General features: G+C 51.0%; 52 protein-coding genes (1 of these 52 running past the window's edge). 21 read left to right on the forward strand and 31 right to left on the reverse strand.

What is annotated here, in order from left to right; translation table 11 throughout:
• From TY09_RS04180 to TY09_RS04215, 8 genes are all read right to left on the reverse strand, one after another.
• Nucleotides 1-779 (reverse strand): transketolase family protein (locus tag TY09_RS04180; protein ID WP_042431469.1); only part of this gene is annotated, 779 nt, incomplete at its 3' end.
• The gene (locus tag TY09_RS04185) at nt 772-1,590 is read right to left on the reverse strand and encodes a transketolase (protein ID WP_042431471.1); all 819 of its coding nucleotides are present in this window, start codon (nt 1,588-1,590) and stop codon (nt 772-774) included. The genes TY09_RS04180 and TY09_RS04185, both read right to left, overlap by 8 nt.
• 17 nt (nt 1,591-1,607) lie before the next feature.
• Nucleotides 1,608-2,444 (reverse strand): carbohydrate ABC transporter permease, encoded by an 837-nt coding sequence (locus TY09_RS04190; protein ID WP_042431473.1) that lies wholly within the window; start codon nt 2,442-2,444, stop codon nt 1,608-1,610.
• A gap of 2 nt (nt 2,445-2,446) precedes the next feature.
• Entirely contained in the window at nt 2,447-3,325 is an 879-nt protein-coding gene (locus TY09_RS04195; RefSeq protein ID WP_009063099.1) for a carbohydrate ABC transporter permease, read from the reverse strand.
• 106 nt (nt 3,326-3,431) lie between these two features.
• Nucleotides 3,432-4,736 carry an ABC transporter substrate-binding protein gene (locus TY09_RS04200; RefSeq protein ID WP_242841431.1) on the reverse strand — a complete coding sequence of 435 codons (1,305 nt, stop codon included), beginning with the start codon at nt 4,734-4,736 and terminating at the stop codon, nt 3,432-3,434.
• Between the two features lie 21 nt (nt 4,737-4,757).
• A complete protein-coding gene (locus TY09_RS04205; RefSeq protein WP_042431478.1) occupies nt 4,758-6,275 on the reverse strand; it encodes a CoA-acylating methylmalonate-semialdehyde dehydrogenase in 1,518 nt (505 codons plus the stop codon).
• A 25-nt stretch (nt 6,276-6,300) separates the two neighbouring features.
• The gene (locus tag TY09_RS04210; RefSeq protein WP_042431479.1) at nt 6,301-7,125 is read right to left on the reverse strand and encodes a class II fructose-bisphosphate aldolase; all 825 of its coding nucleotides are present in this window, start codon (nt 7,123-7,125) and stop codon (nt 6,301-6,303) included.
• Nucleotides 7,126-7,381: 256 nt separating this feature from the next.
• A complete protein-coding gene (locus tag TY09_RS04215) occupies nt 7,382-8,140 on the reverse strand; it encodes a DeoR/GlpR family DNA-binding transcription regulator (protein ID WP_009063161.1) in 759 nt (252 codons plus the stop codon).
• A gap of 209 nt (nt 8,141-8,349) precedes the next feature.
• Between TY09_RS04215 and iolC the strand changes: the two genes are divergently transcribed.
• Nucleotides 8,350-9,369 carry a 5-dehydro-2-deoxygluconokinase gene (gene iolC, locus TY09_RS04220; RefSeq protein WP_042431482.1) on the forward strand — a complete coding sequence of 340 codons (1,020 nt, stop codon included), beginning with the start codon at nt 8,350-8,352 and terminating at the stop codon, nt 9,367-9,369.
• 317 nt (nt 9,370-9,686) lie between these two features.
• Here the strand turns inward: iolC and TY09_RS04225 are convergent, their stop codons facing one another.
• The 12 genes from TY09_RS04225 to TY09_RS04275 all read right to left on the reverse strand — a co-directional run bounded on the left by TY09_RS04225 (nt 9,687) and on the right by TY09_RS04275 (nt 24,087).
• Nucleotides 9,687-12,074 (reverse strand): glycogen/starch/alpha-glucan phosphorylase, encoded by a 2,388-nt coding sequence (locus tag TY09_RS04225; protein WP_081759595.1) that lies wholly within the window; start codon nt 12,072-12,074, stop codon nt 9,687-9,689.
• Nucleotides 12,075-12,142: 68 nt separating this feature from the next.
• Nucleotides 12,143-13,648, reverse strand: coding sequence for a 4-alpha-glucanotransferase (malQ, locus tag TY09_RS04230; protein ID WP_042431483.1), 1,506 nt, complete (start codon nt 13,646-13,648; stop codon nt 12,143-12,145).
• A gap of 1 nt (nt 13,649) precedes the next feature.
• The gene (locus tag TY09_RS04235) at nt 13,650-14,696 is read right to left on the reverse strand and encodes a LacI family DNA-binding transcriptional regulator (RefSeq protein WP_020071834.1); all 1,047 of its coding nucleotides are present in this window, start codon (nt 14,694-14,696) and stop codon (nt 13,650-13,652) included.
• Nucleotides 14,697-14,732: 36 nt separating this feature from the next.
• Nucleotides 14,733-15,569, reverse strand: coding sequence for a carbohydrate ABC transporter permease (locus TY09_RS04240; RefSeq protein WP_020071835.1), 837 nt, complete (start codon nt 15,567-15,569; stop codon nt 14,733-14,735).
• Nucleotides 15,569-16,411, reverse strand: a complete 843-nt coding sequence (locus tag TY09_RS04245) for a carbohydrate ABC transporter permease (protein WP_042431484.1) — start codon at nt 16,409-16,411, stop codon at nt 15,569-15,571. The genes TY09_RS04240 and TY09_RS04245 overlap by 1 nt, the downstream gene beginning before the upstream one ends.
• Before the next feature lie 133 nt (nt 16,412-16,544).
• The gene (locus TY09_RS04250) at nt 16,545-17,903 is read right to left on the reverse strand and encodes an ABC transporter substrate-binding protein (protein ID WP_081759596.1); all 1,359 of its coding nucleotides are present in this window, start codon (nt 17,901-17,903) and stop codon (nt 16,545-16,547) included.
• A 388-nt stretch (nt 17,904-18,291) separates the two neighbouring features.
• Nucleotides 18,292-19,326, reverse strand: a complete 1,035-nt coding sequence (locus tag TY09_RS04255) for a protein-glutamate methylesterase/protein-glutamine glutaminase (protein ID WP_042431486.1) — start codon at nt 19,324-19,326, stop codon at nt 18,292-18,294.
• Between the two features lie 4 nt (nt 19,327-19,330).
• Nucleotides 19,331-20,140, reverse strand: a complete 810-nt coding sequence (locus tag TY09_RS04260; protein ID WP_035316810.1) for a CheR family methyltransferase — start codon at nt 20,138-20,140, stop codon at nt 19,331-19,333.
• Between the two features lie 72 nt (nt 20,141-20,212).
• Nucleotides 20,213-21,277, reverse strand: a complete 1,065-nt coding sequence (locus TY09_RS04265) for a tartrate dehydrogenase (RefSeq protein WP_042431488.1) — start codon at nt 21,275-21,277, stop codon at nt 20,213-20,215.
• 95 nt (nt 21,278-21,372) lie between these two features.
• A complete protein-coding gene (locus TY09_RS18780; protein ID WP_242841432.1) occupies nt 21,373-21,540 on the reverse strand; it encodes a hypothetical protein in 168 nt (55 codons plus the stop codon).
• 36 nt (nt 21,541-21,576) lie between these two features.
• A complete protein-coding gene (locus TY09_RS18785) occupies nt 21,577-21,921 on the reverse strand; it encodes a flavin reductase family protein (protein ID WP_242841433.1) in 345 nt (114 codons plus the stop codon).
• Nucleotides 21,922-21,981: 60 nt separating this feature from the next.
• Complete coding sequence (locus TY09_RS04275; RefSeq protein ID WP_052335552.1) at nt 21,982-24,087, reverse strand: chemotaxis protein CheA; 2,106 nt, start codon at nt 24,085-24,087, stop codon at nt 21,982-21,984.
• 157 nt (nt 24,088-24,244) lie between these two features.
• Between TY09_RS04275 and TY09_RS04280 the strand changes: the two genes are divergently transcribed.
• From TY09_RS04280 to TY09_RS04300, 5 genes are all read left to right on the forward strand, one after another.
• Complete coding sequence (locus TY09_RS04280) at nt 24,245-25,663, forward strand: BAR domain-containing protein (protein WP_042431490.1); 1,419 nt, start codon at nt 24,245-24,247, stop codon at nt 25,661-25,663.
• Entirely contained in the window at nt 25,650-25,991 is a 342-nt protein-coding gene (locus tag TY09_RS04285) for an EscU/YscU/HrcU family type III secretion system export apparatus switch protein (RefSeq protein WP_009063061.1), read from the forward strand. The genes TY09_RS04280 and TY09_RS04285 overlap by 14 nt, the downstream gene beginning before the upstream one ends.
• Nucleotides 25,992-26,135: 144 nt before the next feature.
• Nucleotides 26,136-26,678, forward strand: a complete 543-nt coding sequence (locus tag TY09_RS04290) for a chemotaxis protein CheW (RefSeq protein ID WP_042431492.1) — start codon at nt 26,136-26,138, stop codon at nt 26,676-26,678.
• Between the two features lie 78 nt (nt 26,679-26,756).
• The gene (locus TY09_RS04295) at nt 26,757-27,269 is read left to right on the forward strand and encodes a chemotaxis protein CheW (protein ID WP_009063149.1); all 513 of its coding nucleotides are present in this window, start codon (nt 26,757-26,759) and stop codon (nt 27,267-27,269) included.
• Nucleotides 27,270-27,313: 44 nt separating this feature from the next.
• Nucleotides 27,314-28,564 (forward strand): methyl-accepting chemotaxis protein, encoded by a 1,251-nt coding sequence (locus tag TY09_RS04300; protein WP_009062984.1) that lies wholly within the window; start codon nt 27,314-27,316, stop codon nt 28,562-28,564.
• Nucleotides 28,565-28,717: 153 nt separating this feature from the next.
• Here TY09_RS04300 and TY09_RS04305 read toward each other — a convergent pair whose 3' ends face one another.
• A complete protein-coding gene (locus TY09_RS04305; protein WP_009062972.1) occupies nt 28,718-29,878 on the reverse strand; it encodes an HD-GYP domain-containing protein in 1,161 nt (386 codons plus the stop codon).
• Between the two features lie 201 nt (nt 29,879-30,079).
• On the opposite strand from TY09_RS04305, the gene fliD reads away from it, so the two are divergent.
• From fliD to TY09_RS04335, 6 genes are all read left to right on the forward strand, one after another.
• Complete coding sequence (fliD, locus tag TY09_RS04310; protein ID WP_042431497.1) at nt 30,080-32,731, forward strand: flagellar filament capping protein FliD; 2,652 nt, start codon at nt 30,080-30,082, stop codon at nt 32,729-32,731.
• A 21-nt stretch (nt 32,732-32,752) separates the two neighbouring features.
• On the forward strand, nt 32,753-33,130 hold the full coding sequence (gene fliS, locus TY09_RS04315; RefSeq protein WP_009063137.1) for a flagellar export chaperone FliS: 378 nt from the start codon (nt 32,753-32,755) through the stop codon (nt 33,128-33,130).
• Nucleotides 33,131-33,160: 30 nt separating this feature from the next.
• The gene (locus TY09_RS04320; protein ID WP_009062978.1) at nt 33,161-33,601 is read left to right on the forward strand and encodes a hypothetical protein; all 441 of its coding nucleotides are present in this window, start codon (nt 33,161-33,163) and stop codon (nt 33,599-33,601) included.
• Nucleotides 33,602-33,837: 236 nt separating this feature from the next.
• Complete coding sequence (locus TY09_RS04325) at nt 33,838-34,650, forward strand: amidohydrolase family protein (RefSeq protein ID WP_042431580.1); 813 nt, start codon at nt 33,838-33,840, stop codon at nt 34,648-34,650.
• A 26-nt stretch (nt 34,651-34,676) separates the two neighbouring features.
• Complete coding sequence (gene galE, locus TY09_RS04330; protein ID WP_042431499.1) at nt 34,677-35,711, forward strand: UDP-glucose 4-epimerase GalE; 1,035 nt, start codon at nt 34,677-34,679, stop codon at nt 35,709-35,711.
• The gene (locus TY09_RS04335) at nt 35,708-36,130 is read left to right on the forward strand and encodes a GNAT family N-acetyltransferase (protein ID WP_042431501.1); all 423 of its coding nucleotides are present in this window, start codon (nt 35,708-35,710) and stop codon (nt 36,128-36,130) included. Before galE ends, TY09_RS04335 begins: the two co-directional genes overlap by 4 nt.
• A 31-nt stretch (nt 36,131-36,161) precedes the next feature.
• On the opposite strand, the gene TY09_RS04340 is transcribed toward TY09_RS04335, so the two are convergent.
• From TY09_RS04340 to TY09_RS04350, 3 genes are all read right to left on the reverse strand, one after another.
• On the reverse strand, nt 36,162-38,498 hold the full coding sequence (locus tag TY09_RS04340; RefSeq protein ID WP_042431502.1) for a GGDEF domain-containing protein: 2,337 nt from the start codon (nt 38,496-38,498) through the stop codon (nt 36,162-36,164).
• A 183-nt stretch (nt 38,499-38,681) separates the two neighbouring features.
• Nucleotides 38,682-39,314 (reverse strand): DedA family protein, encoded by a 633-nt coding sequence (locus TY09_RS04345; RefSeq protein WP_009062934.1) that lies wholly within the window; start codon nt 39,312-39,314, stop codon nt 38,682-38,684.
• Between the two features lie 102 nt (nt 39,315-39,416).
• Nucleotides 39,417-40,703, reverse strand: coding sequence for an AI-2E family transporter (locus TY09_RS04350; protein ID WP_042431504.1), 1,287 nt, complete (start codon nt 40,701-40,703; stop codon nt 39,417-39,419).
• A 384-nt stretch (nt 40,704-41,087) separates the two neighbouring features.
• Here TY09_RS04350 and TY09_RS04355 point away from each other — a divergent pair, with 384 nt between their 5' ends.
• Nucleotides 41,088-41,564: a MarR family transcriptional regulator gene (locus TY09_RS04355; RefSeq protein ID WP_052335553.1), complete on the forward strand. Its 477-nt coding sequence runs from the start codon at nt 41,088-41,090 to the stop codon at nt 41,562-41,564.
• Nucleotides 41,545-42,450: a cation transporter gene (locus TY09_RS04360; protein ID WP_042431506.1), complete on the forward strand. Its 906-nt coding sequence runs from the start codon at nt 41,545-41,547 to the stop codon at nt 42,448-42,450. The genes TY09_RS04355 and TY09_RS04360 overlap by 20 nt, the downstream gene beginning before the upstream one ends.
• A gap of 53 nt (nt 42,451-42,503) precedes the next feature.
• On the opposite strand, the gene TY09_RS04365 is transcribed toward TY09_RS04360, so the two are convergent.
• The 3 genes from TY09_RS04365 to TY09_RS04375 are packed head-to-tail and all read right to left on the reverse strand — an operon-like array spanning nt 42,504 to nt 46,743.
• Entirely contained in the window at nt 42,504-43,832 is a 1,329-nt protein-coding gene (locus tag TY09_RS04365) for an ABC transporter permease (RefSeq protein ID WP_042431508.1), read from the reverse strand.
• Complete coding sequence (locus TY09_RS04370; RefSeq protein WP_042431510.1) at nt 43,829-45,964, reverse strand: COG1361 S-layer family protein; 2,136 nt, start codon at nt 45,962-45,964, stop codon at nt 43,829-43,831. The genes TY09_RS04365 and TY09_RS04370 overlap by 4 nt, the downstream gene beginning before the upstream one ends.
• Entirely contained in the window at nt 45,961-46,743 is a 783-nt protein-coding gene (locus TY09_RS04375) for an ABC transporter ATP-binding protein (protein ID WP_009063126.1), read from the reverse strand. The genes TY09_RS04370 and TY09_RS04375 overlap by 4 nt, the downstream gene beginning before the upstream one ends.
• Before the next feature lie 339 nt (nt 46,744-47,082).
• Between TY09_RS04375 and TY09_RS04380 the strand changes: the two genes are divergently transcribed.
• Nucleotides 47,083-47,676 (forward strand): GNAT family N-acetyltransferase, encoded by a 594-nt coding sequence (locus tag TY09_RS04380; protein ID WP_042431512.1) that lies wholly within the window; start codon nt 47,083-47,085, stop codon nt 47,674-47,676.
• On the opposite strand, the gene TY09_RS04385 is transcribed toward TY09_RS04380, so the two are convergent.
• A complete protein-coding gene (locus TY09_RS04385; protein WP_042431514.1) occupies nt 47,645-48,889 on the reverse strand; it encodes a transglutaminase domain-containing protein in 1,245 nt (414 codons plus the stop codon). The genes TY09_RS04380 and TY09_RS04385 overlap by 32 nt on opposite strands.
• Before the next feature lie 281 nt (nt 48,890-49,170).
• On the opposite strand from TY09_RS04385, the gene TY09_RS04390 reads away from it, so the two are divergent.
• The 3 genes from TY09_RS04390 (at nt 49,171) to TY09_RS04400 (ending at nt 52,244) form a co-directional block, all read left to right on the forward strand.
• Nucleotides 49,171-49,644, forward strand: coding sequence for a MarR family winged helix-turn-helix transcriptional regulator (locus tag TY09_RS04390; RefSeq protein WP_042431584.1), 474 nt, complete (start codon nt 49,171-49,173; stop codon nt 49,642-49,644).
• Between the two features lie 156 nt (nt 49,645-49,800).
• The gene (locus TY09_RS04395) at nt 49,801-51,045 is read left to right on the forward strand and encodes an MFS transporter (RefSeq protein ID WP_042431516.1); all 1,245 of its coding nucleotides are present in this window, start codon (nt 49,801-49,803) and stop codon (nt 51,043-51,045) included.
• 485 nt (nt 51,046-51,530) lie between these two features.
• Nucleotides 51,531-52,244 (forward strand): DUF554 domain-containing protein, encoded by a 714-nt coding sequence (locus TY09_RS04400; RefSeq protein ID WP_042431519.1) that lies wholly within the window; start codon nt 51,531-51,533, stop codon nt 52,242-52,244.
• Nucleotides 52,245-52,297: 53 nt separating this feature from the next.
• On the opposite strand, the gene TY09_RS04405 is transcribed toward TY09_RS04400, so the two are convergent.
• A complete protein-coding gene (locus TY09_RS04405; RefSeq protein ID WP_042431521.1) occupies nt 52,298-53,431 on the reverse strand; it encodes a GGDEF domain-containing protein in 1,134 nt (377 codons plus the stop codon).
• A gap of 449 nt (nt 53,432-53,880) precedes the next feature.
• Here TY09_RS04405 and TY09_RS04410 point away from each other — a divergent pair, with 449 nt between their 5' ends.
• The 3 genes from TY09_RS04410 (at nt 53,881) to TY09_RS04425 (ending at nt 56,385) form a co-directional block, all read left to right on the forward strand.
• Complete coding sequence (locus TY09_RS04410; protein ID WP_042431522.1) at nt 53,881-54,678, forward strand: type III pantothenate kinase; 798 nt, start codon at nt 53,881-53,883, stop codon at nt 54,676-54,678.
• Between the two features lie 69 nt (nt 54,679-54,747).
• Entirely contained in the window at nt 54,748-55,398 is a 651-nt protein-coding gene (locus tag TY09_RS04415; RefSeq protein WP_009063060.1) for an ECF transporter S component, read from the forward strand.
• 336 nt (nt 55,399-55,734) lie between these two features.
• Entirely contained in the window at nt 55,735-56,385 is a 651-nt protein-coding gene (locus TY09_RS04425) for an ECF transporter S component (RefSeq protein ID WP_042431525.1), read from the forward strand.
• A 97-nt stretch (nt 56,386-56,482) separates the two neighbouring features.
• Here TY09_RS04425 and TY09_RS04430 read toward each other — a convergent pair whose 3' ends face one another.
• Nucleotides 56,483-56,803 carry a DUF1540 domain-containing protein gene (locus tag TY09_RS04430; RefSeq protein ID WP_035316776.1) on the reverse strand — a complete coding sequence of 107 codons (321 nt, stop codon included), beginning with the start codon at nt 56,801-56,803 and terminating at the stop codon, nt 56,483-56,485.
• 84 nt (nt 56,804-56,887) lie between these two features.
• Nucleotides 56,888-57,671, reverse strand: the final stretch of a protein-coding gene (gene ade, locus TY09_RS04435; RefSeq protein ID WP_042431527.1) for an adenine deaminase. Its footprint extends 923 nt past the window's final position; 784 of the gene's 1,707 nt are visible here — the last part of the coding sequence; its start codon lies beyond the right edge, outside the window; its stop codon occupies nt 56,888-56,890.

The following is a 57,671-nucleotide window of genomic DNA, read 5'->3' on the forward strand; positions in this document are numbered from 1 at the left end:
ACAGCGGAGCCAAGACCGCCGATAATGGAATGTTCTTCCGCGGTAACGATCGCCCCGCATTTCCCGGCCATTGTTAAAATGATCTCGCTGTCGATGGGTTTAATGGTGTGCATGTTGACGACCGCGGCGCTCACACCGTCTTTTTCCAGCAGCTCGGCGGCTTTCAGGGCTTCCGGGATCATCAGGCCAGCTGCAATAACGCACACGTCGCCGCCATCCCTCAAAACATTTGCCTTGCCGGGGATAAACGGATCGGATTCTTTGGTGAGAATATCGCAGACCGGGCGCGCGACGCGAATATACACCGGCCCATCAATCCCGGCGGCCGCGAAGACGGCTTTTTTCATCTCAACTGCGTCGCAGGGAACAAAGATCGTCATGTCGGGCAGCACCCGCATCAGCGCGATATCTTCAATGGACTGGTGGCTGCCGCCGTCCTCGCCGACGCACAGGCCGGAGTGTGAAAGGCCAAATTTCACATTTGCATTGACATAGCTGACGGAATTGCGAATCTGCTCATAAGCGCGGCCCGCGCCGAACAGTGCGAACGTACTGACAAACGGCAGAAAGCCCGAGTGCGCAAAGCCCGCAGCTCCACACACCATGTTTGCCTCCGCGATGCCGAAGTTGAAGAAACGATCCGGATATTTTGCGGCGAAGGTACTTGTCATGGTCGCGTGCGCCAGATCGGCATCCATGACCACAACTTTATCGTTTTTTGCGCCGAGCTCTACCAGAGCTTCGCCGTACGCCACTCTTAAAGATTTGCTCTCAGCCATCGACTTCTACCCCCAGTTCCTTCATTGCGGCAATATACTGATCTTTGTTCGGCGCTTTGCCGTGCCACCCGAACTGATCCACCATAAAGGAAACGCCCTGCCCCTTATGGGTGTCGCAGCAGATGAACTTGGGTTTGCCGAAGACAGAAACCTTCAGCGCTTGCGTGATCGCGTCGACATCGTGGCCGTTCACCCGAAAGCATTCAAATCCAAACGATTCATACTTGGCCATCGGGCTGCCGACCCCCATAACCTCATCGTTGGAACCGTCGATCTGCAAGTGGTTGAAGTCGAGCAGGACGGTCAAATTGTCGAGCCGGTAGTGAGCCGCAGCCATCGCCGCCTCCCAGACAAGGCCCTCCTGCATCTCACCGTCGCCGATGAGCACGTACACCTTATAATCCGCCTTTGCATGCTTGGCCGCCATTGCCATGCCAGTCGCGATGGAAACGCCCTGGCCCAGAGATCCTGTGTTGCAGTCAACGCCCACGGTCTTTCTCATATCGGGATGCCCCTGCAGATGAGATCCGTATTGGCGAAGCGTCCAAAGATCCTCGCGCGGGAAAAAGCCCCGATCCGCCAAAACGGCATACAAAGCGGGACACGCGTGGCCCTTGCTCAGGACAAAACGGTCGCGGTCGGTCATCTGAGGGTTCTTCGGATCGATTTTCATACTGTTGTAGTAAAGAGCCAGAAGAATTTCGACGCAGGAAAGTGATCCGCCGGGGTGGCCCGACTGACAGAGATAAAGCATCTTTAGAATATCGGCCCTCAACTGTCTTGCCTTTTCTTGCTGAATTTCACGATTCATTGCTGTAACTCCTTTATTTATCCTTTTACCGCTCCGGCAGTAAGTCCCGCGACTAACCGCTTCTGTGCAAAAAAGAACATGATGCAGACAGGGATTATGGTGATTATGCCGCCCGCCGTCAGAAGATCCCACTGCACTCCCAACTGGCCGATTAAGTTTTTAAGCGCCACAGGGATCGTACGGCTGGTTTCATTGGTAAACAAGACGGCAAAGGTGTATTCATTCCAGGACGTCATAAAGATATAAGCGCCGGTGGCAACAAGACATGGGATTAATACGGGAAATATGATGCGCAGGAACGCCTGTGATCGGCTGGCTCCGTCTACCATGGCCGCTTCTTCAAGCGATTTGGGAAGATCGTTCAGATAACCATTCAGCAGCCACACGGAAAACGGAATGGTAAACGTAGTATAGGATAATATGAGAGCGATTGGAGTATAAAGGATTCCCATAGAGCGCATGATGGAATACAGAGGAATGAGCAGCAGCACCGTTGGGAACATATTGTTGGTCAAAAACATAATCATAAATATTTTTCTGCCGGGAAAGCGGAAACGCGAAAACGCGTATGCCGCCAGCATGGAAACCAGCAGGCTGACCAATGTGGTGACGCCCGCAACAAGCAGGCTGTTCCCCATAGGTTTGATAAAATTGAAATCCACAAAAAGCTTATGGTAAGAATCAAAAACCACGTTCTGCGGCCAATAGGTAACTACGCTGCCGTAAAGCTCTGATTTCGGTTTGATGGACGTCACGAATGTCCAGTAAAACGGGAAAAGCAAGAACAGCAGGATCACGCCCAGCGGGAGATAAAGGGCAAAAAAATCAATCAGACCACTGTGTCTTTTTTTCATTTTTAACCCTCCTGATTCCTGAACATACTTTTCAGATATGGAACCGCCACCACCAGCAAGAGCAGCGTCAGCAGCAGCGACATGGTGGAGGAATACCCCAGGTTGAGCGAGTTGGCCTTGTTAAAGATGTAAACGCTCAGGGTCTGGGAGGCATATGCCGGCCCGCCGCCTGTCATGCTGAAAATAACGTCCACCGAGTTCGCCACCCAGATGATACGCAGCAGCGTGGTGACGAAGATCGTGTTTTTAATGGAAGGGATCGTAATGCGAAACAGCTTTTGAGCGCCGTTCGCACCGTCGATGTCGGCAGCCTCGTACAACTCGGCGGGGACTCCCTGCAGGCCCGCAAGCAGCATCAGAGCGAAAAACGGGATGCCCTGCCAGATGATCGTCACGATCACCGATGGCATCACCGTGGATTCCTGCGCCAAGAAGGGGATCGGCATATCGATCAGGCCGACCTTCTTCAGCAGATCGTTCAGCACGCCATAGCTGCCGTCATAAATCCATCGCCACATCAGTCCGATCAGGACGCCGGGGGTAACCCAAGGGATCAGACTAACGGAACGAATGATGCCGCGCCCTTTAAAGCTCTTGTTGAGAAAATTCGCCAGGATAAAACCGAAAAGGAACTGGAATCCCACACCGAATATCACCCACAGGGCGGTTCTTAACAAAGATCCCCAAAAGATCGGATCATGAAATACCTCGATATAATTCGCAAGACCGATAAAAACAATTTCCCGGGGTCTTCTAAGATCATAGCTTTGGAAACTCATCAATATTGCATTGGCGACCGGAACAAAAACAACGGCCGCGACAATGAATAATGCGGGTGCAATTAACAAGTACGGCCATATGTACAATTTCTCTTTCTTCACACAATAGTCTCCTCTTTTCTGCTGATGATAAAATGGGCTGCTCTTTGAGCGTTGAGCAACCCATTCCGTCATTTCAATTCAGCTTATTATCTTACAGAAAACAGATTTATTTTGAGTAGAGCGCTTTGTCCAATTGTTCCATTGCCTCTTTCGCCGTTATCTTTCCTAACAGCGCCGCCTGAATCGTCGCAGGCCATGTATTGTTGATCCAGTCCGTAGTGGTATCGAGTACGGGGAGGATTCCCGCAAATGGGGCGCCCTCAATCGATATCTTCATAAAACGGTTATTCTGAATCTCTGGCATCTGCTGGACTGTTTTACTGACAGGCACGTTCCCGGTTTTCACACACCATGTTTTTTGACCAGCGCCGGTTGCCAGATAGGACATCCATTCAAAAGCAGCCTCTTTGTTTTTACTGCTTGAGAACATAACCGTTTCGGTATCCCCCATGGAGGTCCATCTGCCCTGAGGCGAATCCGGAAACGCAAAGGCGCCGACATCGTCCCCGAATTTTTCTACCATATTAACCGACGTGCCGATATGCTGTATGGTCATAGCGGTCAATCCCGACTGGAAATTCGCAATGATTTCATTGAATCCGTCATTGGGGGCCGAGGGCGGGGCGCATCCATCCTGAAACAGATCAATGAAATCCTGCATGCCTTGAATTGACGCGTCCGATGTCAGGTTATCGAAGCTTCCGCCGCGGGCATAGATAAAGCTTCCCCAAGGCTCCTGACCGCCTTTTGAACCGCGAATGCCATACCCGTAAACATCTGTTTTTCCATCCCCATTCGTATCGCGGGTCAGCTTACGACAGTCTTGCAGAAATTCCTCATAGGTCTTTGGAATATCGATACCTGCCGCCTGAAACATGGAAGGCCTGTAATAAACATAAAGGATCTGTGTGTTCCAGGGCATTAAATAAAGATTGTCGTCTTTCGTTACGCTGCGCAATGTTTTATACAGCGTATCCTGAATATCATCTTTATCCTCCCATGAATCAATGTAAGAATCCAACGGCTCTAATAAATGATTGGCTGTAAACAAGGGGGTGGATGTCAGCTTGAACCCGGCGGTATCCGGTGCGCCTCCGCCCATCGCGGCGGTAAACAAATCCTGGCTATACTGACCGCCATCCCACGGATGGATTTCAAGCTCGACCTTAATGTTTTTTCCGTTGGTCGCATTGAAATCATCCACCATGCTTTGCATAACCTGGGTATGCATGTCGCTGTCAGGCCAAAACCAGTGCTTAAGAACAATGGGCTGATTGGGACTTTCCGATTTTGCAGCAGAGGAAATGCTTTGGGATCCAGACTGGCAACCGGCCAGTGTAGTGATGGACAACGCGAATGCCAAGATCATAGTCAACGCTTTTTTACATCCAGACATTTTCTTTCCTCCCATTTCTAAATCACAATATTCCTGTTAAATGGTTCCATCCCATGTGGAGACTGTACTTTTCGCTTTTTCCTCCTCATCAAACCACCTTGTGGTTACCGATTTTGTCTCCGTATAGAAACGAATTCCATCTCTTCCCAAACAATGCAAATCGCCAAAGAAGGATCTTTTATGGCCTGAAAACGGGAATACGCCGACAGGAACCGGGATACCGACATTAACGCCTACCATACCGCCGTCCGTACGTTTTGCAAACTCACGCGCATAGTGCCCGCTCTGCGTGAAAATGACCGAACCGTTGGCAAACGGGTTGGCATTCATGACCGCAATCCCCTCTTCAAAGTCCTTTACTCGCTTAAAGCAAAGTACGGGCCCAAATATTTCTCTCTCGCCGATTGTCATACCGGGCTCGACATGATCAAAAATCGTCGGGCCCAAGTAAAACCCATTTTCATAGCCGGGAACGGAAGGGTTTCGTCCATCCAAAACAAGACGGGCGCCTTCCTTGATCCCCAGCTCGATCCAATCGAGGACCGACTTTTTATGATCCGCATTGATTACAGGGCCTAAATTTGTGCTTGGATCATACGCCGGGCCAATCTTTAAATTCCTGGCCATTTGTATGGTCGCTTCGATCAGCTCGTCCGCAATACTTTCCTGTACACAGACAACCGGCAGCGCCATACAGCGTTCTCCCGCGCATCCAAAAGAAGCGTTAATGATTCCCGCGGCCGTGCGCTGGATCGGAGAATCCTCCAGCACCAAAGCATGATTTTTCGCTTCACAAAGTGCCTGTACGCGCTTGCCCGCCTGCGCCGCCTTTGAATAGATCGACAGTCCCACTTGTGTGGAGCCCACAAAGGAAATCCCCACGACATCCGGATGTGTCAACAAGATTTCCGCTTCATGCCGTGAACAGGTGACAATATTAATGACACCATCCGGGAGTCCCGCCTTTTGATACAGCTCAGCAAACTTCATGACTGTCATCGGCGTGAAACTGGCCGCTTTTATCACAATCGTATTGCCGCAGGCGACGCATTGGGGAGTCATCCACCCCATCGGAATCATCGCGGGAAAATTGAAGGGAACAATGCCGGCGAACACACCCATCGGCTCCCGATACAGCACGGTATCGTATCCGGAAGAGGCATCCCGCAGAGTCTCCCCCATTCCCGAAAGCAAAGAAGGGATCGAGCAGGCAAGCTCTGTGCCTTCCTTCGCTTTTAAAATATCTCCCTGGGCTTCTTCCCACGCTTTTCCGTTTTCCCTTGCGACGCTGAGTGTCAGCTCATCCATGTTTTCTTCAATCAGCTGCCGGACCTTATGTAGAATCTGTGCCCGTTTGACGGGTGAGGTGTTTGACCACCCGGGGTATGCGGCTTTTGCCGCAGTGACTGCGCTTTCCACTTCTTCTTTTGTACAGCATGGAGCCTCCGCAATTATTTCCCCTGTGCTCGGATTATAAATCGGTAGGTACTTTTCTGTCTTTGATACCACCCATTGCCCGTTGATAAAAGGCTGTAACCGCTGTATCGTGCCCATTTTGATCCCCCATTTTCTTTCAGATTTAAGGTCTTATTGCCTGCATCTTCTGTTCTGCTGCTCTTTGTACCTCTTGCATCGGTAACTGAAAAAGCTTGATTCGGTCAAATTCATCCGGTTGGTCCTCCATAGCCTGCCTCAATGTTTTGCCAAAAGCCATGCGCAAAGAAGTGCCAATATTGATTTTACTGACGCCGGAAGCGGATAGCTTTTTCAAATCTTCATCCGGAACACCGGTAGAACCGTGAATCACCAGAGGGACCTTTACCATCTCATGAATCCGCTTCAGCCTGTCAAACTGAATATTCGCGGTTTGTGCGGTCATCCGATGCACTGTTCCCACTGCAACCGCGAGGCAGTCCACTCCGGTCGCCTGATAAAATTCCAGCGCCTCTTCCGGTTCCGTATAAATCCATTTCGCCTTGACCGCCGGATCCGAATAACCAACCGAGCCAATTTCGGCCTCTACCGAAACGTCGTGAGGGTGAGCAAGAGCGATTACTTTGCGTGTCAGGCCGATATTCTCTTCCTTGCTGAGCTGAGAACCATCAAACATAACGGAGCTGAATCCGACCTGTATCGCCAGCTCAATCGATTTCATGCAGATCGAATGGTCAAGATGAACGCTCACCGCGACGGATGCCTTTTTTGCCAGCGATATCAGCATCGGCCCGATGATATCTAACGGAATATGGTTTTCCGCGTCGCGATTTACCATCAGAATAACCGGTTCCTTTAAATTTTCGGCCGCTTTGATTACCGATACGGCGTCTTCATAGCCGTAAACATTAAAACCGGCAATTGCGTAATTGTTATGTTGTTTAAACAGATGGTTTAAGTTAACCAACACATTTCATACCTCCCAACAGATTGATATGGCAAATAATTGTTGTCTTTTGGTTATATAATGGTTAAATTCTGCGAACAATATAACATTATTATGGGCAATTGTCAAGATACCTTTTTATATTTTTTATAAACTTTGCGCATTTTCACCTGTTTCTAGATTATTTAAGCAAACAGAAAGCTGGTATCAGTTGGAATATTCCAACTGATACCAGCTTTCTGTTTGCTCTTTTAAATTTTCAGCTAATACTCCGTACCAGCTAATCCGCAATAATCAGTTCCACACCATGTTCTTTAAAGTACTCAACATAACGATTGGACGGCATTTTATCGGTAATAACCGCATTGAAATCAGGCAGCTTCGCATAGGTTAACAGAGAAAACTTATCGAATTTTGTGCTGTCTATTAATAAATAAGTGATTGTACTGCATTCCAGCGCCGCTTTTTTGACCTCGTATTCTCCCTCCGTGGAATTTGTCGCGCCATGCTCAATGGAAACGGCTGTAGCAGAGAGAAAAGCTTTGCCGATATTATAATTTTTAAAAATTCTTGCCGCGTCGGCCCCCACAGTGGAGTATGTTTCTTTTGCCAGCTGGCCTCCAGTAGCAAAAACACGATAATCATTTTCATAGATCGATCTGATCAGGATTTCCAAGTTATTGGTAAAAAGCGTTAAATTCAAATTTTTCGGCAATTGATCGAATAAACTTGTGGCGGTTGTTCCGGAATCAATGAAAATCGCATCTCCATCCTGAACAAATTCTGCCGCTTTTTTGGCAATCCTCTGCTTTAGATCAATATTGGTTGTATTTCGTTCTTCAAACGGCACTGTTTCTTTGACGTTATTTGCGATTACGCCTCCATAAATTTTGCTGATCGTGCCACGTTTGACCAAAGAATCCAAATCGCGGCGTATCGTATTCCGCGAAACTTGAAACACTTCACACAAAGTATCAATACTGACCGTTTTGTTTTCTAAAATATAATCATTGATTTGTTCAATTCGCTGTGTACGCAAATTTTTACAACCCCTTTAACCATTCACATAATATATATTTCTTATCGATTCTTATATATTATTTATATTATTATAGTCCACTTTTTCTTATAAATCAATATGATATTTTGTATATCGATTGACAATCGAATAAATTTGCGCTAATATGTTCAATACAGAACAATAATATAACCAAAATATAATCATTTTATAGAAAAGGAGAGTCGTATATGGAATACATTCACTTTGATCATAGCCGTGCCTATGACTTAGTTCCCCTTGGCAGAATCTGTATTGATTTTAGTCCTGTTGATATCAATCAGTCTTTGGTCTATAGTAATCATTTTAACAAATATGTCGGCGGTTCTCCCGCCAACATCGCTGTCGGCATGGCGCGTTTAGGGAAAAAGGTGGGTTTTATCGGCAAAATATCCGATGATCGGTTCGGTGAATATGTCGTCCAGTATTTTCGGGCGGAAAGAATTGATACCTCTCATATCACCCGCTGTAAAAACGGTGAAAAGCTTGGCCTGGCCTTTACGGAAATTCTCAGTCCCACGCAAAGCAGCCTACTGATGTACCGTGATGGAGTAGCAGATTTGCAGCTGGATCCCGAAGATATTGACGAGGAGTACATTAAAAATACGAAGATACTTTTAATTTCCGGTACGGCATTATGTAAAAGTCCAAGCCGTGAAGCTGCCCTGAAAGCAATACAGCTGGCTAAAAAATATCATACTGTGGTTGTTTTTGATATTGATTATCGAGCCTATTCCTGGAAATCGAAGGATGAAATTTCCATATATTATTCTTTGGTGGGAAAAGAGAGCGATATCATCATTGGCTCAAAAGAAGAATTTGATCTGATGGAACGCCTTATGATAAACGGGACAAGCTCAGATGCACAAACGGCCCGCAGATGGCATAGCTTCGGCTGTAAAATCGTCATCATCAAGCATGGGAAGGAAGGTTCTACCGCCTATACAAATGATGGCGAGAGCTATGTGATAAAGCCATTTTCCATTCAGTTGCTGAAATCGTTCGGCGGTGGAGACGGCTACGGTTCAGCATTTCTCTACGCGCTTTTGGAAGGATGGCCGATGATGGATGCATTGGAATTTGGCACGGCCTCCGCCGCAATGCTGGTCTCTGCCCCAAGCTGTTCGGCAGCTATGCCAACTGTCCAACAGATTCAGGAATTTATTGCTGAGAACAAGGCAAAAAACGGAGAAGTAGTGACAAAGGAATAGGGCACGACAGTTTGCTCAAATAGAGTTTAGTCTATTCACCGCACAATGCTGCCTTTATGCTTTAGGGTGGCTGGGCCAAAAGGCGCAAAACAAGGTCCGTCGTTAAAAAAAAGAAAATGGGAGAGCTCCTGACAAGATATTTCTCCCTTCACAACAAACCCAGATCAAAGGAAAAGACCAGCCTACAAGGCTGGTCTTTTCCTTTGATCTGGGGATAAAAACCGGGCAGCTAAGTTCGATCACCGTTTGCCTCGGGGAGGGGGGCCTTAAGGCGCCCCCTCCCCTTGATGAAAAGCCGTCAATTCAAAAGCTTACTTTTATTGGGAAACCGGAATGCCCCAAATCTCCCGCGCGTACTCGCGCACCGTGCGGTCGCTGGAAAACTGCCCGGCGTGCGCGGTATTCGTCAGGCATTTGCGCGAGAACTGCTCCGCATTGCGATAATCGCGGTTCGCGCGCAGCTTGGCGTCACAGTAGGATTCGAAATCGCGCAGCAGATAGTACTGGTCGGGGCGGTGCCACGACGCGCCTTTCAGCAGCGAATCGTACAGCTCGAGGAACAACCCGGTGTCGCCATCGTCGAGCGTGCCGTCGACCAGGGTATCTACCACGCGGCGAATACGTGGGTTCGATTCGTACAGCGCTTTGGGGTTATAGGTATCAGAAATATCAGCAATTTCTTCGACCGTCGCGCCGAAAATATAATTGTTCTCTGCCCCGGCCTGCTCGACGATTTCGATATTCGCGCCATCCAGCGTACCGAGCGTGACCGCGCCGTTCAGCATCAGCTTCATGTTGCCGGTGCCGCTGGCCTCGGTGCCCGCGGTGGAGATCTGCTCGGATACATCCGCCGCCGGAATCAGCTTTTCGGCATAGGACACATTATAGTTCTGCACAAACAGCACCTGAATTTTGCTGCGCACCCCGGGGTCTGCATCGACCATGCGGGCGATCTCGTTGATGAATTTGATAATCCCCTTGGCGCGGCGGTAACCGGGCGCGGCCTTGGCCCCGAACAAAAACGCGGTGGGTGTAAAATCGGTCAGCGTGCCGTCTTTGATGGCAAAATACAGGTCGAGAATCGAAAACGCATTCAAAAGCTGACGCTTGTATTCGTGCAGGCGCTTGATCTGCACATCGAATATAAAATCGGGGTTCAGCTCGTAGCCGTATTCATGGATGCGAACGTGATTGCACAGCTGAATTTTTTTCTGCCGCTTGATCGCGCGAAACTGTGCGAGAGATGCCAAGTCATTCAGGTAAGGCGCGAGGCGCTCGAGCTGATTTAAATCGGTAATCCAGCCGCTGCCGATGCGCTCGGTGATGAACGCGGTAAGCTCCTGATTGCACAAGGCCAGCCAGCGGCGCTGGGTGATGCCGTTCGTTTTATTCTGGAAGCGCTCGGGGTACATCCGGTACCACTCGGGCAGCACCGCGCTTTTCAGCAGCTCGCTGTGAATTTTCGCCACGCCGTTGGTCGCGTGGGAGGCATACACCGCAAGCCGCGCCATATGAAGCTGGCCGCCGCTGATGATCTGCAGGGCCGCTTTGTCCTGCTGCGGCACATTCCGCGCCTTGATTTCACGGCTCAAGCTGTTTTGCAGCATGACTACATAGGGGTACACCTGCGGCGCGACGGAAAGGAACAAGGAAACGTCCCATTTTTCCAGTGCTTCGGCCATGATGGTATGGTTCGTATACGCAAAGGTGTCGCGCACAATCGGGAACGCCTGCTCAAACGAAAGCTGATGCTCCTCCATCAAAAGGCGCAAAAGCTCCGGAATCGCGATAACCGGGTGGGTATCGTTGAGCTGAATCGCGTAGTCGCCGGCAAAACGGGAAAAATCCTCGCCATGGCGGCGGAGAAACTCTTTCATCAGGCTTTGCAAAGACGCGCTGCAGAAGAAATACTGCTGCTTGAGCCGCAGCCGCTTCCCGGCGGGGGTATCGTCGTTCGGGTAGAGCACCGCTGTGATTTCTTCAGCGCGCACCCGCTCCTCGACCGCTTCATCATATTTTTGCAGGTTGAACTGCTCAAAATCGAACGCGGAAAGCGGCTCTGCCTGCCACAGACGCAGCCGGTTGACGGTGTGCCCGCCCCAACCGATCACCGGCATATCGTAGGGCACGGCGCGCACGGTCTGGTCGGCAAACGAAACGATAACGGCTTCGTTTTCCCGCCGGATTCCCCAGGGGTCGCCGACCTTCTGCCAATCGTCGGCGATTTCTTTCTGAAATCCTTCCTCAAAATATTGATGGAACAGCCCGTATTTGTAGCGGATGCCAAACCCGTGCAGCGGAATCCCGTGCGTGGCTGCCGAATCCAGAAAACAAGCGGCAAGCCTGCCAAGCCCGCCGTTGCCAAGGGCATCGTCTTCAATGCTTTCAAACACGCCGGGGTCAAAGCCGTTGCGGCTCAGGTATGCGCGGCAGCGCTCCAGCAGCCCCAGGTTCAGCAGATTGCTGTAGATCAGCCGGCCGAGAAGAAATTCCGCCGAGAAATAGCAGGCCTGCTTCCCGGGATTCTCCGAAAAAGAAAGCGACTTCATCGCCGCTTTGGATACTGCGTTATACAGCTGCTCTACCGATGCTTCCCGTGCCGTTACACCGTAGTCGTATTCCAGGTATTGATCAATCTGCTGTTCAAACTGATTCATGCGCTTTTCCTCCTGCGTATCGCCAATCTGCTTTCTAGTAAATTCCATTGAAAACTGTCTCATACAAATACAATCGTTTCTTTTCCCCGCTTGCGGCGGAGAACGAAATCGGCAGTTTATTCAGTGCTGTGTCTTCCGTACAGCTTCATCATGCGGCGCAGGTTCTCCGCAAGCTCCGGTGGTACCTGGCCGGGCGCCAGCCGCCAGCGCCAATTCTGCCCCAATGTGGAGGGCGTGTTGATCCGGGCGGAATTATCCAGCCCCAGCAAATCCTGCATCTGAAAAATCACGGTATTCGCAACGCTGGCATACCCCGCACGGATGAGCGCCGCGGGAACCTCGCGGCTCGTTCTCACATTCAAATACTCTCTTGCAAAACGCATCCGCTTCCGCTTTTGGTGCGCAAAAAAGCCGACCAAAGTCTCGTTATCGTGTGTGCCGCCGTACACAACCATGTTGCGGTCAAAATGAAACGGCAGATTGGAATTGGTTTCGTCGCCGTCAAAGGCAAACTGCATCAGCTTCATGCCGGGGTATCCGCTGATTTTGAGCAGCCGGTCCACCTCCGGAATCACGACGCCGAGATTTTCTGCGATCACACGCTTGTCACCCATCACCTCGGCAATAGCTTCGATCAGCGGGCGGCCCGGGCCGGGGTTCCACCAGCCGCTTAGGGCGGTGGTCTCTTCTGCCGGGATGGAGTAGTAATGCGCGATGCCGACAAAATGATCGATGCGGATGACATCGTACAGACGCGCCGAAAAACGCATGCGCTGTTTCCACCAGGAAAATCCGTCGCGCTCCATAAACTCCCAGTCATACAGCGGGTTGCCCCACAGCTGGCCGGTTTCGGAAAACAAATCCGGCGGAACGCCCGCCACCAGCGTGGGTCTGCGCTGTTCGTCGAGCTGGAACTGCTCGCCCTGCGACCACACATCCGCACTGTCGAGCGCGACATAAATGGGGATGTCGCCGATGATCTCGATTCCCCTGTCGTTGGCATAGTCCTTCAGGCGGAACCACTGGCGAAAAAACTCAAACTGACAGAACTTCCAGAAATCCATTTCCTCCGTGCTGCGCTCGCGGCAGACCCGCAGTGCTTCCGGCTCGCGCAGGCGAAGCTCCTCCGGCCAGGCCAACCATTCCCTGCCGCCGAATTTGGTTTTCAGGGACATGTACAGCGCGTATTCCTCCAGCCATTCCGAATTTTCGCCGCAGAACAGCAAATAATCCACCGTTTTCCGGTGCCTGCTGCGCGCAAAGGCACGGCGCAGCACCGCAAATCGCTTTTCGTACAGCGCGGCGTAATCCACATCTGTGGGATTCTGCCCGCAGTCGGCCCGCTCCAGCTCTTCGGCGGTCAAAAGTCCCTGCTCCCGCAGAACATCGAGGTCGATCAGGTACGGATTCCCCGCGAACGCCGAAAAGCTCTGGTACGGGCTGTCGCCGTAGCTGGTCGGCCCCAGCGGCAGCACCTGCCACCAGCGCTGGCCGGCCTGAGCCAGAAAATCCACAAAATCATACGCCGCCTGCCCGAAGGTGCCGATCCCATAGGGGGACGGAAGGCTCGTGACCGGCAAAAGCACCCCGGCCCCGCGCTTCATTGGTTTTTGCTTTTTCATTTTATTCCCCCTCAGCCGTACCGCAGGCCGGGAAAGCTGCCCCCACGCGGCGGACGCTTTCCCCCTCCCTCAGGCAGAAATCCGCCAACTCATGAACTGCTTCCGACTGATTTTCAATGCAATCAATTAATATTTGAACTCCACGCTCCGCCATTTTCGATTTGGACTGCTCGATGGTGGCGAGCTTCGGGTTATAATACCGCGCAAGCTCGATTCCGTCGAAGCCCATCACGGAGATATCCTGCGGGATGCGGATGCCGCGGTCAAGCAGGTACCGGCACGCGCCGATCGCCATCACGTCGCTCATGGCGAATACCGCGGTGATCTCCGGGGAGCTTTGCAGCAGGCGTTCCATGGCGTGGTAGCCCTCCCCGTAAGAGAAGCGGGCTTTCTGGTACCGCCGCTCCTCCGGGAACAAAATGCCGTACCGCTCAAAGGTTTGCCGGCAGCCCAGATACCGCAGATAGCTGATGCTGTTGGTATCGAGCCGGTTGCCGCCGATCACACCGATGTTCCGGTGGCCCATCTGAATCAGGTATTCCACCGCGCGGGACGCAGCGGCCGTGTCGTCAGTGCTGACACTGGAAAGATATGAAAAGCCCAGACGATCCGCCGCGGTCGACACCAGCACGCTTGGCAGCGAAATCTGCCCGAAGCCCTCTACAAAATTCTGCAGGTTGCCGCCCAGGAACAGCAGGCCGAGCGGTTTGCTCTCGCGAATGAGCTGCTGCGCCTGAATGACCTCATCGTCCTCTTCATCCAGGTAGCACACCTGCGCGGTGTACCCGGCCTTTTCAATCAGCACCTGCATCTGCTCCAGAACCGGGGCGAACAGCATGTTTGAAATGCCCTTGACCAGAATCGCGATGCTGTTGGTCGCCGTTTGCTTAAGCTGGCGGGCGTTCTGATTGGGAACAAAGCGGTGCGCCTCAATGACCGCCTGAATCTTCCGCTTTGTTTCCTCACTGACGTCGGGATGATTATTGAGGGCTCGCGACACCGTGCTGACCGCAAACCCGGACTCCCGTGCAATATCTTTAATAGTCAATAAAAACGCCCCCAGGGTGAAAATTTGAATTCCGGGTTATCCCTTCACCGCGCCGGCCAGCACGCCTTTGATGATATACTTCTGGCAGGTTAAGTAGAAAACGATGATCGGAATGATCGAGAGCACCAGCATCGCCATCAGCGCGCCCATATCGCGTGAGCCGTACCCGCCCTGCAGGTACTGAATCGCAATCGGGATGGTGCGGAACTTGGTGCCGATGACGAGGTACGGCAGCAGAAAGTCGTTCCAGACCCACATCGCGTTCAGAATCGCCACCGTGATCGCCGTGGGGCGCAGAATGGGAAACACGATGAGAAAGAAGGTCTGAATCGGGCTACAGCCGTCAATGACAGAGGATTCCTCAATATCGACCGGCACGCTCTTGATAAAGCCGCTGAACATAAAAACCGACAGCCCGGCGCCAAAGCCCAGGTAGATCACGATGATGCCAAAGGGGTTATCAAGCCGCAGAACGTTGGCGACCTTGACCATGGTGTACATGACCATCTGGAACGGAACCACCATGCTGAACACAAACAGATAGTATAAGACGGAGGTCACCGGACTCTTTACCCGGGTAATATACCAGGCCGTCATGGACGTAAAGAGGATGATTGCCGCAACGGAAAAAACCGTAATAAATAAAGAATATCCAAACGCGCGGAAAAAATCAATCTTCTGCACGCCATTTACATAGTTATCGATGCCGGAAAAGGTGGTGGCATCCGGCAGTGCAAACGGGGCGTTGGAAATAAAGAGCTGCCCCTTGAAGGAATTTACCAGCACCAGAAGAATCGGGATCAAAAACAGAAAAAACAGAATCAACAGAAAAACAAACAGTATGGTATTGAATCGTTTCCCGCTATGCTCCATCAGTTTTCCACCTCCCTGCTGCGAGTCAGCATCAGCTGCACCAGAGCGATTCCCGCCACCAGCAGGAAGAACACGACCGCCTTGGCCTGACCGACGCCCTCATACCCCATGCGGCCATAGAAGGAATTGAAAATATCCAGAGCCAGCATGGCGCTCTGCCGCGCCGGCGCGCCGCCGGTGAGAGCAAAGTTCTGGTCGAACAGCTTAAACGAATTGGTCAGCGTTAAAAAAGTACAAATCGTGACGGACGGCATCACCAGAGGAATCGTCACATAGAGCAGCGTCTGGCGGGGAGTGGCCCCGTCGATCTGCGCCGCCTCAATCACGTCGCCGGGAATGTTCTGGATTCCCGCAATATAAATAATCATCATATAGCCGATCATCTGCCAGTTCATCAGGACAACCAGTCCCCAAAAACCATAGCTTGCATCGAACGTAATGTCAACCCCGAAATTCAGCAGCACGCCGTTGATCAGCAGCTGCCAGATATAACCGAGCACAATGCCGCCGATGAGGTTCGGCATAAAAAACGCGGTTCGGAACAAATTGGTGCCGCGGATGCCGCGTGTGAGCAGCAGCGCCAGCAAAAAGGCCAGCACGTTGATGGCGATGACAGATACAACGGTGAATTTCGCTGTAAAGCCCAGCGCATTCAGGAAATTCGAGTCCGAAAACGCACGGACGTAATTATCCGTACCCACCCATTTGGCGTTCGTTACGGTAGTGAACTTGGCGAACGACAGATACACGCCCATGAAGAACGGAACCAAAAAGGCGATCACAAACGCAATAACCGTCGGCAGCGCAAAAACGGCGAAATATTTTTTAAGTGTTTTCTGCATGCTTTCTTCTCCCCTTCCAAAGCAATCCCGGAGTGTGCGCCCCGTCACCGGCTTTTGTCCATTGATGGAAAAAGCCGCCCCGCGCCGCAGGGCGCGGGGCGGCTCTCCCGTTCATGAAAACGCAGGGATATGATTACTGGGCGCTTTCACTCTTCCATTCGGAAACAACCAGTTTTTTCACATCGACCCAGGATTTGCTGCCCTGCGAATACTGCAGCAAAGCGGCGCCAAAATCATCCTTAAAGGTTTGGCTGGGGAACACGGTGAAATTCCACGGAACCGTGTTGATACCGTCCTTGGACATCCAGTTGAGCACTTCCTTCGCCAGCGGGTCGGTAGGCTTCTCGTCCTCGGTGAAAGTGTCGAACGGAGCAATGAAGTTCAGCTTGTTGGTGACAAAGTCCTTGCCGGTCTTGCTGGAATACAGCCAATACAGGAAGTCTTCGGCTGCCTTCTGTTTTTCGGCAGGAGCCTCTTTGTTGATTGCGAAGAAGTTCTCGGTGCCGATGCACAGGCCCTGATTCTCTTCGCCGGGCATACCGGTGTAGATGGGCAGGAACTTAACATCTTCCGCTTTTACGGTATTTCCCTGCACGCCGGAGATCTGGCTCCACGCCCAGTTGCCGTTCTGAACCATCGCGGTCTGGCCGAGCGCGAATTCCGCCATGGAATCGGTGACCTGCTTGGTGCCGAGCAGATTCTTCGGAGTAATGGAGTTGTTCAAATAAAGATCAAAGATATTCTTGAAATTGTCGGAATACTGGAACTTGATTTCCTTTGTGGCGTCGCTGGTCAAGTCGATCTTGTTGTCTTTGAACTCGTAGTAAACCGGAACATTGGCCAGATGAGTCTGCCAGCGCCAGTTATCAGTGGGTTTTAAAGAGGTGGAAGAGAATACGCCCTTGATGCCGAGTTCGTCTTTTTTCGCCGTCATGTCTTCCACAACCGCCTTGAGCTTATCAAAGCTGTTGATCTCTGCCATAGAGGCTGCTTTCGCACCGGAGGTCTTGAAATATTTGTCCATGATGGCCTGGTTATAGATAATGCCGTAGCCCTCTACCACATAAGGGATGCCATATACGCCGTCGCCGTCTGTAACAGCCAGGCTCTTATCCGTCAGGTGTTTGTACAGCTCGGTGTCTTTCAGGTCTGCGCAATAATCCTTCCAGCTGGCGTAGCCTCTCGGCCCGTTGATCTGGAAGATCGTCGGCGCATCTGTTTTGGCGATTTCGGACTTCAGGGTCTGCTCATAAGTATTGGAAGCAGCAGTAACCACATTCAAAGTAACGCCGGTTTCTTCTTTATACGCTTTCGCGATCTCTTCGTAAACAGAAGCAACCTCAGGCTTAAAGTTCAGATAGTAGATGCTTTGTTCCCCCTGAGGAGCTGCACTGGCGGCACTGCTGGGGCTTCCGCCGGTGCTGTTGCTGCACGCGGCCATGGAAGCTGTCATCGCCATTGCCAGGCAAAATGCCAAAACCTTTTTCATCATTTTTCCTCCTAACAAATATGTTCTTCAGCGTTCCAGTAACGTTACCGGAAACGTTACCAGCTTCTTTCGATTTTTAGTATAGTACATTCTTTGTACGATTTCAATAGTATTTTTGAATTTATTTTTATTTTTCTCCCGAACATGCCCTGGTGATCCATTGGACAAACAGAATTTTGAAAATACCAGTTTGTCCCCTTCCCTTTGCGGCGGGGAGAAGAAGGAGTGTCATTTTTTACATCCGCTTCTCCCTGATCCGGGTTTGAAAGGCTCTGCGAAAAGCAGACCTGTCCGTGATGGATTTCGTCCAGGAGCAAGGCAGAAAAAAGAGCAGGGAGCGGATATCCGTTCCCTGCTCTTTTTATTCTAGTTCACGCCGATTCCGGCGCGTTTATTTCGCCTGATTCAGATGCTGAATGATGATCCCCGCGATGGAGGGACACGGCGCCTGACGAACCACTGCGCCGATATCGAACGCTACCATCGGCATGCCGTAAACAACACAGGACGCTTTATCCTGACCAATTGTGAAAGACCCCTGCTTCCTCATTTCGAGCAGACCCTTTGCCCCGTCGCTGCCCATACCGGTCAGGATGATCCCCATGGCGTCCTTGCCCGCCGTTTCGGCGACCGAGCGGAACAGCACATCTACCGACGGACAGTGTCCGCTGACTTTTTCGCCCGCGGCGCATTTGATATAGTAGCCTCTGGAATCCTTGGCGAGGGTCATGTGCTTATCGCCCGGTGCAATATAAGCCCGGCCCGGCTCAACACGTTCGCCGCCCTGAGCCTCCGCCACAGAAAAGCTGCAAAGCCGGTCGAGGCGCTCCGCGTACATTTTGGTAAATCCGGGCGGCATATGCTGCACGACCAGAATACCCGGAATATTCGCCGGGAGCTTCTTCAGGATTTCAAGCGTCGCCTCGGTTCCACCGGTAGAAGCGCCGATGGCAATGATTTTTTCCCCCTTGTTATTGGAGGAGAGCGCAGGCGTCGGCAGAGAATCCAGCGGTGAGGGAGCCTTGGCTTTGACCTTTGCGGTCGAGGCGATCCGGATTTTTGTCGCCAGCTCGGTAAAAAACAAGTTGTAATCGGTTCTTGCGGCAGGCTTACGGATAAAGTCGACGGCGCCTGCATCGAGCGCGTCAAAAATACCGAGATCCAGCGAGCTGACCAGCACAACCGGAACGGGCCGCCGGGGAATCAGTTTTCTTAAAAAATCCGTGCCCTTCATATCGGGCATTTCCACATCCATGGTAACGACGTCCGGCGAAAGCTCCTGAATCTTCTTCGCCGCTTCGGCTGCACTGCCTGCGGTACCCACCACCGATATTCCCTGGTCTTTCAGCAGAGCATTCTGCAGCGCCGTTCGAAAAAACAGCGAATCATCCACAATCAGAACCTTGATGATATGATTGAGAGGCATAGGTTTACTGTCCTTTCTGATACACCGACGGCTCCAGGTAAATAAACTTAGAGCTATCCCTTTGTATGGTCTCTGAATGCCCAATCAGCAAAAATCCACCTGGGATGAGCATGTCGTAGTATTTATTAATCAGCTTGTTGCGGTCGTTCTGGTCAAAATAGATCATGACATTCCGGCAGAAGATCAGATCAAACGGCTGCATCGGCGGAAAGGGCTGCATTAAATTCAGCCGCTGAAACGTCACATGACGGCGAATATCATCGTTGATGCGGTACTGGTCTGCCCCCTGCTTGACAAAATAACGGGTCAGCCAGCCCTGCGGCACGTTTTTGAGAGATTCCGCGCTGTACACGGCAGTCTTACCTGCAGACATCGCCTTTTCGGAAATATCCGTGGCGAGAACGCGGAAATCCCAGCCGGGACGGCTGAGGCTGAAGTAATCCTTCAGTACCATGCAGGTGGTATAGGCCTCTTCGCCGGAGGAACAGCCCGCGCTCCAGATCCGCACGAGCTTGCGGTGATTGACGCGCTCCTGAAGGGGCAGAAATTTATTCTTGATAAAATCAAAATGGGCCGGTTCCCGCATGAAATAGGTGTGGTTTGTCGTCAGCTTGTTCAGCAGAACGATGATTTCTTCCGGATTCTTCTGCTGGATCAGGGTCATATACTCTGAAAAGCTTTTCATGCCCTTTTCCGCCAGAACAGAATACATGCGCGCTTCAATCAACTGGCGCTTGTTTGCCAGATTGATCCCGTAGTTATTTTTTACATAGGTTACAATGGTCTGGAATTCCTGGTCTGTCAGACGTATCATAATGATCCTTTCTTCAGTGGAAAAGTTCTGGGTATTGAGGCCCCCGCCCGGTACAGCATCCAAATAAAATGATCACCGGCTCAGACGGGACACAATCGCGTCGCCAACCTGCGCCGTGGTCGCGGTTCCTCCCATATCGGGAGTGAGAACCTTCCCCTCTGTCAGCACATCCTCCATCACGTCCAGAAGCTGCTTGCCCCAATCCTCGTGGTGAAAGAAATCCAGCATCTGGCTGGCGGCCCAAACAGTGGCGAGCGGGTTTGCGGTCTGGCGGCCCGCGATGTCTGGCGCCGAACCGTGGATCGGCTCAAACATGGAAGGATATTTGCGCTCGGGGTTGATATTCGCGCCGGCCGCAAGGCCCATTCCGCCTGCAATCGCGGCGCCAAGGTCGGTAAGGATATCGCCGAACAGGTTCGAGGTAACGACTACCTCGAACGCCTCGGGGCGCTTTACCATCATCATGCTGGCCGCGTCTACCAGGTAGGAGGCGGTCTTTACATCCGGGTATTCCCGGCTCACCTCAGCAAAAATCTGATCCCAGAACACCATGGAATAATTCAGTGCGTTTCCCTTGCTCACGCTGGTCAGTGTTTTCTGCTCACGGCGCGCCAGCTCGAACGCATAGCGCATGATCCGCTCGCACCCGTGCCGGGAAAACACGCCGTTCTGGAGCACCACCTCATGGGGGGTATCACGGTAAAGCCAGCTTCCGCTGCCCGCGTATTCTCCCTCGCTGTTTTCGCGCACAAAAACCATGTCGATGTCTTCCCGCCGGACATCCTTCAGCGGACAGGGCGCTCCCCGCAGCAGCTTTACAGGCCGAAGATTGACATACTGGTCAAAGCTCTTGCGGATCGTGAGAAGCAGCCCCCAAAGGGAAACGTGATCCGGCACACCGGGAAACCCGACGGCACCGAGGAAAATGGCATCAAAGCCGCTGAGCTGCTCGATCCCATTCTCCGCCATCATTCTGCCGTTTTTCAAATAATATTCGCAGCCCCACGGAAACGTGGTGAACTCAAACCGAAATCCGCCGTCCAGCCGGGCAACCCGCTCCAACACCTTACAGCCTTCCGAAATGACCTCCGGGCCAATCCCGTCGCCGGGAATGACCGCAATCTTATGAACCTGCAAATCAAACGCCCCCTGAACTATTTCTTTGTTGTTTGTTCTCTGAAATCAGGCAAAGCCGCCCCGTGTCCTTGGTTCCCCAAGAACGCAGCGGTTCGCTATACGCCGGGCGGCAGCTTATCCTCCATCAGGCTGCGCAGGCAAAGGGTCTCTCCATCCACCCGAAAGGTTCCGTCACCATTCGCGTGAAATGTGCGGCGCTCCCTGCGTTCCAAATCCATCCAGGCCTGAGTGCCCTGCAGGATAAAGATGCCATAGGGCTCCACATAATCCAGAACACGGCATTCCAGGCAGGCCAGACATTAAGAGATCAGCGGCGCTTTTCCCCGCAGCCCCGGAAGCGGCGTCAGCCCGAATTTTCGGAACTTGTCCACATCGGCGCCGGAGCAGTCCCCGATTGCGACCGCCTTTTCCGCAAGATCGACCGTCGGAACCGCAAGCACGCATTCTTTCGTGTCCCGCAGCGCCTGAAAGGAGTGGTTCCACGGGCCGGTCGTCAGAGCGATCTGCGGGGTGAAATCCAGTACCATATGCCAGGTGATCGTCATGATGTTGTTTTTCCTCCCGTCATTTGTCGTGACAAGGAGGACCGGGCCGGGCTCCACCAGCATAAACGCCTTTTCGAGAGGAAGTTTTTGCAGCGCCATCCCCTACACCGCCCTTTCTTTTATATGGGCTTGTGCCGTTTGACTCGAAACCTCTGCGATTTAATTGTTATTGTAAAGGTTGACGACGTCGAGAATCAGGCTGATGCTGCCGTCGCCCAGTACGGCGCCGCCGGAAATCCCGGTATCCTTAATGTTGAACTGATTGAGGTATGCGGGCAAGCCCTTTACCACAACCTGCTGTTCGCCCAGCAGATCATCCGCGAGGATACAGTACACCTTCTCATGATTTTCCACCTGCACAACGATGGAATCCTCCAGCGTTTTCGCCCGGGGCTCAAGCCCGAACACAGAGTGCAGACGGATGAGCGGATAGTACTGATTGCGCATGGTGATGATCTCGTTGCCGCTGGTATCGTACAGCACCTGATCGGCCGTCACCTTCACCAGCTGCTTGATATTGTTGGTGGGGACAATGAACATGGTATCGCCCACAGAAACCTTCATGCCGTTGACGATCGCCAAAGTGAGCGGAATCTTGAACAGCACCTTCGTCCCCTTGCCGGGTTCGCTCGAGATCGTCACGTCGCCGCCGACCTTCTCCACGTTCTTCTTCACAACATCCATTCCCACGCCGCGGCCCGAATATTCGGTGACCACCTCGTTCGTGGAAAATCCGGGCATCAACAGAAAATTGTAAACCTCGCGGTTTGAATATTCTTTTTCGCTCTTTTTGAGCATCCCCTGGCGCTTGGCCTTGGCCAGCACCGCGTCGCGGTCGATTCCCTGTCCGTCGTCCTCAATGGAGATCAGGATTTCGCCGCCGGTGTTCTGCGCCGTCAGGGTAATGGTTCCCTTCGCGGGCTTGCCGTTTGCGATACGGGTCTGCTTGTCCTCCAGCCCATGATCCATCGCATTGCGCACCACGTGCATGATCGGGTCGTTGATGTTGTCCACGATCGACTTGTCGACCTCGGTATCCTCGCCAACCAGCACAAGCTCGGCATCTTTGTCCAGACTTTTGCTCATATCGCGCACGATGCGGCGCATTTTCTGGAATACGCCCGAAATCGGAACCATCCGGATGGACATAACGATTTCCTGCAGCTCGTCCGTCAGCTTGCGCAGCTGGCGCGAAGCTTTGGTGTAGCTGTTATCCACGCCGCTGTCATTGGTCTGCACGGAATGAGAGGACGTTACCATTGATTCCGTAATGACGATCTCACCCACAAGGTCCATCAGATTGTCGAGCTTCGACAGGTTGACGTTGATGAGATTCTGCTTGACGGCCAGGTGATTTCCGTTTCCGTTGTTCGCGGCAGGCTCGTTGCTTGCAGCCGTCTTTTCCTCTTTGGTGTTTTTCGCCTGCTCCTTCTGTTGCGTCAAGGGAGAAAGAACGGTATAATTTTTGGTGTACACAAAGTTTTCGATGCTCTTGAGCGAGGACTCCATTTCTTCTTTTGTGTGGAACAAAATCAGAAGCCCATCTCTTCCGATCACATCTGCTGCGCCGGGGTTGGAATCCAGCTGCTCCGGCACGCTGCGTACCGCGATGCCGTTTTCGGCAATGGCGTGCACCAGGAGCATGGCGCGCAGATGGACCATCTCGGTTTCTTCTTCAAAGAACACGCGTACCGGGAAGGGATATTCTTCTCCGCTTGCGGCGGGCTGGCGCACCTGCACGGGTGCTGCCGGGGCCGGAACAGGGGCCACGGGAGCCGGAGCGGCGGCAGGCTCTGCGGCCGGCTGCTCTGCCGGGGCGCTTGGCTGCACCTGCGCGGCTGCTTCGGGTTCTTCCGGGGCTTCTCCGGAAATCTTTTTGAGGAAAGAATTAATTTCTTCCTCCAAACTGCCGATATTTGTAATAAGCGGTTCGTTATTTTCGATTTTCTCAACTTCCGTTTTCAGAAAATCGCTGGATTTGAACATCAGGTCCGTGAGCGGCTCGTTGTACTCCGAAGAAATGCCGTGTTCTCTTACATAATAGAACAGGTCTTCCATCTTATGAGTCACCGTAGCCATGCTGTCAAACTGCATCATTGCAGAAGAACCCTTGATCGTGTGCATGATGCGAAAGATCTCGTCGATACTGTCCGAATCAAAATCGCACGCCTGCTCGCAGCGAAGGAGGATTTCATCTAGATGCGTCAGCAAACCGTTGGTTTCGAACAAATAAACTTCCAGCAAAGATTCCATATTGTTATCCATGAATGATAGCCACCGCCTATCTTAAAAATTCCGAAAGGAATAAACTAGAAAAAGCCAGAAAGTTCTGTCTTTCTCATATGATATATCGGATTGAGTCGCAAATAATTAACTTTTTCCCTTTCATTTCTATAAATTTTAATTTTAGAGGTACCCGTTTATGGCAGATAACCTGAGAATCACTACTCCAATTCCCGGCGGAGAAAATGTGAACCGGATGAATCCCGCAAGGCCGACCGACCGTGCCGTGATCAATCCGGCGCTGGTACCGCCCGCCAATGCCGACCGTCAATCCGGCCAGCAAGGCAGCACCGAATTTTCGTTTCTTCTGAACCGGAACTCCGTATTCAACCGCTTTATTCAGCAGCTTGGCAGAACGCCGGATCTTTCGCAGAGCCTGGGCAAGCTGGTGTTTGAGGTTATGGGACGGGCCGGTGCGGAAAAGGGAGCCGGTGTTTCCGACCCTCTGCGCCAGCTGACGCAGGCCATCAATATGGGGCGCGAGGACATTGTGCAGAACCTGCTGTTTCAGGAAAACAACAGGACGCAGTTTTCGGGCGCGCTGTTCCAAATGATGCGGCAGGTACTGGAACAAAACCCAAACAAGACATTAGAACAGAAAACGGCGCAGTTTCTGAAGGCCTTTAACGCCTACACCGGCGCCGCAGACACCACCCGCGCGGTGACCCGCAGGCTGATCCAGATCAGCGAGCAGATCCCGCAGCCTTACAGCGGCCAGCTGCAGCAGATGGCACAGGAGCTGACCGAAGAGCTGCCGATTGAAAATCTGAACCGGAACCTCTTTACACTCAAGGAAAAAATTATCCCGTTTATCCGGCGGTACATTTCCGCCACCAACGACTTTGGCCGTGTGCGCGACAACATCACGCTGCTGGTACACGACCTGTCGCGCCTGAACATCAGCTCGCGCGAGGAGCTGGCGGAAAAATTCACCGCTCTGCTCGATTACTGCAAATATGATCTGGATTTCCCGTCCCAGAAGCTCAACGAAATGACCTCTGTCTTTCTGGATCACATGGGCCGCCTGGAAACGCCCAGGGAAAACAAGCTGTTGGATTCCGTGCTCAGACTCCTGACGGAGAACGCGAACGGCCCGTCGCAGCGTGGGCAGGAGCTATTCCAGAACACACTCACTTCCCTTTTGATGGACAACAGCGTATATATGCCGTTCCATCATCTGTTTCTTCCCCTCGCCTTTGAGGGCAAGTACCTGTTCGGGGAAATCTGGATCGAAAAAGAAGAGGAATCCGACGGACGGCGGACGGCGGAGGAACAGGAACGCAGCCGCCAGATCATTCTGACATTTGACATCAAGTCCAGGGGCTACTTTGAAGCCTTTCTGACACTGACCGGAAAAAAGATCAGCGCACGGCTTAACTGCCCCGCGGAATTCGCCCCCGACGCCAAAGTGATCAGCGCGGCCGTTGCCGGTATTTTTGCCCGGAACGGCCTGGAACCGGAAACGGTGGAGCTGTCGGCCGGGGCCCCTCCCTCGGCTGCAAAAACCATTCTGAAAAAAATACACGAGGGAAGGCGAATCGTCGATGTCACAGTATAACAACAACAAGCAGCGTGCGGCTGCCCTGCGCTATTCCGAGGCGGAAAACCACGCTCCGGTCGTCGTGGCGGCGGGAGTCGGCTACACCGCATCCAAAATCATAGAGGTCGCGCAGGAAAGCAACATTCCCGTTTTTCAGGACGATGCGCTGGCCTCTCTGCTGTCGCAGATGAATATGGGCGCTGAAATCCCGCCGGAGCTGTACCAGGCCGTAGCGGATTTGTACCTGTACTTTCTCAATTACGGCGAGCCGCAGGCGCCCCCGGCGGCCCCCGATGCTCCAAAGGCCCCCTCGGTGCCCGAAATGCCGGACTTCTCTGAAGAATGATCTGTTTCGGCGCCTCTTTTTTTGAGAATACTCTTCATTTTCTTTTTTGTATGGCCGATATAGTAATTGAATCATAAAACAATTTGACGTATATTCTTTTCAAATTAACCGCCGCGGCCGCGGCGGAAGAAGTGGTGAAATAATATGAGTAATAATCTGAATCCGGTTTCCTCCCTGACGGCAGGGAACGCAGCAAAACTGAACTCGTCTGAAAAATATCTGACCTTCTATATCGATCGTCAGATTTTCGCGATTCCCAGCAGCCAGGTAGTGGAGATCGTACGCATTCAGGCAATCACACTGATGCCGAAGCTGCCCCCGTATGTAAAGGGCGTGATCAACCTGCGCGGCAAGATCGTGCCGCTGATCGACCTGCGGCTGAAGCTTTCAAAGCCCGAGCTGGAATACGGTGAACAGACAAGCATCGTGGTAACGCAGTGGGATGACGCCATCATCGGTCTGATCGTAGACAGTGTAGACGACGTGACCGACATCGCCGTCGCGGACGTCAACGAAACGCCGAGCCTTGGGCGTGAAAAAAGCAATCCCTTTGTGACCGGGATCGTGACGCTTTCCAAAGGGCCGGCTCTTCTGCTGAATTTAAAGCGGATTCTGACCGAAAACGAAGACGAGCATCCGCAGAGCAAAGAAGACGCGGAAGGCCAGCCGGAAGACAAGGGAGCCTGACGGATTTTATTCCCGTTTTGGGTCTCTTTTGCGGCAATACAAAAACTCATTTAATATCACTTTGAAAGGGTGACTAGAGTGGAAGATACCATCGATACCATCGACTTTCTGGACACAGCCAATCAGGAGATCGACGGAAAATATCTGACCTTTTTTCTGGACAGCCAGCTCTTCGGCGTCCCGATTTCCGACGTGGTGCAAATCATCGGCATGCAGGAAATTACCCCCGTGCCGGATTCGCCGGTCTATGCCAAGGGCGTGATCAATCTGCGCGGCAGCATCATTCCGCTGATCGATATTCGGCTTCGCTTCGGCAAACCCGAACTGGAATACAACGACCGCACCTGCATTATTGTGACGAAGCTGGAAGAGGCCTATATCGGCTTTCTGGTGGATTCCGTCAATGAGGTTTCTGTCATTGAAGAGGAAAATATTTCGTCTACCCCCACCGTGATTTCCGGCAACAGCGCCAACACCTATGTCACCGGAATCGGACGGCTGCACGGCAAGGTCGTGCTGCTGGTAGACCCGAAAAAGATTCTGAACAACGATGAAATCAAACAGGTGGAAAAAGCGCTGGATCAACTGTAAAATCATTCTTCCGAATTGACAGAAGTCGGAAAGGAACCTTCAGAATGCAGAATAAAAGACGTCATCTTTCTTTGAAAGCAGAGCTGCTGATCATTACGCTGGCCATTGTGCTGCTGTCGATCGTTTTGGGAATCGCAGCCGCCGTTCTTTACACCCGGCAGCTGCTGATTCCGGCCATTTTGGTGCTGCTGGCCACCATCCTTCTGGCGTCAGTGGTCACATGGCGCGTTGCGCATATTTTACAGAGCGCCCTGAACATGATCAAGGACAGCGTCAGGCGCCTGGGCCGCGGCGATTTTGATGTAGAGATCGAGTTTGCCATGCAGGGGGATATCGACGACCTTTGCGGCGCGGTAAACGACACCGCAGTGGAGCTGAAGCAGAACGTAACCGGAATTGCGACGACGCTCGATCTGATTACCTCCGGAAAGATCCATATCGTGGACAAACGGAGCTATGCGGGTGATTTTACCCGGATTCAAAACTCGATGCGGCAGCTTTCAGAAATTCTGCTGCAGAACGTTTCTTTGATCTCCAGTACATCGCGGGAGGTAACCGACGGCTCGGAGCAGGTGGCTAGCGCCTCTCAGTCCCTGGCCCAGGGAGCCACCGAGCAGGCCAGCTCGATTCAGGAGCTTTCCGCAGCCATACTCGATGTTTCTGAGCAGGTAAAACAGAACGCATCCGACGCTTTGGACGCCAATTCCGCTTCTGCCCTTGCGCATGAAAAGATTCAGGACGTGGCAAAAGAAACGGAAAACATGATGCAGGCAATGGCGGAAATCACAAGCTCGTCCAATCAGATCGGCAACATCATCAAAACGATCAACGACATTGCCCGCCAGACGAACATTCTTGCTTTGAACGCCGCCGTCGAGGCCGCGAGAGCCGGTTCCGCCGGAAAAGGCTTTGCCGTTGTAGCCGAGGAAGTACGCAATCTGGCCAGTAAAAGCGCCGAGGCTGCGCAGAATTCCACCGCTCTGATTGAAAATTCCATTCAGGCCGTGGAAAAGGGCAAGGACATTGCGGACCAGACGGTAAAGACCATGCAGGAGGTTCTGGATGCCACCGAAAAATCAACGGACCTTGTGAACCGGATCGCTTCCGCCTCGGAAGCGCAGTCCACCTCCATCAGCCAGATCAGCCTTGGGGTAGATCAGATTTCCTCGGTGGTGCAGACCAATTCCGCCACAGCGGAGGAAAGCGCCGCTTCGAGCCAGGAAATGGCCGATCACGCGGTACAACTGCAGCGTTTGGTGGAATACTATTCGTTGGATGAGGTTGTCGTTTCCTGATAAATCCCCAATAGGCTGGATTCATGACAACAAATTCAGTTTTAAATTTTATACGATCCTGCTTTCAGGGCGGCCGGAATTTCCGGCCGCCCTACTCATCAAAAAAACAGCCTGCAGACGCAATGTCCGCAGGCTGTTTACAGCTTTATAGCATCATTCAACGATCTTTTCTTCCTGTTCCTGATCCTCCTCAAGCTCTTCATCCAGATCTTCTGTGGAGATATTACAGGCATTCTCGATCACGAGAGAAAGGTAGTTACGGTCGTTGTACAGATCGAGTATTTTGTCCGGCTCACTGAGCAGCCGGATCTGAGGACGAAGCGGATGCCGGACATTCTGCGCCACAACAATCGCGATTTCCCCGTTGCTCAGCCTGACACACGAACCAACCGGATAAGGAGAAACCTTTCTTAAAAACGCCTCGACCACTTCCACGTCAAAGGCGGTGCCGCTCCCTCCCATGATATATTCCAGCACTTCTGTGGGAGAAGACGGCTTTCGGTAAGGGCGGACGGACGTCAGCGCATCATACACATCCGCAACCGCAATAATACGGCCAAACAAAGGGATGCTGTCTCCTTTCAGGCCGCTGGGGTAACCGGAACCGTCAAATTTTTCATGATGCGTCAATATGCCGGCACAGATTTTTTTGCTGACAAGCTGGTGCTTTAGAAAAAACTCGGCGCCCTTATAAGGGTGGAGCTTCACAATTTCAAACTCTTCCGGAGTCAGCTTGGCCGGTTTTGCAATAATCTCAATCGGAATAGACATCTTCCCAATGTCATGCAGCAGTGCGCAAAGACCCAGATCATACAGATCCTTGGTCTTCATTCCCATGGAAATCCCAATGGCAATTGCCAGAATCGACACGCCCAGTGAATGATTGTAAGTATAGTCATCGTACAGCTTTAAGTTAAAAATGCTGAGTTCGATATTTTTGTTGTTTTTCAGTGCGGTAACAAGCTGTTTAGAAACATCCAGAGTCTGATTGATATGGCTGATGTTGATACTCTGCGCATTCTTATCAAACATCTCGAAAACGTGTTCGAGATTGGTGACAGCTTCCTGCTTGAGCGCCCTTTTAATCGGCGGCCGAGGTCGCGGCAGTCTGTGTGCCGACTGTTCCTCTTGATCATCATCGGAATGGATATATGCCCCTAAAACCTGCAGTTCGCAAAGCTTTTGAATGTACGCGCTGGTCAAAACCTGCCCGGAACGCAACATGGCGACTTTACAAGTCTTGTAATCATACAAATATACGTCCCGATCCAGCCTCATGCCTTCTTTCAGCTGATCGATTGGAACAAAATTCATGTGCTTCCTTTCTTTCTTGCTCACATCGCTGAGCAATAGTACAACAAAACTTATGCACTAAGTGTACAATATTCATTTGGGAAATGCAATTGTTATTTCCGAAAATCGCAACTAATTCTTCTGTTTTTTTTCCTAAGGATTTATGAAAATAGTACGATATATAAGGTAAGAAGTATTTTTATCGGACAGGAGGATTTCAAAATGTCTTCTTTAACCACCAATTCCAGCACATCTTCCTCTTCCCTTTATGCAACCGCAAGCTCTTCCAAGCGTCTTACCGGCCTGATGTCGGGATTAGATACCGACGAGCTGGTCAAACAGCTCACGATCGGAACACAGAATAAAATCGACTCTGCCAATCAGAAAAAACAGATTGCCACCTGGCAGCAGGAGGCTTATCAGGCCCTTATCAAATCGATTTCTGAGTTTCAGACCAAATATTTTAATTCTTCTTCCAGCAGCAACAGTATTTTAAACGCAAGCTTTTTCAACAGCACTTCCATCGTAAACAATTCTTCTTATGTAAAGCTCAGCGGCCTTGCCAACGTTGCGCAGAACATGCAGATCAAATCGATCACGGCGCTTGCTAAGCAGGCTTCGTATGTTGCCACCAATAAGGTATCTTCCCAGGCAATTCAGACCGGGGAGATTCAGTCTGAATGGACAAAGAGCGCCGTGACCGGCGCCACCATGAAGATCAGCTTCGAGGGGAAGGATTACACCCTGACGGTGGGTTCCGACGGCAAAACAACACAAACTTCTGATATTGTGAATCAGCTCAATCAGCAGCTCAAGGATCAGGGGCTTGGCGATAAGCTTGGTGCTTCTGTTGATGCGGACGGAAAATTCATTCTGAAAAACAAAGATGATTCTTCATCCTCTGCCGTTACCATTAAAAGCGGATCGGACGCCCTGCTCAGCGGGCTTGGCCTGAAAGCGAATGATTCCGGTACCGCGGTGACGGGATCGGACGCGGTGAATGAAGCGTATTTTACCAACCATTCGATCGCGGCCGGTTCCAAATTAAACCTGAAGATCGACGGCAATGATTATACCTTTACCGTTTCTTCCGCCCTCTCGCTCCCGGTTGGCACTGTGGATGAAAACTACAGCAAAGCACTGGAAACCGCATTGAATGACGCGGTAAAAACAAATACGGATTTAAAAGGAAAGATTAACTTCTCCGTAGACAGCAGCGGAAACGTTTCGTTGACCTCTACCGAGGGGAAATCGATCGAGATCACGGATGGAAGCAAGAGCTTACTGAACGGCTTGGGCTTTTCCAGTGGTGGAACCATTTCTACCACCGGAACAGTCAATCAGAGCGAACTGTATAAAACCTATCTGGATGAATCTCTTTCCGGCTCTACCCTGACGTTTGACCTGAACGGGCTCTCGAAAACCATCTCCTTTGACGCAACCCAGGCAGGGAGCTATGACACACCGGAAAAGCTGAAAGATTATCTTCAGACCAAATTGGATTCTGCTTTTGGCAGCGGAAAGGTTCAGGCCGTAATAAAAGACGGCGGTCTTTCCTTTACAACAACGGGAAGCGATACAGATGTTCTGACCATTTCTTCCTCCAGCAAAAGCGGTGTGCTTGGTGTGGACGGCGCTTTACGGGTATATGCCGGTGAATCGAACCGCATCAACCTGAACAAAACCCTGCGGGACGTACAGAAAGAGTTGTCTACAGGACTGGAAACGGATGGATCTGACCTGTTGTCGGAATACAAGATTTCTGTCAACGGAAAAGATTTTACCTTTAAGGCAACCGACAATATCAACACGATCATGAAAACCATCAATAATGATTCGGACGCCAACGTTACCATCTCCTATTCCAGCACTCTGGATCGATTCAGCATCGTTTCCAAGAACGGCGGCGCCAACAGTCAGATCGATATTCAGGACAAAACCGGAAACTTGTCACAGGTTCTGTTCGGATACAGCTCGATCGATAAAGATACGGAAGTAGACGGTAAAAAAATCGTTCAGGCAGGTCAGGACGCCGAGCTTGAGGTCAGCTTCGATAACGGGCAGTCCTTTACGAAAATCACCCGCAGCAGCAACAGCTTTACCATGGACGGCGTGAACTTTGAGCTGCAAAAAACAACGACCGGTTCCGATGTCAGTGAAACCAACCCCATTACCTTTTCGGTAGAATCGAAAACCGATGATCTTGTGACAAAGATCAAAACGTTTATCGACGATTACAACGCGATTCTGACCACAGTCAACGGTTTGATCTCAGAGAAGAAACCGACCGACGCGACCTATGCCCCTTTGACGGATGATCAGAAAAGCGAAATGAGCGAAAGCCAGATCACCGCATGGGAGAAAAAGGCAAAGCAGGGCCTGTTGTTTAACGATTCTCTGCTCAGCAGCTTTGCTCAGGATTGGCGCCACAGTATGACGGATGTGGTTTCTTCAATGAGCAGCGCTTTGTATCAGGTCGGTATCTCTTCCTCCAGCTATTCCGATAACGGAAAGCTGACTGTGGATGAGGACAAGCTCAAAGAGGTACTGAATTCCGACCCCGATAAAATTGCCCAGTTATTTACCTCTACGGATGGTATCGCCACACGGATGCAGAACGTCATGAAAAAATACGCGAATGACAGTCTGGTAAATACCGGCCTCTTCATCACAAAGGCGGGTTCCTCCACCAGCACGGTAGATACGAGCGAATTGGCGAAGAAGATGAAAGAGTACGATACACAGGTAAAAACGCTGAAAACGCGCCTGACCTCACAGCAGGAATATTATTATAATAAATTTACCGCTCTGGAAACTTATATTGCACGGATGAATAGTCAGGCAAGCTTCTTTACGCAGTCCAGTTCTACCTGACGGTAAAATCAGAGGTGTATCATGCAAAGTAATGCAATTTTTCAATACAAACAGCAGTCTGTATCCACCATGTCGCGCGGGGAGCAGCTGATCCTTCTGTTCGATGAAGTCATAAAAAATCTTCATCATGCTTCTCTGCTGATGAAGCAGAACGATTATACCAATTCTGAAAAATGCACCGAAAAGTGCAAAAACATTTTTCAGTATCTTTCTTCCGTACTGAACTTTAAGTATCCGATTTCGAAAGAGCTGTATGATTTATACTACTTCTGCAATCAGCAGATCATTCGTTCAGAAATCCGCCGCGACCCGCAGCTTTTGGATGATCTGCTCCCGCTTGTCAACGAGATGCGCGATACCTGGGTACAGGCGGAAAAACTGGTTCATATGAAGAAATAAAGAATACCGCAGAAAAGATTGGAGTATATCATGCTTACACAGGACATTTTGGTATGCCTGGAGCAAAAGAAAATCCTGATGGAACAGATTTTGAACATCACCAAGCAGATGGAGGTTCAGTCGCTGGAAGAAACAGTTGATCTGGACTTGCTGCTGGAACAGCGCGGTCAGCTGATGCAGCGGGTGGACAAATGCAACCTTCTGATTCGATCGAAAACAGAGCTTCAAGACTCCGCTGAACAGGAAAGACTGCGCGATTTGATGTCTTTGCAGTTAGAAGAGGAAACCTGTTCCCCGGACGAAAAACGGGCCCTGAATTTGGTTTCTGAAATCAATGCACTGTTTCGCCAGGCTGCCGCTCTCAATCGTTCCACAATGGATCTTTTGTTGGTACAGCGTGAGAATTCAAAGAAACAGCTTGCCGAGCTGAAACAGCAGGGTGAGCAAAACAATTTGTTTACTTACCAGTAAGCAGCTCGGCAAAGGCATAGTGTTCCGGCAGCGCCGGACACTATGCCTTGTTTTTTCCTTCCAAAGCGTGTAAAATGAGAACAATATAATACTATCGCTTTAAAATAGTGAGTGATTTTTTCCTCGCCTGTGGGGAAAGGAATCACTGTACTTACATCAGGCTGTTTGAAAGTGAATTGACTGTACAGGCTTACGAAAAGCAACATCATTACAAGAAAGGATCTATTCTGTTTTCCATGATTTTCGATATGCATGTTCACATGTTCCCAGATTTTCTGGCCAAAAAAGCTCTTTCCGGAATTGGTGAGACCAGTCATGTTCCCCCCGTGACAAAGGCCACGCTTTCCGATACCAGAGACCGTTTGAAGGAATGGGGGATTTCCGGTGCGGCCGTCATGAATATTGCAACCAAGCCGGAACAGCAGACCAACGTGAATGACTGGGCCGCAGAGGTTCAGGATGATTTCTTTTACTGCTTTGGCTCGGTTCACCCGGACGCACCGGACGCCGTCGGGGAGCTTTGGCGCATTCGCGGTCTGGGGCTTTACGGGGTCAAGATGCACCCGGAGTACCAGCGCTTCTTCGTCGATGATAAAAAGGCATACCCCGTCTACGACGCACTGCAGGAATTGGGGCTGCCCGTTACTTTTCATGCGGGGTGGGACCCGGTTTCCCCCAATGTGGTGCATACGCCGCCAAGGGCTCTGGCAAAGGTGGCGCGTGATTTCCCGCGCATGACCATTATCGCGGCACATATGGGCGGAATGAGGCGCAGCGAAGAAGCCGAGGAATACCTGATCGGTATGGAGAATGTTTATCTCGACACCTCGATGTCTTACCTGCTCATAGACCCGGAGCAGGCCAAACGAATGATCCTGCATCACGGTCCGGACAGGGTGCTCTACGCCAGCGACTGCCCCTGGAGCCTGCCGAAAGAACAGATGCGCTATCTGGAACAGCTGGATCTGCCGGACCGCATGCTGGAGGACATTTACTGGAACAATGCCCGTCGGCTGTTGGGTCTGGACGAAATCTCCGGGCGGATATGACCCGGAACAAAGCGGAGGATATTCCGATGAGAAATATTATGGTCACCGGCGGCGCCGGTTTTATTGGGAGCCACACCTGTGTGGAGCTGCTGCAGAACGGTTACGATATCTGCGTAGTGGATAACTTCAGCAACTCCTCCCCTGCCGCACTGGATGCGGTGCGCACGATTACCGGCCGCGATTTCCCGTCCTACTGCTGCGATCTGCTGGAGGAAGAGAAATTGGGGCAGATTTTTGAGGAACAGCAAATCGACGCGGTCATCCATTTTGCGGGCCTGAAGGCTGTGGGAGAAAGCGTTCAAAAGCCTGTTCTGTATTATCACAACAACGTGACCGGCACCCTGAATCTGCTGCGGCAGATGGAGCTGCACGGCGTCAGGCGGCTGGTATTCAGTTCCTCCGCCACGGTATACGGGGAAAACAATCCCATCCCTTACCGGGAGGACATGCCCACCGGGCAGACTACGAATCCCTATGGCACAACGAAAGCGATGATCGAACAGATTTTGCAGGATCTTTGCAAAAGCGACAGCCGCTGGAACACCATGCTGCTGCGCTACTTCAACCCGATCGGCGCGCACCCCAGCGGACTGATTGGAGAAAACCCGAACGGTATTCCCAACAATCTGATGCCATACATCATGCGGGTAGCGCAGGGCTCTCTGCCTTATCTGAACGTGTTCGGCAACGACTACCCCACCCGCGACGGCACCGGCGTGCGGGATTATATTCACGTCTGTGACCTCGCTGTGGGCCATGGTAAGGCGCTGGATGCGCTGTTTGCACAGGAGGGCGCCAGCATCTACAACCTGGGAACCGGGCACGGAAGTTCTGTTCTGGAGGTCGTAAAAACCTTTGAGCAGGAATCGGGAGTCCCCGTACCGTACCAATTTGCTCCCCGGCGGGCCGGCGATCTGCCGGAATACTACGCCGACGCTGCCAAAGCGCAGCAGGAGCTGGGCTGGCAGGCCCGTTACACATTGGCCGATATGTGCCGCGACTCCTGGAATTTCATCTGCAAACAGGGAAGCACGGAAAAGAAAGCGGGTGATTCGGAATGAACCTTGTCATCGAATACAACTGCGACCAGATCGACTGGAAAGAGCTGACTCATGTCGTCGAAACCGCAGGCCTTACTCCTCACACGCCTGAAATGTTCCAAAAGGCGTTTGAAAACAGCTTTGCCGTTGTTTTTCTGCGGGACGGACAGCGCCTGATCGGCTGCGCACGCGCCCTTTCCGACGCGGTGGTTCAGTCCGCCCTTTACGACGTCGCCCTGCTGCCCGAATACCAGGGGCAGGGGCTCGGCAGAACCTTACTGGAGGAGATGCTCCGGCAATTGCCGGACGGCAACACCATCCTATACGCATCCCCAGGAAAAGAAACCTTTTACGAGCGTTTCGGCTTTGGCCGCCTGAAAACCGGAATGGGGAAATTCCTCGACCCGGAACGCGTCCGCCAAAAAGGGATGCTCGAATAATAAAATGGCCCCGCCAATTGGCGGGGCCATTTTATTCCGCTTCTGTTTGGGCAGAAGGAACAATCTCCTTTTCGGGCTCTTCTTTTGCTTCCTTGTGATAGTAGGCAAAGCGGCTGATCAATCCGGCCAGAACCATCAGCGACGCGGATTCGCTCCGATTCCATGTGCGGTTGGTCGTCACATCGTCGCAGCCGACAAAGCCGCGGATACTTCCCCGCTGATCGTACAGCACGCAGTGCAATGTGGAACGTGTGGAAGGACTTTGCCTTAAAAAGTAGGTATCCTCCGTTTCATGCACATCATAACAGCGGAACAGGCCCCATTCATCAAAGCACTGGTAATGCAGCCCCAGTTCTTCCAGTGAAAGCTTCTGCGCCCTGCCGAAGATCGGCTCCACATTCGGCGCACACCATTCACACGTTACGGTACATTGCAGGCGGTCCTCCGGGCATTCCACCAGATACACACGGCCAACGCTCAATACCCGGCCGATCATTCTCAAAACCGAGCCCATCCCGTCGGGGCTCCCGCCTGAGGTGAGAAGCTCTTCCGTCGCTTCAAACACAAGGTGCGGGTCGACCCGATAATCCGGCGTTATATCGCGGTGAATTTCGGTCACGTAAGAGGCTGTTTTCAAAGCGCTCAAATCACGTTCAAGTTCTGCGATTTTAGAATAAAAGACCATGTCGCCTTTTCCATGGCGCTTTGAAACATACAGCGCCTGATCGGCCTTATGGAACAGCTCCTCATATTCCGTTCCATCCAAGGGAGAAAGGGAAACACCCACGCTCGCGCTGAGCAGGTGCTGCATATTCGACAGGGATTCGGACTGCTGGAACATGCGGCAGACCTCCTGCGCCCTTTCGCGGATGGTATTGAGATTCTTCTCTCCGCGCAGAAAAACGAGGAATTCATCGCCGCCGATTCGGCCGACTACCCCTTTTTCTTCAAACTTCAGCTTTAATATCCGCGAAAACTCCACCAGTACGGCATCGCCGTGCAAATGGCCGTAAGTATCGTTGATCTCTTTGAAATTATCGATATCGATCATCAGGATCGCATGACTGCGGTCCGATTCATAGGAAAGGTACTGTCGGATCAAGGTCTCCGTCATCGTTTTATTGTACAGCTTGGTAAACGGATCCCTTTGGGCACGCTCTACCAGCTCGAGCATTTCTTCCTTCTGGCGGTTCATGTTGACGGCCTTCCCCACCATTCTGGTGATGCGGCCGGAATCGTCCGTGATCGCGGCACCGATCAGATGATACCAGTAGTACCTGCCGTCCTTGTGGCGAAAGCGAAGGATCGTGTTGGACATTTTGATATTGTTGCGCAGGTTCTGAATCAAATCGACAAAAACGGGGATATCCGCGGGGTACACGCTTTTCTCCCGCAAAACCTTCTCGCTGTACTGGCTGATGACGGCCGGCACCCCGGTTAAATTGGCATATTTGTCTGACAGGCGAAGCGTGTCGGTGAGAACGTCGTAATCGAACAGGATATCTTCTGAGATGCTTTGCCGGATGATATTGCGCTGATCGTGCTGGAGCTCGTGCATGATCCTGCGGTAGCTGGTATTATCGCTCACCAGCATCTGGATTTCCCAGCCATTCTGTGTTTTGTCGATCACAGAAATCTGCGCCGTTGCCCAGACATAGGAACCGTCTTTCCGCTGGATTTTATATTCACACGTCAACGGGCGGCCAGTCCCCTGAGACAGCCAGTCGAGGATGTGACGGAACATCTTCTGGTGATTTCCCGCATAGACCCTGCAAATCCCCGTTGACGAGCGCTCAAGCTGCAGATATTGCTCCCTGGTATAGCCGAAAATCCGGAAATAGTTGTCCGAAGCGTCGATAAAGGTGAATTTCTTTTTATCGAAACCCGCGATCAAAACACCGCCGGCAATCCCCCGAATCAGGGCTTTCAGCCGAGCCCTCGCCTTTTTTGCCTCCCGACACTCATTGATCTCGTCTGTTATATCCATGAGTGTGCAGACAAGCTCTCCCTTATCGTTTCGGGTCCCATATTCCATACAGTATGCTTCGCCCCTGTCCTTGGTAAGGACGCGGTACCTGACATAAAAAAATCCGGCAGCGGCAGTCTGATCTTCCACAGAGGAATAAAAAGCCTGCCGGTCTTCCGGATGCACCAGTCTACAGTAGTCTTGCTGAAACTTTTCTTCGAATTCTTTTCTCGTATAGCCAAAGAGTGCAAGGCAGCGGTCGCTGATCTGCAAAACGCGGGACCGCGGCCTTTTTTGCCCTGTTTTCTTACGAACCATTGCAACGCTTTGATTCCAATTCTGAAATGTTTCAGAGGCGGAATCCGTTATTCCGTGAGTTTCTCTCTTTTTCTCTCTCCCCATAAAAGGTCGTCTCCCATGCAGCACGGGTTCCCCGGCAATCAAAATCAGTGATCATCATTCAAATTATAGCCGATCATTTTCGGGATTACAACCGCAACACTTTGAATCACCTGAGAATAAATAAGAGCGACTCGTTGTTTTTTAGGGCATTTTGCCGAGATTTTACACCTATAATGAGTATGATTACCCATTTTCCTTCCCATTTTTCTTCGCGATCCTTGTTTTATAGAAGAAGATCGCCCCTACAACGAACAGAATGATCAACACAACGAGAGTGGCATGCGCGTACAGGTCGATATATCCTGCAACGCGTTCCCACGATTCCCCTGCGAACACGCCCAGATGCACCAATACGGTATTCCACAAAAAGGTACCCGCGGTGGTGTACAGCAGAAACACGCCCATCGACATTTTTGTCATACCGGCCGGGATGGAAATAAGGCTGCGGATGATCGGGATAAAGCGGCAGGCGAAAACGGTGATTCTCCCCTTTTTCTCAAACCAATGTGCCGCGCGCTCCACGTCTTCGCGTTTGAAATGCAGCATCTGGCCCAAACGTCCATCGAGCCAGCCTTCAATCCGCTCCGGCGGGAAAAATCGCCCGATACTGTACAGCACCAGGGCGCCGATCACCGCGCCGACGGTGGCCGCGATCACGACCCCCCATACCTGCATATCTGTATACGTGGTAGAAAAGCCGCCAAAGGTCAAAATCACTTCGGAGGGGATCGGGGGAAATACATTCTCTATAGCAATCAGCAGCATAATTCCAATATATCCAAACTGATTCATCGTCTGGATGATCCATTCCTGCATTGCAACGTGCTCCTTTCCTGTGTTCCTGCGATTTCACGATTCCGATGATAGCAGAAACATGACAGGCAGACATGACGAAAGTGTAAATTTTCGGTCAACATTTCAGAGTTTGGCGGAATTCTTGGCGGATTCCGCCTGCTCGTCCGCTAATTCCTCATCGGAAGCAGGCGCTTTTTTCCCTGCGGCGGGGTCCGGCACCTCGACAGGCGGCTTCCCCATCACTTCTTCTTCCGATATTTCTTTTTCCTTGAGCTTTAATTCCGTTTCCTGACGCAGCAGCGCGTAAAATACGGAGAACAGCGGCACACCAAGCAAGATACCGATCACGCCGAACAGATTGCCGAACAGCAGAATCGCGACCATCACCCATAGGCCGGGCAGGCCGATGGAGCTGCCCACCACGCGGGGATAGATGACATTCCCCTCAAACTGCTGGAGCAGAACGAGGAAAATCAGGAACCACAGGCTGTATATCGGGTTGATCATCAGCAGGACAAACGCACCCATTGCGCCGCCCAAATACGCACCCAGAATCGGGATCAGGCTTGTCATGGAAATGATCACGCTGATCATCACCGCGTAAGGCAAACCCATAACGGACATGCCGATGTAGCACAGCGAGCCGATGATGATGGCCTCTGTCATCTGTCCGGTGACAAAGCCCGAAAAAATCCGGTTGGTCAGCACGCCCACCGCTACCATACGCTGCGCTTTGTCCTTGGGGAGAAACGCGTATAACACGCGGCGAATGTTGCGGATCATCCGCTCTTTCCCGAACAGGATGTAGATGGAGAAAATCACGCTCAGCACGAACGAAATAATGCCGGAAGCCACGCTGATGGTGGCAGACACCAAAGAGGTAGCCAGATCGCTGACGGTCGAGGTGACCTTTTCCAGCGGCTTGGTCCAGTCGATTTTCAAAAGACTCTGGGTTTCCTGACTCCAGTCGAACTGCTTGGACATGTCCGTCAGCCACTGTGAAAGCTGATTGATATAGGCGGGCAGATTCTCTGAAAAGAAGCTGAGGGAACTGATGAATTCCGGCACGATATAGACGATGATCAGCCACACAACCAGCGACAAAAAAGAGAACGCCAGTAAAATGCTGATGCCCCGCCGGAATTTCAACCAGATTTTCCAGCCCTTTTGGTTCAGAGGATAAAACAGCTTGTTTTCAAAAAAACGTACCAGTACATTCACCACATAGGCGACACCGATGCCGACCAGCAACGGCCCAAACAAAGACAGAATGTAAGAAATGACAAAGGATACATTCTCAATATGAAACACAAGAAAAATCAGGCCAACGGTGAACACAATAAAAAAGATCATCTTACCGCGGATCTTCTTCCACAGCTTGGGATCCGACAGGATTTCTTCCCAATTCATACCTGCCGCACAACCTTTCCAAAAATATAGTATCTGAACACCGCTCTGAAAAAGCGGTTCGTTTTCTCCCCGCCTTCGGCGGGGAGAAAACTGCTGTTTGTATCAAAGTACCTTTTTCCAGTGATTTGGCAATAGCCTTGTTTTTCATGCTAACGCAATCGCAGAGAAAAGTCAACGAAAAGCATGACGGTACTGCTTTGAATTTCCAATCATAATAGCATGGCCCGTTTGGGCCCGGATATTTGGCGCACAGCTTTCCAGTTTCGTTTGTTTTTTGCAGAGTACGATATTTTCCCATCAGAAACAGATTGACACGAAAAACAATCCGCTGTATATTAGTTAGGTAAATATAATTATAATAACCTAATTAAATGAGGTGCTTTTATGGATCCGACAAGGGCGATCGACCGATTGTATTACAATATCATTCTCAATGAACTGCGCATGATGAACGAGAGTAACCTGTATCACAGCATCACTTATAACAGTCTGCTTTATCTCGACCTGATCAGCTATACGGAAAACTGCACCGTAAGTTTTCTGGCCGGCGTGCTGCGGGTCGCAAAATCCTCTGTAACGTTAAAAGTAAATGAGCTGATCAAACAGGAGCTTGTCGAAAAGAAGCAGAGCGAACAGGACCGCAGGGTTTACTTTCTGACGGTGCGGCCTGAAATCCTTGAAGAATTCAAAAAGCTTGATCAAGCGACGAATTATTCCGTAGAGCAGGTGAAAAAGCAATATACGCCCGACGAAATGAACCGTTTCTGCGAAATGCTGGATGCATTCAGCAGTTACTACAACGATTATTCTGAAAACACAACGAAAGCGAAAGGAGATTCCCGTGAACCAGAAAGCAATTGAGCATCGGGCGCTTCTGATCGGGATCGCCGCAAATATTCTGATGGGCGCAGCGGGATTATGCGTGTATTTCATTACCGGAATAGAGGCGCTTTTTCTTGATTCCGTGTTTACCCTGATCGCCGTACTATCCGGTATTGTTGCCGCAGTTATTTCGAAACGAAGCAGCCATACCAGTGAAACGTTTCCATACGGTCTGTTTGTTTTAGAGCCGATTTATGTCATATTCAAATCCATACTGATGCTTTTTCTGATGGCCTTCACTACAATCAGTGTATCCCAAAAGGCAATCCTCTATTTCACAACCGGGATTGGCGACCAAATGGACATTGGTCCCGTCGTTCCTTATGAGATCATTATGATAATACTGTGTGCTGCATTGTTCTTTTTCTATCGGGATCAAAATAAGCGCATCGACAATACAAGCGTTCTGTTAGGGGCGGAATCAAAAGGCACCTTGGTTGACGGGTTGATGTCCGGAGGGATTGGTGCGGCGGCTGTCGCCATTTCGTTCATTAGCGAAAACGGCCCTTTGTCTTTCTTACTGTATACGGGAGATTTTTTCATTACCATTATTCTGGTACTGTTCTCTATTAAGGAACCTTTCATTATATTGAAGGAAGCCTTTATTGAACTGGCTAACGGAGTGGTTACCAAAGGAAAAATAAAGCTGCAGATAGAGGAAATCATCCAAAAGAATCTGCCCAAAGATACGCTACTCAGCAAATGCCTGATTCATAAAATCGGCATGAGCTTTCGGATCGCGATCCACCTGAACAGCAGTAAGGATATCATCAGCAAAGAGGAATTGGCAGAAAAGGCTGCCGCAATCGAAAAAGAGCTGGCGGGCACCTACGATTATATTAAAATCAGCTTTGTATTCCCATAAATGAAGCTTTCAGACAAAACGCTGCGGCGGATTGACCGCCGCAGCGCTTTTTATTATTCCTGACGGATTGCGGTAAGCGCGCTGATTTTGACAGCGCGGTTTGCGGGGGAAAAACCGGAAACCAGGCCCACCATGGTTGAAAACACCAGCGCCCCCAAAGCCAGCCAGGCCGGAATAATCGAAATCTGCCCTCCGGCCCCGAGGCCCATCACGCCCCCCCCGTTCGCCGCGAGGGTATTGATGAGAAATGACAGCATATAGCTGAAAATAAGGCCCGCCACGCCGCCGATAAAGCCGATCATTCCGGCTTCGATCAAAAACATGGCGCGGATATTCCCGATCACACAGCCAAGTACCTTCATCACACCGATCTCTCGGGTACGCTCATAAATGGACATGATCATCGTATTGGTGATCCCCAGTGCCGCGACCAGCAGCGAAATCGCGCCCAGACCGCCCAGAATCATCTGGATGGTTCTGGTCTGCTGCTCTACGGATTCGCGGATGCTGTCCATACTGTACGTCTGAAAGCCGAACGCCTTGATGGAATCCTGCACCGACTCGACCGACTTAATATCGAGTGCCTTGACCACGGCGCCGTTATACTGGAACTTTTTCGATTTGTCCACCTTGATATTGTTCAGCTTATTATACTGATCCACCAAAGACCGCGCATACTTGACATCCATAAACACGCTGTAGCCGGGCGAGGGGTTCTTGCTCCAGTCCTGCGCCATGATGCCTAGTCCTTTGAGCTTTATGGGCTTTACCGTCTTTTTGTTGTTGTCGTCGGTCTTTCGCAGCACCAGCTCCAGCTTATCTTCCATCGGGTTCACATACGGGTCCGGAACTTTTCCGGTGGCATCCGGTTCCGGGTAGATCATATTATTGTTGTTCTTCTTGCTGTTGTAGAAATTATATAGAGCGTCCTTCCCAAACAGGATCGCGCCCTCCTCTACGGTTCCCTCCGGCAGCTTACCCGCTTCCATCTCATAGCCAAACTCAGAAAGGGCATCCATATACACGCCGGTGATCTGCCCGCCGTATACGTATTTGCCGCTGCGAATCTGAAAGGCGGAGGAATCCACATCAAACATCGGAGTCAGGGTCTGCACGCCCGGCAGCGCTCGGATTTTCTCCAGCATGGCATCGTCGAGCGGCTCCGCATCGGGGCTGGGGCTGTAGTTTTCTATCTGGATCACCGTCAGATCCCCCATGCTCTGCATCATGTCGTCCGTTGTCTTTTTGATGCCGATACCAAAGGAGAGCATTACCACAATGGCACAGGTACCGATGACAACACCGGCCACTGTCAGCAATGTGCGCACCTTGCGCTTGAACAGGCTGCTCAGGCTCATGGCAACCATATCATTCCATTTCATGGCTGATCCTCATTCTGATGCTGCCCATCCTGCAGCTCCGGCGTCTGCGGCTGCACGTCGTCATAATCATCCTCCTGCTCCAGCAGGGCCTGGCGCTTTGCGACACGCTTGCGGCGAATCAGCACTACGGCTGCGGCCCCTCCGGCCACCACGGCCAGAATGAGCACCCATATCCAAATCGGTATACCGGAGGACTGCTCCGGCATCGGCTCGCTGATGTCTGGGCCCATACCGCCCTGATCAACGGGCATCGCCGGCTGAACCTCGCAGGAGAACTCTTTGATGATTTCACGTGTTTCCCCGTTGGGGTCTTCGTAAGTAATCGTGGCCTTCCCCTGCAGCGTCCCCTCTTCCGTCGGGGTCAGGGTCGTATCGTAGCTGTCGGAAGAACCGGATTCCACATTGCCGATATAGATATTTGTTTCCGGCGCGGTGAAATTGCCCTCCAGCAAAACGGAAAGATTATAAACGGTGCTCTTACCCTTGTTGACATAGCTGATGGACAGCTGACCGTCCGTTCCCATCTGGATCGGCCCCTGCACCTCTGCGTTCGTCACCTCAAAGCGATCCGGCTGCGTGAGCGGAATGGAGATCGTTTCCGTCGCCGTGATCTGCTCGTGCTTGGTATCTGCGGAGGACTCGTACTCAAACTTTACGTCGATGCCATAGGATTTTGGCTTGGCGTCCGCTTTGGGGTATAGCTCAATCGATTTATCGATGGAAGCGCCTGCCCCCAGCTTCGAGATAAAGAACGTATTGGAAGAATTGGCCGGTGTGAAAACACCGCCGGTATCTTCGTCCGCCGTAGAAGTAATGGTGATTTTCAGGTTCTGAATCGCTGTGCTGGTATTCGCGTTGCGAAAGCGGAGCGAGAGCGGGAACGTTTTGCCGCCAGTCACCGAGGTTCCGCCAAAGCTATAATTCTCGATGATGATGATCGGCTTTCCGCCGCTGGAATCGCCCGTTCCCACCACAGAGACAAATACCTTGGTAGCGACGGCCTCCGTCACCTCGTCCGAAGTGAGGTTCACCCCGACCGCGTAGTTGCCCGTTTCCATTTTGGAAGCGGCCTGCATGTTAAAGGAAATCGTTGCGGTAGCGCCGGGGGCCAGGCTGGCGACCGACTTTCTGTCGAGCGAGCCGACGACCGTAAAGCTCTCTGTCGCAAGACCGTCGAGAGCGGCATTGATATTGTGATACGTCTGGCTGCCGGTATTCTTCAGCACCAAATCCATGCGGAAGGTGCTGCCGGAATAGATGGTGGAACGGTCCAGCTTATAGGAATCGATCATCACGCCGCCCTTTCCCTGGGCGCTGTCCAGCACCTGAAGATAGGCGGTTACCTCTTTCCCGTTGATCGTCAGAGTGATCGGATAAATCCCTGCCGCAACGGAGGAATCCACACGAAGAGGAAGATTTAAGTACTTTTTCTCCCCCGACACAAAGCTCATCGTATAAACGGAGCCGGCCGAGGTGAGCAGGATTTTCGGTTCTGCCGGCAGCTTCACTTCGATCTGCGCGTCCTCCAGCGTATCGCCGCTGATGAGAGGGATTCCCACTGTGGCGCTGGTTCCGGAAATAATGGTCGGTGTGGAGCTGTTTTCATCCACACGCACCGTGTTATCCGCAGAGCCTTCGCCGGGGATCAGGGTTTTGCGGATGCTGATTTTATTTTTGGTTTCGATTTCGGTTCCCTTGGAAGCATCATTGCTCGTATAATATGTAATCGAAAACTGCAGCACGCCGGGACCGGAACCGGAATAAGTGAGATAGTTTTCCGGCATATACAGGGTATAATAAAGACCATCGCCTTCCTCGGTATCCGTGGGAGATATTTGACTTTCCAAGATAGTAAATTCATTTTTCTTGATCCGTATGGCCCCATTAGGACTACTCACCTTAATAATTGCGCTCTTAGCATATTTATTTATTTCGGTGTCATCATGATAGAAGCGGATACTTGCCTCAAACGAATTTCCAGTCTGCACTGTGGATGGTGAAATGGTAGCGGAGATAATCTGCGGGTCCGCAACCGTAGGCGCTTCCGCCGATACCATCACGGGAAACATCTGCAGCAGCAGAACCGCCGTAAGTACAAACGCCGCCAAAGAGCGCATTTTTTGAAATTTCATTCCGCTTTTCCTCCTGATACCGTAGTCAATTCCTGTGCTTTTTCCTGCCGCTGTGCAGGGAAAGCAGATTCATTCGTATGATCTGCCTGAATATTTCCGTCCACAATGGTGACGATTCGGTCCGCGTAGCGGGCGATATCCTGGTCATGCGTGACCAAAATCAGGGTCTCCTGATATTCCCGCGCCATGCCGACCATAATCTCCATCACTTCTTTTGTCGTTTTGCTGTCCAGGTTGCCCGTCGGCTCATCCGCAAATATGATCTTGGGGTGCGCCACGAAGGCGCGCGCAATACCGACCCGCTGCTGCTGCCCGCCGCTCATCTGCGTCGGCCGATGCAGCAGACGGTTGCCCAGACGCACCGCGTGCAGCATTTTGACCGCCTCGCGATTTCTCTGGTCTTTGCTGATTCCCCGAAACATCAGCGGCATGGCGACGTTTTCAATGGCACTCAGCGTCGGCATCAGATTGTAGGACTGGAACACGAAGCCGATATTTTTCTGCCGAAACAGCGCCAGATCCTTTTCGGAAAGCGCCGTGACCTCTACGTCATCTATCACAACCCGGCCCTTCGACGGCTTTTCCAACCCTGCCATAATATTCAGCAGCGTTGATTTTCCCGAACCGGAGGTTCCTAATATACAGCATATTTCCCCCGATGCAACCGTCAGATTGATGCGACTGAGCGCAACAATCTTTTCCTGGTCCACCCGGTATACCTTACGAAGGTCCTCCACACGAATCAGGCCCATGTCAAACTCCTTTGCCGATACTCTCATTTTCCTCATTATACCAATGAACCGGAAAAATTATTTTCTTTAAAAGAAAATATATTTACAGTTACGATAACAAAATAGCTACAAAATTGAAATTTTTGTTAGAAATTTGTCCTGCATGATTCCAAAATGAGAGAAAAAAGGAAGAACTTTGTCCTTCTTTAATAGTGTCATAGCTATTCTGATCCTATTAAGAATTTCTTAAATTATTGTATCTGTCCAAAAACAACTTGTTTTTCAAAATAAAAAAAATTATACTTGTAAAAATAAAAATCTATCAAGAAAATGAAAAACGAACTGTAAAATGAAAACAAAAAGTCAAAAACAAAGGAGATTTGAGCTATGGCACTGAGATTTGCAACTCCTGAAGACGCCCCGCGTCTGATATCGATTTATGCCCCTTACATTTTAAATACCTGCATCACTTATGAATACACGGTTCCTTCTGTGGAGGAATTTGCGGAACGAATTCGCAGCATCGGCAGCAAAATGCCTTATCTGGTTTACGAAAGCGACGGAATCATCCTTGGGTATGCATACGCCGCACCTCATATGACACGGGCTGCCTACCAATGGGATGCGGAGCTTTCCATTTACATGGACGAGCAGCACCACCGCGGCGGAATCGGCACCATGCTTTACAAGACGCTGATTGCCCTGCTGAAAGAACAGGGGTACTACAATCTGTATGCCCTGATTTCCGTACCCAACGACCGCAGCATTGGCTTCCACCGCTCCCTGGGCTTTGAACAGGTTGGCGTTTACCCCCACACAGGATATAAATTGGGCAGGTGGAACGACCTTGCGATTCTGGAGTACTGCACCCAGCCGCTGCTGGAGCACCCCGTCCCGACAAAGTCCATTCGCGACCTGCCCAAAAACCGGATTGAGGAAATATTTGAATCTATGCAGCGAGTGCCGCAGATTTCACGGTGACCGGAACGGTTTTCAGGCCACCGTCACTGGTAGTAACCAAAATCGTTGCGCTGCCGGACCCCTGATACACAACGCGATACTTTGCTCCGCGCGGGTCATTCGCATTGACAAGCTGAACCGAGGCAACCGCCGGGTTCGAGCTGGTCACGGTGACCTGCGTTCCGGTCTGGTAGGGCTTTACGATGAACTCGGAATAAACGCCCGACGCACCGGACAAAGAAGCGGTATCCAGCGCAGCGCCCCTTGCGATCGCCGTGCGCATCACGCGGTACTGCGACCAGTCGGCCACGTTGTCAAACTGCGTGCTGACAGCGACATAGCCCGCGGAATCCCAGGAATAATGCTGGTTGACCCCGCCGGTCATCGCGGCGTCGCTTTTGAGCAGCGCATACGTCTGCACCACTCCCGCACGGTCGGGAACCGGGTCATCCCAGGTTGCATCCACGTGATACCATTCGCCGTTATACCGCACCATGTTCCACGCGTGGTTCATCGCCGTGCTCTGCACCACAATGCCGGGAATTCCGAGCTTCTGCATCAGCAGCTGAAACGCGGCTGCATACCCCTGGCAAACTGCTTTCTGCTTCACCAGCGCTCCGTATGCCGTGTAGGCATCATGCGGGGCGCTGTTCGTTTCTACGCTGGTATCGTAGGAGCAGTTCAGCACCAGATAATCATGAATCGCCACGATCTGCTGCAGCTGCGTCATGTCGGAGGTGATGACCGAAGAAATCACCGCCTGCGCGGCCTGCTCGATCTGGGCCGTTTTGGCCGCTACCTCTTGCTGAGAAACATCGTACTGCGGCCATAATCCATAGACTATTTCCTGATTGTCAATCGTGTATTCATAAGAGACGACACTGGCGATCTGCGGATAATTTGTAAACGAAGAGTAATTGAGGATTCGCAGCAGCTGATCCTTCGTAATCTGGTACTGTCTTAAATCCAGCACACTGACACCGTTCATCAGCCCCTCAGAGATCGCCGTCTCAGCCACTTTGGCGTTTTGATCCATTGCCAGAAGAGAAACCGCCGCAGCCGACTGTGTCTGTTCAGAGGAGCTCTGCAAATACTGGGAAAACTCAACTGTTTCTGTATGTAAAACAGGAGTTTGCTGCGCCCCTGCAACAGCGGCCATACTTCCCATCAGCGTCAGAGAAAGCAGGAGGCTGCAAATTCTCTTTTTCCAGTTTACCCTAAATAACGCATTCATTCGAAAACACGTCCTTTCATGGTTGTTATCCATATTTTAACAGGTAGAAGAATTATGTAAAGGGTAAATTCATAAATTTTTGCCTTCTAATGGAAATTTAACCGCTTTTGTTTCCTTTTTTTGTGCTATAATCATTTTAAAGCCCGTTTTAAAACACAAACGGGAGCAAAGCTGATCAAATGACAACCAGCATTTCTTTCCTGAATGCTTACATGCTTTTGGCTCTCTTTTCTTACAATTATTTTCATATTGCTGATGACCAACGAGCGGGAGGACAGACCATGAACAAAGAAGAACAAGTCATAGTGGCTTTCAGAGACTTATATCACAAGATGAGTTGGCTCAATAAGCTGAAGATGGAAGACAGTCTGAAGGAGTATAAGTCCTCTGAAGTGCACTGCATCGAAGCCATTGGAAAAAATGCAGATTCCAACGTGACAAAACTTGCGGAGTCCTTTTATATGACCAGCGGCGCCATCAGCAAATTAACGAAGAAGCTCATAAAAAAAGGCGTTATCGAAAGCTACCAGAAGCCGGATAACAAGAAAGAAATCTATTTCAGGCTCACTGAGAAGGGCAAAGAAGTTTATAACATCCACGAGGAACTGCACAAAGAGTTTCAGGAGCGGGATAAAACCGTATTTGAGCAGGTAACTGAGGAACAATTCGACGATATGCTTCGCTTTGTGGAACAATACAGCAGGCATTTGGATGAAGAGATCAAGAAGCTGGATGTCAATATGAAGCCGGAATAATTGGAACCATTCAGAATCAAACCACAGGCAGCCCAACTCCATGGAGAACGGGCTGCTTTTTTTATTGCAAAATTTTGTTGACAAGGAAGCTAAATGGTGATACGATGATTTTGCTTCCAAGGAAGCTAAATCACAACCTTTGAAGGGAGAACTTCAGTGTCCATATTTCAATCACACAATGAACCGAACATAGAACAGACCGTAGATAAAAAGGCTTTCCTCTTTGGTCTTATGTCTGTGTTCCTTTGCGGAATAGGCTTCAGCATCATAACCCCTGTCGTCCCATTCTTAGTACAGCCTTATATCAGCAATCCGAAAGATCAGGCGATTGTTGTTACGCTGCTGACCTCTGTTTATGCAGCCTGCGTATTTTTCGCGGCCCCCGGACTTGGCGCTTTGAGCGACAGATACGGGCGTCGTCCATTGCTCCTGGTATGCCTTTTGGGTTCCGCGATCGGATACCTGGTGTTTGGCATAGGAGGCGCTCTGTGGGTACTGTTTGCCGGGCGCATCATCGAAGGGATCACCGGCGGAAGCATCAGCACGATCTTCGCCTATTTTGCAGACATCACCCCCAGAGAACAGCGAACCAAATACTTTGGATGGATCAGTGCAATTGCGGGCGTAGGCGCCGCCATCGGGCCTACCGTAGGCGGATTACTTGCCAGGTTTGGGTATTCCATACCTATGTACTGCGGAGCAGTCATCACCCTACTCAATTTTGTTTATGGAATGTTATATATGCCTGAGAGCCTTGATAAGAATCACCGACTGAAAGAGATTCCCATTGTAAGACTGAATCCGTTCACACAGCTTTTAAATGTGCTTTCTATCAAGAATCTGAAAAGACTGCTGATTTCGGCGTTCCTGCTTTGGATCCCCAATGGAGCTTTACAGGCGGTTTTTTCACAGTTTACAATCGATACTTTCCATTGGGAGCCCGCAATCATCGGACTGATGTTTTCGATCATGGGCGTTCAGGACATCCTTTCACAGGGTTTCATCATGCCAAGGCTTCTGCTGAAACTGAGTGATGCACAGATCGCAATCCTCGGAATGCTTTCAGAGATCATGGGCTACAGCCTGATTGCGGTATCGGCCCTGTTCTCATTCTATCCGTTTTTTATCGCTGGAATGTTTCTCTTTGGCTTTGGCGATTCGATCTTTGGCCCCTCATTCAACGGGATGGTCTCTAAGTCCGTCGATTCCAGCGAACAAGGGAGAGTTCAAGGAGGCAGCCAATCGATTCAGGCTTTGGCAAGAATCATTGGGCCGATCACCGGAGGTCAAATCTATGTATCACTTGGTCATGCCGCGCCCGCTTTTATGGGGATGCTCCTGATCGCTGCGGCAATCCCAGTTTTGTATCGAGGCACGCATGTAACTGCAGAAACTGCCTGATTCCTTCCGGCAAGCAATCCCAACAGAATAGAAGAACGCACCCGCCGCACAAACAAAAAAATGTCGTTCGGCGGGTGCTTTATTTTGACGCCTGAGAACACTAATTTATCTGCTTTGCGGTTTCGGCCGCCTGGCAGCTTTTTGATAGGCATTTTTGTAAAATTATGTTATAATAACCTCACACCGCAAACCAAGGCAAAGCCTTGGGCGGCTGAGAGAACATTGAATCATCAGTTACGTGGTTTCTGTCCACTCGCTGCCTTTCCGCAGTTCCGTTTTCAAGATTTATGATATAATAGCAAAAGCAAAGCCTTGGGCGGCTGAGAGGACATTGAAACAGGATAGACACCTGCCGTATGCGGGCTTTTTGAAAGAATACATGCTTTTGAAGTTCCATCATGTTATAATAACTTCGCGCCGCAAGCAAAAGCAAAGTGTAAAACGAACCGGATACTTATCAAATCCCCACCGAAAGGATGCCTTACATGTTTGGAACCATCGTCAACACCATCGCCATCGCTATAGGAGGAACTCTTGGCCTGCTTTTTCAGAAGCGCCTGAATTCACGGATTGAGGAAAGCCTTTACAAGGTTTTGGGAGTGGCGATTTTTATTCTAGGCATGAACGGCGTGATCGGTTCCATGTTCACGGTCAAGGACGGGCAAATTTCCAGCGGCGGGGAACTTCTTCTGGTGATCAGTCTGGTGCTGGGCACAGTCGCGGGTGAGCTGTTAAAAATTGAGAACCGGCTCGAATCCCTGAGCCAGAAGGTAGAACAGAAGATGCAGCTTTCCGGGTTTTCCAGCGGATTCGTTGCCGCCTCGATCTTATACTGTGTTGGGGCTATGGCAATTGTGGGCGCGATCAACGACGGTCTGCGGGGCGACAGCAGTACGCTGCTGGTAAAAAGCATTCTGGACGGCGTCAGCGCTGTCATCATGGCGTCCACACTGGGAGTCGGCGTTCTTTTCAGCTGTATTCCCGTTCTTCTGTATCAAGGCTCGCTTTCGCTGCTTTCCGGCTGGATCGGCCCGGCTCTGACGGACGCACTGCTGGATCAGATCTGCATGGTGGGCTACGCCATCGTGATGTGCATCGGCATTAATTTCTGGGGAGTCACCAAGATCAAAACAGCAAATCTTCTGCCTGCTATTCTGATTCCGATTTTATACTACGGGGTTACTTCCCTGATCCCATAAAATAAGCCGGCATCCCATTGGGTGCCGGCTTTCCTGATTCCATTAGAAAAATATTACGCTCCCGACGGAACGGCGATTCCCTCCTCTACCAGATCGGTAACCGTCTGATTTTTTCCCTTGCGCTTGGCCTCATAAAGAGCGGCATCGGCGCGATTGAAAAGAGTACTGCCCTCCTCCCCCGGCTGATACTGAGCGATTCCGCCGCTGAAGGTCACATGTATCACGCCGATACAGGAAAGGCGGCTGTCGGAAAAATGCCGTCTGAGCTGCTCAATGCGTTCATAAGCCTGCTCGCTTGTCATGCCCTTGAAAATAATACCGAATTCCTCGCCGCCGTAGCGCGCTACAAATTCTCTTCTCGGCGAAAAGACCATGCCCATCAGATCGGAAAGGCCTTCCAGCACCTGATTGCCTGCGGAATGGCCATATGTATCGTTGATTGCCTTAAAATTATCGATATCGAGAATCGCCATGGAGAATACCTCATTCTGCTGCTCGGCAAGCTTGACGCTCTCTTCGAGCTTCTTGAAAAAGGTATGCTGATTATACAGGTTTGTCAGCGGGTCCATTTTGACCTTTCGATCAAGAATCAGCTGGGCCTGATAACTGGAAATCAAATCTGCTTTTCTCTCCTCTATGTAAGTCATGATAATGTTGGAGAGAAAGCATGCGATCAGAACCAGAAAAAAAGCCACCGCGATGTTTCGACCCAGGAACAGATCGTTTTCGATCAAAAAGTAGGAATGTGCGGCGCATACGCTCATGGCCACCAAACTGGCTGCGCAGATCAGATACATTTTTTTCCTGCTGACAAAAACTGCAGACAGTACAATCGGCAAAACAAATACAGACAATGCACTGATCAATGTGTAATGCACCCACACGGTGACAGAACAGAGAAAGATGGTTGCAGCGATCATGCTGTCGTTTTTGCTAACTTCCGTAACCGTATCTTTCGTCTGAATCGTATGGTTCAGCAAAAGACAGCTATAATTGAAAACAGATGGAAAAAAGATGTGCGTGCGAACGTACAGAGCACTGTCTTTGGGGGGCAAGTCCCCCGAATCGATCAAATAAAAATAAGAAGTTACTTCCAGTAAAGTGACAGCGATTGCCATAAACAAAAGAATACAGTTGATTTGTTTTCTCCATTTGGTGAGCTTCATGTCCGGCATTTTGATCCGCAACGTCAATCACTTCTCAGTCAATTTTTCCAACATTATATCATATGACTTGCAATAAGAATAGGTCTTTCTGTCATTTTTTGTATTTAGATAAACATTTTTTGTCTTTCTTAATCTTCCATATTATGGAAAATTTAGCATTATAATTTTGAAATAAAATATTTTTCGTGCATTTTCTTTTTGTTTTTGCATAGGCAGTTCGACAAAATTTGCTTCCTGTCTTTGTTTAATTAAATAAAATATTTTATATAGCAGTATAATTGTAGCGGGTTTTACCTAAAAATAGAATACATTCTGCTACATGGAATTTGAGCCGAAATAATCATTCAAATTTGCTGTTTAAAAGAGACACATGTCTCTTTTAAACAATCGACACTTTTCTTGCACAGACCTTGCGGCAGATGCGGCATTGTGCTATACTATGGATATTTTGAGGAAAGGGGGAAACAGCTATTTTATTAACAGTTGACATTGGAAATACTCATATTACACTGGGCGGCTTTGAGCAGGAAACCCTCGTCTTTGTCGCAAACCTGCTGACAGGCCCTTACCGGACGGAAGATCAATACGCAGTAGAGCTTTTGCAGATTATGAATCTGCATCACGCAGAGCCGGAAGAAGTGGACGGCGTTGTTATTTCGTCTGTTGTCCCGGAGGTATCTGCCCCAATTCAGCGGGCATTGGCGCACATTTGCGGGGTACAGCCGCTGCTGCTTGGCCCCGGCGTAAAAACTGGGCTGAATATTCTGATCGATAACCCGGCGCAGCTTGGCACCGACCTGGTAGCAGATGCTGTGGCTGCCATTGCCAAATATCCTCTGCCGTGCGTGATTTTTGATCTGGGCACCGCGACCACCGTCAGCTTTCTGGACAAGAATGGAAATTATTTAGGGGGAATGATTTGCGCGGGCGTGAATATCATGCTGCACGCATTGACGACCCAGACCGCGCTGCTTCCTCACATCAGTTTACAAAACCCGAACCATTTCATTGGCAAGAACACCGTGCAGTGCATGCAGTCCGGCCTGCTGTACGGTACAGCTGCCATGCTGGACGGCCTTGCTGCGCGATTTGCCACGGAGCTTCACGAGCCCCCAACCCTGATCGCCACAGGCGGAATGGCCAATCTGGTCATGCAGAACTGCGTGAGTCCGTTTATTGTGGACAAGCACCTGCTGCTCGACGGGTTGCGGCTCATTTACGAAAAGAACCGCAAAAAGCCCCAAGCTCCCCGGTCAAAACAGGAGTGATCCCTGTGCTTGATAAATCTTAATGTGTTGCGCTGCATCCAAACATTGGAGCAGCAGCAAGGAGGAAACATGAAAGCGAATAAAAGAATCCTGTTCCTGGCACAATTTTCTATGCTGTTGGCGATCCAGATCGTTGTATGCTTTACGCCGCTGGGTTCCATCCCGATCGGCCCCATGGTCGCTACTCTGGCAGGTGTACCGGTCATTATTACTGCCATCATGCTTGGCACAAAGGCCGGCGCGCTGATGGGCTTTTTTACCGGCCTGTTCAGCTTTTTGGTCATGACCTTCACCCCTCCGTCCCCTGTTGCATTCGTGTTCACGCCCTTTTACAGCATCGGCGAAGCCAAAGGCAACTTCTGGAGCCTTGTCATTTGCTTTGTGCCCCGTATTCTGATCGGCGTGGTTGCCGGCGTGGTCTTCCAGGCCCTCAGCAGAGCACTGAAGGGTAAGAAAAGCGCCAAGGTCATTCCCTATGCAGTCAGCGGCGTGCTGGGCAGCATGACAGCCACCATTCTGGTTCTGGGCGGCATCTACGTTTTCTTTGGCCAGGCTTATGCCGCAACCCTTGGGATGAGCTATGAACTTCTGCTGGGAGCACTCGGAATTACCGTTGCCACCAATGGTCTTTTGGAAGCCGTGATTTGCGCGATCGCTGCCACCGCGGTATGCTATCCTCTGCGCAAATACAGCACCTCTGCTCTGACCGAATCAACATAATCCACCGTGTGAAAAAAAGGCCCTGGGCGGAAAACACCGCCCGGGGCCTGCTGTACGGTACCGCCGCCATGCTCTGGATAGACTGCTTTGCGGCTTGCCGCGGAATTGCACGTCTCCCAAACCTCGGCCGCCGGTACAATGGCAAATCTGATGATGCAGAACTGCGTGAGTCCGTTTATTGTAGGCAAGCATCAGCTGCTCGCCGGTCTGCACCCCGTTTCCAAAAAAACGCAAAAATCCGAAGCTTTTTCCGATCAAAACAGGGATGTCCCCTGTTCTTGATAAATCTATGTATTGCGCTGCATCCAAGCATTGGAGCAGCAGCAAGGAGGAACTATGAAAACAAACAAAAGAATCCTGTTTCTGGCTCAATTCTCTATGCTATTGGCAATCCAGATCGTCGTATGCTTTACGCCGCTGGGTTCCATCCCGATCGGCCCCCTGGTTGCCACTCTGGCGGGTGTACCGGTCATTATTACCGCCATTATGCTTGGCACAAAAGCCGGTGCGCTGATGGGCTTTTTTACCGGCCTGTTCCGATTTCTGGTTGCGACTTTCGCACCCACATCCCCAGTTGCGTTCGTGTTCACGCCCTTCTACAGCATCGGCGACGCGAAAGGTAACTTTTGGAGCCTTGTTATCAGCTTTGTGCCCCGCATTCTGATCGGCGTGGTTGCCGGCGTCGTGTTCCAGGCACTCAAAAAAGCGCTGAAGGGCAGGAAAAGCGCGAAGGTGATCCCTTATGCAGTCAGCGGAATTCTGGGCAGCCTGACCAACACGGTTCTGGTTCTGAGCGGAATATACGTCTTCTTTGGCCAGGCCTATGCCGCGACCCTTGGAATGAGCTATGAGCTTCTGCTGGGAGCACTCAGCGTCACTGTTGCCACCAATGGAATTTTAGAAGCCGTCGTCTGCGCGGTTGCCGCCTCCGCAGTGTGCTATCCCCTGCGCAGATACAGCACCGCCGCCCTGGCCGAATCAACATAATTGATGATAAAAAAACAGCCCCGTGCGATTCTTCGCCCGGGGCTTCGTTACAATCAAAAAGTCCACCGGCAATGCCGGTGGACTTTTTCATCAACGCTCAGGACTGATGGAAGGTCAGGCAGCTGGTCTCCCCTTTTTCAGAAGCGCCGCTGCCGCTGATGCAAATGCTGCTGGCCGCGCAGCTGCCGCCCGCATTATAAGAACAGTTTGTAGCGGTACAGTCGACGGGCATGGACTCATTTGGAATCGAGCCGACCATTGAATTGGAAAACGCCCCATCCTGCTGGGAAACGTAAGAAGAACAGCAGGTCTGCTCGCTGTTGAAGGCCATCGCTCCCGACACCCTGATATTGGGCAGGCAGCAAAAATTAGCGGAGTTATTAGCACAGGAATTTACGTGACACTCCAGTTTCGTCATGACGCAACACCTCATTTTGAATTGATGCTGCTAGTATTTGCATGAACGAATTCCTTATGCGTTTCAGGCCGCCGAAAAAGCCGCTCAATCGTTTTCTTTGATCAAAAAACGGTTTTCCGTCACACTGAAAATCCCGCTGTCTGTCAGGCGGATTTCGGGAATTACGCACAACGACAAAAAGGAAAGATTTTGAAAAGGATCCAGAGTTTCCGGCACTCCCATGCTCCGGCAAAGCTTTCCCATTTCGTACTGAGCCGACGCGACATCCAGATCGGCCTGCTCTGTAAACAGGCCCGCCACCGGCAGCGGCAGCACCTGCTGCACTTTGCCGCCGGAGCACACTGCATACCCGCCCTGGCAGGCGCGCAGCGCATCGATGGCGCAGAGAATGTCCGCATCGTTATCGCCGATTACGATCAGATTGTGAGAGTCGTGGGCGATCGTAGAGGCGATCGCTCCGTTTTTCAGGCCAAAGCCCTTCACAACGCCTACCCCAAGCTGACCGGAATCGCTGTGGCGCTGTACCACCGCGGCTTTGAGCAGATCGCCCTGCGGCTGGAACACACCGTTTTCCCCGGGCAGCTCCAGGTATTCCAGGCGGGTGAGAATCTCGCCGGGCACCAGCGTGATCACCGGGAAGTCCTTCTGTGCGGGCAGAGCCAGCTGACCCGCTGAAAGGGCGGGAATATGCACGCTGTGCGTCAGCTCCGGCCCCGCCATAGGCTGCGGAGTACCGGTGATTTTCTCTGACGCGGGAACACCGTCCTTATAGACCTGAACGATCCGGAATTCCTCCAGATCATCCACCACCACCAAATCGGCGCGATAGCCCGCGGCGACCGCGCCCAGATCGCGCAGACCGTAGAAA

This window comes from Faecalispora jeddahensis, from assembly GCF_000577335.1.
In the GTDB taxonomy this organism is placed as follows: domain Bacteria; phylum Bacillota; class Clostridia; order Oscillospirales; family Acutalibacteraceae; genus Faecalispora; species Faecalispora jeddahensis.

Bases quoted from the DNA above. Each gene is read 5' to 3' on its own strand.
- iolC (WP_042431482.1), top strand. From the start codon at position 8,350: ATGGAATACATTCACTTTGATCATAGCCGTGCCTATGACTTAGTTCCC.
- TY09_RS04380 (WP_042431512.1), top strand. From the start codon at position 47,083: ATGGCACTGAGATTTGCAACTCCTGAAGACGCCCCGCGTCTGATATCG.
- TY09_RS04320 (WP_009062978.1), top strand. From the start codon at position 33,161: ATGCTTACACAGGACATTTTGGTATGCCTGGAGCAAAAGAAAATCCTG.
- TY09_RS04240 (WP_020071835.1), bottom strand. From the start codon at position 15,569: ATGGAGCATAGCGGGAAACGATTCAATACCATACTGTTTGTTTTTCTG.
- TY09_RS04425 (WP_042431525.1), top strand. From the start codon at position 55,735: ATGAAAACAAACAAAAGAATCCTGTTTCTGGCTCAATTCTCTATGCTA.
- galE (WP_042431499.1), top strand. From the start codon at position 34,677: ATGAGAAATATTATGGTCACCGGCGGCGCCGGTTTTATTGGGAGCCAC.
- TY09_RS04200 (WP_242841431.1), bottom strand. From the start codon at position 4,736: ATGGGAGGAAAGAAAATGTCTGGATGTAAAAAAGCGTTGACTATGATC.
- fliS (WP_009063137.1), top strand. From the start codon at position 32,753: ATGCAAAGTAATGCAATTTTTCAATACAAACAGCAGTCTGTATCCACC.
- TY09_RS04385 (WP_042431514.1), bottom strand. From the start codon at position 48,889: ATGAATGCGTTATTTAGGGTAAACTGGAAAAAGAGAATTTGCAGCCTC.
- TY09_RS04335 (WP_042431501.1), top strand. From the start codon at position 35,708: ATGAACCTTGTCATCGAATACAACTGCGACCAGATCGACTGGAAAGAG.
- fliD (WP_042431497.1), top strand. From the start codon at position 30,080: ATGTCTTCTTTAACCACCAATTCCAGCACATCTTCCTCTTCCCTTTAT.
- TY09_RS04430 (WP_035316776.1), bottom strand. From the start codon at position 56,803: ATGACGAAACTGGAGTGTCACGTAAATTCCTGTGCTAATAACTCCGCT.
- TY09_RS04365 (WP_042431508.1), bottom strand. From the start codon at position 43,832: ATGAAATGGAATGATATGGTTGCCATGAGCCTGAGCAGCCTGTTCAAG.
- TY09_RS04400 (WP_042431519.1), top strand. From the start codon at position 51,531: ATGTTTGGAACCATCGTCAACACCATCGCCATCGCTATAGGAGGAACT.
- TY09_RS04245 (WP_042431484.1), bottom strand. From the start codon at position 16,411: ATGCAGAAAACACTTAAAAAATATTTCGCCGTTTTTGCGCTGCCGACG.
- TY09_RS04355 (WP_052335553.1), top strand. From the start codon at position 41,088: ATGGATCCGACAAGGGCGATCGACCGATTGTATTACAATATCATTCTC.
- TY09_RS04350 (WP_042431504.1), bottom strand. From the start codon at position 40,703: ATGAATTGGGAAGAAATCCTGTCGGATCCCAAGCTGTGGAAGAAGATC.
- TY09_RS04275 (WP_052335552.1), bottom strand. From the start codon at position 24,087: ATGGATAACAATATGGAATCTTTGCTGGAAGTTTATTTGTTCGAAACC.
- TY09_RS04190 (WP_042431473.1), bottom strand. From the start codon at position 2,444: ATGAAAAAAAGACACAGTGGTCTGATTGATTTTTTTGCCCTTTATCTC.
- TY09_RS04280 (WP_042431490.1), top strand. From the start codon at position 24,245: ATGGCAGATAACCTGAGAATCACTACTCCAATTCCCGGCGGAGAAAAT.
- TY09_RS04415 (WP_009063060.1), top strand. From the start codon at position 54,748: ATGAAAGCGAATAAAAGAATCCTGTTCCTGGCACAATTTTCTATGCTG.
- TY09_RS04290 (WP_042431492.1), top strand. From the start codon at position 26,136: ATGAGTAATAATCTGAATCCGGTTTCCTCCCTGACGGCAGGGAACGCA.
- TY09_RS04345 (WP_009062934.1), bottom strand. From the start codon at position 39,314: ATGCAGGAATGGATCATCCAGACGATGAATCAGTTTGGATATATTGGA.
- TY09_RS04185 (WP_042431471.1), bottom strand. From the start codon at position 1,590: ATGAATCGTGAAATTCAGCAAGAAAAGGCAAGACAGTTGAGGGCCGAT.
- TY09_RS04225 (WP_081759595.1), bottom strand. From the start codon at position 12,074: ATGGAATTTACTAGAAAGCAGATTGGCGATACGCAGGAGGAAAAGCGC.
- TY09_RS04285 (WP_009063061.1), top strand. From the start codon at position 25,650: ATGTCACAGTATAACAACAACAAGCAGCGTGCGGCTGCCCTGCGCTAT.
- TY09_RS04325 (WP_042431580.1), top strand. From the start codon at position 33,838: ATGATTTTCGATATGCATGTTCACATGTTCCCAGATTTTCTGGCCAAA.
- TY09_RS18785 (WP_242841433.1), bottom strand. From the start codon at position 21,921: ATGGCGCTGCAAAAACTTCCTCTCGAAAAGGCGTTTATGCTGGTGGAG.
- TY09_RS04375 (WP_009063126.1), bottom strand. From the start codon at position 46,743: ATGAGAGTATCGGCAAAGGAGTTTGACATGGGCCTGATTCGTGTGGAG.
- malQ (WP_042431483.1), bottom strand. From the start codon at position 13,648: ATGAAAAAGCAAAAACCAATGAAGCGCGGGGCCGGGGTGCTTTTGCCG.
- TY09_RS04250 (WP_081759596.1), bottom strand. From the start codon at position 17,903: ATGATGAAAAAGGTTTTGGCATTTTGCCTGGCAATGGCGATGACAGCT.
- TY09_RS04255 (WP_042431486.1), bottom strand. From the start codon at position 19,326: ATGCCTCTCAATCATATCATCAAGGTTCTGATTGTGGATGATTCGCTG.
- TY09_RS04260 (WP_035316810.1), bottom strand. From the start codon at position 20,140: ATGATACGTCTGACAGACCAGGAATTCCAGACCATTGTAACCTATGTA.
- TY09_RS04340 (WP_042431502.1), bottom strand. From the start codon at position 38,498: ATGGGGAGAGAGAAAAAGAGAGAAACTCACGGAATAACGGATTCCGCC.
- TY09_RS04370 (WP_042431510.1), bottom strand. From the start codon at position 45,964: ATGAAATTTCAAAAAATGCGCTCTTTGGCGGCGTTTGTACTTACGGCG.
- TY09_RS04305 (WP_009062972.1), bottom strand. From the start codon at position 29,878: ATGAATTTTGTTCCAATCGATCAGCTGAAAGAAGGCATGAGGCTGGAT.
- TY09_RS04390 (WP_042431584.1), top strand. From the start codon at position 49,171: ATGAACAAAGAAGAACAAGTCATAGTGGCTTTCAGAGACTTATATCAC.
- TY09_RS04300 (WP_009062984.1), top strand. From the start codon at position 27,314: ATGCAGAATAAAAGACGTCATCTTTCTTTGAAAGCAGAGCTGCTGATC.
- TY09_RS04205 (WP_042431478.1), bottom strand. From the start codon at position 6,275: ATGGGCACGATACAGCGGTTACAGCCTTTTATCAACGGGCAATGGGTG.